A 56,827-nucleotide genomic window follows, 5' to 3' on the forward strand; every position below is an offset into this window, starting at 1 on the left:
GCCGCGCGCGATGCGCGAGTGGGCACAGAAGCTTGAGGCGAAGGCAAAGTACGTCGTGTCGGGCTCGCGGAGCGACTTTCCGTGGCAGAACACGATCAAGGTGGAGGGTGACCTTCGCGAGGCGATCTCGGCGCTGAAAGCGAAGACCGAGCGGGGTGTCCTCGTCGGAGCGCCCAAGCTCGCGGCTGCGCTCGAGGAGTTGGGGCTCATCGACGAGTACCGCATCGTCGTTCATCCCATCATCAGTGGCCGCGGGCCGACGTTGTTTCATGGCCTGTCGAGTGCGCGGCATCTCGAGCTCCTATCGACGCAGCGGTTCAAGTCCGGCGTGCAGGCGCTCCACTTCCGTCGCAAAGCGGGATGACCGTGGAAGGACCCGAGCGCTTCACCGGCGGCTGCCTGTGCGGCAGCGTCCGCATCGTCGCGTCGGGACGGCCGTACCGCGTCGGCGTGTGCCACTGCCTCGACTGCCGAACGCATCGCGGCACGCTCTTTCATGCCTCTGCGATCTTCCCGCAGGAGGATCCCAGTCTCGGCCTTCTCCCCCGCAGAGCGAGATGGGGCCTCTTCTCCGCCGCCGACTGGGCTCTCTGGAGCGCTCTTTCGCCCGTTTTGGGGAGGGTGTGACGGGCCTGGGTAATGGATCGCAGTCGGGTCACCCAAGTTGTTCGTAGCGGGGGCGGCCAAGCGGATCGCAGTTCGGAGCAGTTGGGGCGGCGGGCCGTTCACCCTGGAGATGGTTGGAAGAAACGCGGCCAGCAGGTGGGGTTGAGCGCCTACCCGGCTGGTCATCCCGTGCATCCTCGCGCGGCCACGAGCACTGCCAGCGCGGTGCGCCCAGGGACGCGCGCGGTGGGCGTGGAACTCGAGGAGCGCTACTGCGAAGTGGCCGCGCGGAGACTGGAAGCGGCGGGACACGACGGAGCGGCCAAGGCCGCCTGATGGCGAGCGCGCCGGCTCCAGAACATGGGCCGGCCCTTCAGAGGGACTTCGCGCAGGCAGCCCAGTCGGCCATGTAGCACTCACCCTTGTGGATGCGACCCACGCCGTGAGGGCACTTCCCCGGCTCCGATGACTTCACCTTCACCCAGCACTTCGGGCGCCGCTCCAGGTCAGAGGCAAAGTCGTCGCCTGGCCCTGGTGCGATGGCTTGTCCCTCCGCTGTGCGGCCTCGAAGCACAACAACGGCCACTGCCGCTCCGGCAAGGAGGACCGCAACTACAATCGCAAAAACCCTCATCCGATTCATGCCGTCTCCCGGGGAGTCAGCAAGGATACAGCGGTTCGGTGGATGGCGTGGCTGGCGGCGCATCGGGGGGCGCAGCCCAGGGCCTCGCTCGCGGCGCACTCCACGCACTCCACGCGCTCCAGCAGCGAGCGCAGGAGCGCGCGTTCGGTCGGGTCATCGTGGGGAGTAGAGGGAAGCGGGTCACCAGGTGAGCGGCAGTTCGTGCACGCCGAGCAGGTTCTCATCCTTCTTGAAGCGGACCTCCTCCAGCGGCACGGCCAGCCGCAACGTGGGGATGCGCTGGAACAGCGTCTTGAACACCACCTCGAACTCGATGAGGGCCAGCGCGCGCCCCGTGCACAGGTGGATGCCATGGCCGAAGGCGAAGTTGCGGTGCGCTTCCCGGTGGAGGTCCAAGCGGTCCGGCTCCTCGAAGACCGTTCCGTCGCGGTTGGCGGAGTCCGGCTGCGCGAGGATGCCCTCCCCGGCGCGAATGAGCTGGCCGCCCACGGTGACGTCCACCGTGGCGACGCGCTGCCGGGCGAGATGGGAGACATTGACGAAGCGCAGGAGCTCCTGGACAGCCGCGGTGATGGCGGCGGGGTCCTCCAGCTCACGGAACTTCCCGAGCTGCTCGGGGTGGATGAGCAGCGCCAATGTCCCCAGGCCGAACATGTACGCGGACGGCCCGTGCCCGGCGTAGTACAGCGCGTGGAACAGGGAGGCCGCGTCCGGAGGGCTCAGCCTTCCCGTCGCCACCTGCTCCGTGACGACGCGACCGATGAGCGTGTCGCCAGGCTCACGCAGGTTCGCCTCCACCAACCGTAGGAAGAAGTCATCCAGCGCCATCAGGGCCGCCCTCGCCTCCTCGCGGGAGGACGCGCGGGAGCCGACGGTCCGACTGAGGACATGCAGGTCGTCAGCGCCGTCATGGGGCACGCCGAGCAGGTCGCCAATGACTTGCAGGGCAACGGGGAGCGCGAACGCCGCCATCAGGTCCGCCGGTTTCGGGCCGGCCAGCATCGCGTCGAGCGCCGCGTCCACGGTGGCCTGGATGCGCGGCCTCAGGGCTTCCATCCGCCGGGGCATGAACTCCTGCACGAGCATGGCCCGCTGCACCCGGTACTCCGCATCAGGGCGAAGGAAGAAGGCCAGCGGCCTCCCCTGCCGTGCCGCCGCCGCGGGCGACAGGTGCGGGAACCCTGGCAGTGTGGAGTCCGCGACCAGCCGGGGATCTCCCAGGACCGTCAACACGTCGTTGTAGCGACTCACCAGCCACGGCGTGTTTCCGTCCCACAACCGCACGGGGCAGACCGGGGCTTCCTGCCGCAGCCGCTTGTATTCAGCGGGAGGCTCCAGTGGGAGGCTCCAGTCCTTGGGGAAGGGATAGGAAGGGCTCATCGGGGTGCTCCTGTTCGGTCGAGCCGGGCAGCGACTCCCGCCACGGTGGGGTGCTGGTACAGCTCGCGCAGGCTGAGGTCCTGGCCCATTTCGCTCCGGATCCGGACCGCGACTTCGACAAGCTGCAAGGAATGGCCGCCGCGCTGGAAGAAGTCGTCGTCCGGAGCGACCGAGGCGACCTTCAGCACGTCAGCGAAGATGCGGCTGAGGTGTTGTTCCCTCGCCCCCATCGGGGAGCGCGGAAGCGAGGTCCGCGCATGGGGGGTCGCGGTCCGCAAGATTTCCTCGTAGGCCGCGAGCAGCCCCTCGATGAAGGCGGGCTCGAAGAGACTCTCATCGAATTCGGCCCACACGGTGTACGCGCCGTCGGAGCGTTCCTCCACCCGAAGGGTGAGCTCGAACTTCGCGGAGGGGAGGTCCAGCAGGGGCTCCGTCACCTCGCAGCCGTGCAATGACAGTGCTCCCGCCGTGCCTGCCGGATGGTACGCGAAGTTGACCTGGACGACGGGAGACCGCGTCGGGTCTCTCGGCGGGGCCAGGTCCGCGACGAGCTGCTCGAAGGGCAGGTCCTTGTGCGCGTAGGCAGCCACCGTGGCCGCCGCCACCCGGGTGAGCAGCTCGCGAAAGTCGGGGTCGCCGCGCAGGTCCACCTGGAGCACGACGGTGTTGACGAAGAACCCGAGCACCCGCTCGACCTCAGGCAAGTCCCGGTTGGCCACGGCCAGTCCCAGCAGCACCTGCTCCCGTCCCGCACGGTGCCTGAGCACGAGGCCGCAGGCGGCGGCCAGCACCGTGAACACCGTCTGACGCTCGGTGCTCGCGAGGGCGCGCACGCCGTGGGCGACGGCGGCGGGCAGCACCCGGTGCATGCGCTGTCCCCGCCCCAGCACGGGACGCGGGGAGACGAGGTCCAGGAACAGGGGGACGCCCGACAGCTGCTCCCTCCACCAGTGCGACAGCGATTCGCGCCGCTCGGCGGTGAGCTGCTCGCGCTGCCATGCGGCCCAGTCCACGTACTGCACGGGCAGCTCGGGCAGGCCAGTGGGCTCCCCCAGGAGCGCCGCCCGGTACGCGATGGCCAGCTCCTCGGTGAAGACCTGGAGCGAGGCGCCGTCCGCCACCAGCAGGTGCACGGCGAAGACGAGGACGTGCGTCCGGGGCTCCAGCCGCATCACGGTGAGTCGCAGCAAGGGACCGTGCTCCAGTTCGAATGGCCGGGCCGCCTCCTCGTGCGCGTGTCGCAGGGCCTCGGCCTCGGTCGCGACCTCCAGGAAGTGAATATGCCCGTGCCCTTCCGGAGACACCTGCTGCTGCGTCCCCAGCGGGAAGACGGTGCGCAGCGGTTCGTGCCGTGCCACCAGCACGTCCAGGGCCTCCCGCAGGGCCTGCGGGTCCAGGGGCCCCGTCACGCGGTGGCAGCGAACGGTGGCGTGGGCCGCCCCGGTGGGGTCCATCCGGTGCAGGAAGCACAGTCGCTGCTGGGCGAACGACATCGGGAACGCGGTCGTCATCCGCGTGGCAGCCTCTTGATGAGGGGCTTCGCGACCGGGGCCTCCGCGAGCGCGTGGGCCAGCTGCGCGATGGTCGGCCCGGTGAGAATCGTAGCGAGCCCGACCTCCCGTCCCACCATCCGGCTCAGCCGGGAGGCCAGCCGCATCGCCTGCAACGAATGCATGCCGAGCGCGAGCAGACTCTCATGGACATCCACCCGGCTCACGCCCAGGAGCTCGGAGACCACCGCCGCGACGCGGACCTCGGCCTCGGTCCTCGGCGCCGTGTAGGGCGCGTCCGGACGCCGGTCGGTCGCGGGCAGCCGAGAGTGGTCCACCTTCCCGTTCGGAGTCAGCGGCCAGGACTCCAGGACGATGACCTCCGAAGGCACCAGATGCGCCGGCACCCTGCGCGCCAGGTCCTCGCGCACGGCCTGCGCCGACACCGGGGTTGCCGACCCGGCCACGACATAGCCCACGAGGCAAGGCTCCCCCCCGCGCGAGTCGACGCGCGCGAGGGCATCCACCACGCCGGGATGCGCGGCCAGGGCGGCACGCACCTCGGCCAGCTCCACCCGGACGCCACGGACCTTCACCTGTTCATCACGGCGGCCCAGGAACTCGATGACGCCTCCGGGCAACCACCGGGCCAGGTCCCCACTGCGATAGAGCCGCGCACCCGGATGTGAGCCGAAGGGGTCCGGCACGAACCGCTCGGCGGTGAGGCCCGGCAGGTCGCGGTAGCCCCTCGCGACACCGGCCCCACCGATGCAGAGCTCCCCCACGGCACCCGGCGGAGCCACCTGCCCGTGCGCGTCGAGCACCACGAGGTGCGCATTGAACAGCGGTCGCCCGATGGGCACGTGGGTGGCTTCGGAGTCGACCCCGTCGTCGAGCCGATGTCCGCTGGCCATGACGGTGATTTCCGTGGGGCCGTAGCCGTTCGTCAGCTTCGTGAAGCCTCCGCGCTCGAGCGTGCGGAACGCCTCCAGGGGGAAGACATCCCCGCCCACCACCACGCGGTCCAGGGCGGCGAAGGCCTCCGGAGCGTCGGCCGCCAACCGGGGCAGCACCACGGGGGGAATCACCGCATGCGTGATTCGCTGTTCGATGAGACAGCGGGCCAGCCCCGGCACGTCCCAGCCCGGCGGCAGGAAGTGGACCGCGGCGCCGTTGAGCAGCGCGCCCCAGACCTCCAGCACCGAGATATCGAAGGTCACCGACGCCATCGCCAGCATCGTCTTGCCAGGTCCCAGGTCCTCGGCCAGGGCCGTCCGGTACAGCAAGGACACGACCGAGTGATGCTCGATTTGAACGCCCTTGGGTCTGCCCGTCGACCCAGACGTGTAGAGGACGTAGGCGAGGTCCGACGGACTCCCCTCCGGCAGCGGCGGCCCGGACGACGCCGGGGGCAGCGCATCCAGCACGACGGTGGGCAGGCCGGTGAGCCGGCCCGCCAGCGCCGCCGTGGTGACGAGGGCGCGGGCCCCGGCCTCCTGCATGAGCGGCTCCAGCCAGGCCGGAGGAGCGCCTGGGTCCAGCGACAAGAAGGCCGCCCCCGCCATGAGGATTCCCAGCTGGGCCACGACCAGCTCCGCCGAGCGGGGGATGCACACCGCCACGAGCGCCCCACGGCCGACGCCCAGGCCACGCAGGTGGTGCGCCAGGTGCTCCGCCCGACGCGTCAGCTCGGCATAGGTCAGCACGCTGTCGCCGGACCTCACCGCGGGGGCGTCGGGCGCGCGACGGGTCCACTGGGCGAACAAGTCGTGCACCCGGTACGAGGGGGCCTCCTGGCGTGGGCCCACGCTGACGAGTGCGCGCCGGTCCGCGTCGTTCAGCAGCGACAGCCTGGACACGCGGGTGTCCGGCGCGTCTGTGATTGAGCGCAAGAGCTGCTGATACGCGGACAGCATGCCGGTGATGAAGAAGTCCTCGAAGAGGTCGGAGTCGAACTCCCACGAGAGCAGGATGCCGCTCAGGGAAGAGCGGGGACTGGAGCGCACGGGGGCCTCCGAACGGGGAATGCTCACCACGTCCCCACCCAGCCGTTGGATGTGCCCCGGCTCGGCGTACAGCGGCACCGCGACGACCGACAGCTCGAACTTGGCCGAGCCGTTGCCCAGTCCCTCCACGAAGGAGACGTCGAGGGGTGACGCGTCGAGCGTGCCCACCGACGAGTCGTGGAAGTTGAACATCGTCTGTATCAACGGATTGAGGCCACCCTGATGCCGCGCGGGCGACTGCGCGAAGATCTGCTCATAGGGCAGCTCCTGGTGGTCATAGACCTCCAGCGTGGTGCGCCGCACCCGCGCCAGGAACTCCTCGAACGAAGGGTCCCCGTCCAGCCGGCCCCGCAGGACGACCGTGTTGATGAACATGCCCAGCATGCCCTCGGTGTCCTGCCAGCGCCGGTTGGCGACCGAGGAGCCGACGAGCAGGTCCTGGGAGCCGGTGTACCGGTGCAGGAGGACGAAGAACGCGGAGAGGAGCGTGGTGAAGAGGGACGCGTGGTTGCGGTCCGCCAGTGCCTGGAGGCGGCGCGCGAGGTCGCCGTCCAGCTCCACCCGGGGAGCCACCCCCCGAAACCGTCTTCCGCCGGGAGCCGCGCGGCGGGGGAGCTGGAGTCGGGTCTCCGCGCCCTCCAATTCCTGATGCCAGAAGCGGCGCTGCGCCGCGGCGGCCTCGGTCCCCACCCACTCCCGCTGCCAGCGCGCATAATCGGAGTACTGCACCGCCAGCGCGGGGCGTCGCACCTGGCCGTGGCGGACATGTTCGGCGTAGCCGTTGAGCAGCTCGCGCACGAAGACGTTGAAGGACCAGCCGTCGTGCACGATGTGGTGTTCGACGTGCACGAAGAGGTGCTCCTGCGCGCCCAGTCGCAGCAGCCGCCAGCGGAAGGGCCGGCCTTCGGCGAGCGCGAACGGGGCCTGCACCGCGTCCCGGACAGCCTCCGCCACCCGGGTGGCCAGCAGCGCTTCGTCCACGCCGCTGAAGTCCTGGAGCGGGAGCTCCACCTCCCACGGGGCTTCCAGCTCACACCGCAGCTCTCCATCCACTTCGGGGAAGCGGGAGCGCATCACGTCGTGGCGACGCACGATGTCGGTGAGGCTCGCCTGCAGCGCGGCGAGGTCCAGCGCGCCCGCGAGCCGGAACACCGCCTGCGTGTGGTAGGCCCGCGCGTCCGGGTTGAGCTTGTGCATCAGCCACACCCGCTCCTGGCCGAACGAAGGCGTGAGCGCCATTCCCACGGCGCCGCTCCGCGGGCCCAGGTCCACCCCACCCCGCGCCTCCTTCAAGCGCGCCGCGAGCCGGGCCACCGTGGGGGTCTGGAGTACCTCGCTCAATTCCAACTGCGCGCCCAGCACACGTCGCACCCGGGCCACGAGCTGGGTGGCGAACAGCGAGTGCCCTCCCAGCTCGAACAGGTCGTCATCGCGCCCCACCCGCTCCGTCCCGAGCAGCGCCGCGGCGATGGCCGCCAGCGCCACTTCGCCGGGCGACTCCGGCGGCTGGTAGTCCGTCCGCTCCGCGCGTGGGGGACGGGGCAGCCGCGCCCGGTCCACCTTGCCGCTGGTGTTCAGGGGCCAGGCCTCCACCACGACCACGACATCCGGCACCAGATAGCCGGGAAGCCTGCGTCCAAGCTCCGCGCGCACCGCGTCGCCGGACAGCGCCGCTCCGGTGACGGGCATCACGTAGCCCAGCAGGCGCTCCCGCGTGTCGTCGATGAGGGCGACCGCGTCCCGCACGTCCGGCAGCGCGGCCAGGGCCGCTTCCACCTGGCCCAGCTCGATGCGCGCGCCGCGAATCTTCACCTGGTCGTCGCGCCGGCCCAGGAACTCCAGCGTGCCGTCCGGCAACCACCGGCCCAGGTCGCCGCTGCGGTACAGCCGCCCTCCCGGCACCGGACCGAACGCATCTGGAATGAACCGCTCGGCGGTCAGGTCGGGCCGCCCCAGATACCCGCGCCCGACACCTTCCCCGCCAATGCACAGCTCGCCCGGCACCCCGTCGGGGACGAGGCGCAGGTGCTCATCGAGGATGACCACGTGGTCGTTGGAGAGGGGGCGGCCAATGGGCACGCGCTCCCCCTCCACGGTGTGCACCGTATGGAGCGTGCTGGCCACCGTCACCTCCGTCGGGCCATAGCCGTTGACGAAGCGGTGGTGCGCGCCCCACTGCCGGGCCGTCTCCGGAAGGCACACGTCCCCGGTGCTCATCACCACCTGGAGGTCGGGGAAGCCGCCCGGTTGCAGCGTGCGAAGGACTGTCGCGGGCAGCACCGCGTGGGTGATGCGCCGGTCCACCAGCATGTGGGCCAGCGGCGCGCCGGAGAGCGGCGACGCATCCAGCGTCTCCAGCCGGCCTCCGTTGGGCAGCGCCATCAGCAGGTCGAACAGGGAGGCATCGAACGACGGGTGGAAGAACTGCAGCACCCGCGTGTCCGGCCCCAACGCGCCCAGGAAGTCCCGCTGCGCATGGAGGAGGTTGGCGACGCCGCGATGCTCGGTCATCACCAGCTTGGGCTCGCCCGTCGAACCCGACGTGCAGATGATGTATGCGAGATCCTCCGGGACAAGCGCCGTGTCCTCCACGGCCGCCACGCCGGAGCCCACGTCGGCACCCGACTCCAGGAAGGGCACCCCCGGCACCTCGCTGGCTGGCGAGCCCACCACGAGCGCCGCGCCGACCCTGCGAAGGATGTCCTCGCGCCACGCCTGGGGATGTGACGGCGCCAGGGGCAGATAGGCCGCACCCACGCGCCAGACGGCGATGGCGAGTTCGACGAAGGCACGGCCCCGCTCCAGCACCACCGCGACCACGTCTCCGCGCCCGATGCCCCGGGCCCGCAGGCTGGCGGCCAGGGCACACGTCCGCTCCTCCAGCCGCGCATAGGTGGTTTCAGAGGCACCCTCCGAGAGCGCCACGCGGTCGGCATGCCGCCGGCACTGCGCGGCGATGACGTCCACCACCGAGCGCCACGGTCCATGGTCGACCCTGCCGCCCTGCACGCGGGCAGCCTGCGCTCCGCCGTCCAGCACCCTCCGCACCTCCTCCGGGGTGTGACCCTCGAGCGCCCAGGGACTCTTCAGACGGAGGCTGGAGAGCAGGCGTTCGTACTCGGTTCCTGTCACCAGGGCGGACGGGGGCGTGGGGGGCAAGGGAGCTCCTGGAAGCAATGACATACCTCGCGGCTGCCGCGCGGAGGGGCCGTCCGGCACAGCTCGCTTCCCCGGACCTCTAACACGCGAAAATCCACTGCGACAGCCTTGAATGGATACGGCCCTTGTCTCACGGGCGCCCCGGGCCTTGTCCTGCAGCGAATGAGCATCCGCGGCACCCTCATCTGGTAGAAGGCACGAGGAACGCAGACGAGCAGGATGCAGGAGTGCACCGTGGCCTCGAACAACATCGCTCATCCCCCTGGACTCGGGCTGTCGCTCCTCGCTGTGGGCGATGTCTTCGTGGACCGCGACGACCCGGCGACGGCCTTCCACTCCGCCCGCGACGTCCTGAGCTCCGGTGACGTCGTCTTCGGCAACTGCGAGGGCGTCTTCAGCGACGACATCCAGCGTGCCCCCAGCGCCGGCTCGACGCTCACGGCGCCTGCGGCGAACGCCGCCCCATTGGCCAAGGCGGGCTTCGACATCATGTCATTGGCCAACAACCACAGTCTCGACGGGGGACATGCCGCGCTGCTGTCCATGCGCCGGACCCTGGCCGACCTGGACATCGCCACGGTGGGCGCGGGCGCGAATCTCGCGGAGGCCACCGGGCCCGTGTATCTCGAGCGCAATGGAACACGGCTGGCCTTTCTGGCTTTCAGCTCCGTGTTTCCCTACGGCTATGAGGCGCGCCCGGGTGTCCCCGGTCTGGCTCCCTTCCGTGCACACACCCGATACACTCCCCTGGATCTGAACGTATGGAATCCGGGCATGGCCCCTGTGGTGAGCACCGAGCCGCTGGTCGAGGACCAGAAGGCGTTCATCAACAGCCTCACCGAAGCACGCGCGAAGGCCGACATCGTCGTCGTCAGCTTCCACTGGGGTGACTCCACCGTGCCGTTCTCGCTGACCGACCACGAACGACGGACGGCCCGGCTCGCCATCGACAACGGGGCCGACGTCGTCGTGGGCCACCATCATCACATGCTCCGCGGTGTCGAGTTCCATTCCGGAAAACCCATCTTCTACGGTCTGGGACACTATGTGTTCGACCTGCCGAACCTTGCTGAGCGCCTTGCGAAAGACGGTTACCTGGGCGTGGGACGGCCGGAAGAGATGGCGGCATGGGCCCGCAAGTTCGGCGAGTACATGATTCGCCCGCGGGAGGGCTACCCACTGCTGCCGTTCCACCCGGATTCGAGGCTGACCGGCGCGGCGGTGATCCACATCGCGCCGTCCGGGCGCATCTCCGCCGGCTTCCTGCCCGCGATCATCAATCCAGCCAACGAGCCGATACACGTGTCCGCGGACAGCGACGAAGGCAGGCGGGTGGTCGCCTATCTCGAACGCTGCTGCACGACCGAACAGCTTCCTACAAGGCTGGTCGCCCCTCGGCCCGACTCCGGACTGCCCACCTCGTGCATCGAGTTCGTCTCGACCTCAACCGACTGAGCCGATGCGTGCCCGGAGGTGCTCGGCGAGGCGCACCCGTGTCTGATTCCCGTTACGCGTTCCTCCTACCGTCGAGCCCCTCTTTACGGAGGCCGCAAGGAGAGAGCAGTGGCGCAAAGCGCCAGCGAGATTCCCCAGCTGAAGCGGCAGATGGGGGAGTCGAAAATGTCGGAGCCGACCATGGACGGCTTCTGCTAAGAACGAGCAATATGGCCCTACGAAGTGCGCGGCTCGATAGAGCCAAGCCTAAGGGGCCATACTTCAAGAGGAACTAATGAGCAGCATGCAGCAGGAAGCCCTTAGTCAGGACACTGCTCTTCGCCTGCTCTTGGAGCAGGTCAAACGGCTCTACCGGTCATCCCATGGACGCGAGCTTACTGCGCAAGATTGGTTGACCTTTCAGCGAACCGTCGAAGACTTCAACTGCGCTTCCGGATTCACTCTTCTTGGACCACCGGGCGCCCGAACCCTGCCCATTCTCTTTGAGCCGGCCAGTGTTCTCTTCGAAAGAATCGACCCCGCTAGGTCTGCAGCTCATCGTCGCGCCAGAACCATCCTTCAGGACTATGAGTTCATCTTTCAAATCGTTCGCCATGGAAGGCTGCCAAAGACGGGCGAAAAACTCATGTCCATCATCGCAGAAACGGCAGCAGAGCTGGGACTCACGCCTGGAATGGACCTCTCGCCATTCGAACACGAACTCAACGCTTTTGCGCAGCCGGACTTTCAGTTCCTCGGAGATCCAAGCTACTCGCGCGACGCCGACTTGTTCTTCTGCGAAGGTAAAGACACGCTCAGCATGAAGCTTCAGGACTCACACAAAATACGCGCTCACTTCACTCACAAGGAATGGAGAGTCTGCCTGTTGGGGGTCGACTGCTCGACCGAGCTCAAGTGCGAGGTCCGCGACGAACTAGCCCGTTTGCTTTTCGAGGTGTGGAAACGCGAGCCCGAGCAGCTCAAGCAGCCTCCACTGCAATGGGTCATCCATACACGCATCGACGGGCAAGGATGGACCACCGTTGATTCATGGGTGGCGCCAAACTGCGCGCCGCCACCGACAGAGGTCCGTTGACCTTCCGCCGAGGTGCATTCTCCATAGGGAAATCCAGCCAGAGCATGCGACATTGACCTACTCGATAGGCCGTAAGCGCCATCTGCATCCAACGTGGAGTGCCGTATGCGTATGTTGCCTGGGGCAATTGACCGAATGACGGGCTTGGTAGGAGCAGTCGGGTTGGCCGGATACACAGCCATCCTGCTGAAGTTGGCCTGTGGCTTGTGCCTACCCAATATTCGGTCGCCGCGTCCTAAAGCGCGCCAAAGCTCCATTCGGCAGCGCGTCAAGGCGAGTGAGGCGTGCGCGAAGGGCGTCATCAGCTCGGCATGTCTGCCGAGGCGGTATCTTCCCTGACACAGGGGGTACTCGGCGGAGGAGAAGCTGCGCCTGGTGGCCGAGTGCGAGGTGCCAGGGAGCAGCGTCTCCCTGGTGGCCCGCAAGTACGGCATCAGCTCCAGCCTGCTGTTCCGGTGGCGGCAGTTGAAGGAATCGGGCGGCGTGTCGGGGCTACAAGCCGTCAAGGCCGTGGTGCCCGAGTCCGAGGTGCAAGCGCTCAAGGCTCAGGTGCGCGAGTTGCAGCGGCTGCTGGGCAAGAAGACGCAGGAGGCCGAAATCCTCCGGGAGGTGGCCCGATGGGAGCGGGTGCGAAACAAAGAACGCGCCCAGGTTCGCTGGCGCTTCACCGTCCAGAGCGCTCGCACCAAGCTTGGGCGAGCGTATCCCTGGGCCCAGGCAGCAGCAGCCGCTGCCTGAACCCTTCAAAACCTCTGTGCCGAGCTACTAGTCGATCGATGCGAGCAACGTGTCCAAAGCCTCTACGCATTCTTGAACACGATCAGCATTGACCTTTACTTGCTGGCCGTGGACGTCGTAGTAGCCCTGATCCATGGCGGAGAGTGGCCGCCCCAAGTGCGCGGACACCACGCCCGCAGTGTTGAAGTCGCGCAAGGCAACAGCGTAGGCATCGCGGAAAGCTGCCAGCGTCTTCGGTTTCGCGGCACGTATCGTGAAGTAAGCGGGGTGGGTTGAATAGGCCGCGAACAACGTATCAGCCGTCGCGTCAGACAGAGATTTGAACGCGGTCGCCGCACCATCGTACTGCGTCAGTCTGTTACCCACAATAACGTGGATCGCAGGCACGGTCAGTCCGTGTTTCTGTGCCTGCGCCGCGTAAGTCCAGGTACCATAGATTGGATGTGGCGGCGTTTGGCCATGCAGCAATATGAACATTGCGTTGGTCGCCACCCGCGACGAATCATCGGCGTTGACCGGCGTAATCAGTCGTTGCGCAGCCGATACGGCAAGCTCCGTGTAGATAGAGAAACTCGGATTCGTATCAATGAAGACCATCCATTCCTCATCCTTCGCTTCGGCGATCTTGTCGATGAGGTTTGCGAAGATCTGATGAATCCACTTCCAAGGCTGTATAGTAGGCGTCAGCGCAGGCGCCGCTGCAGCAGCGGAAATAGCCGGCGCCATTGGTTCGAGATTGCCGTCCCCGCACAGCAGGAAAACATTATCAGGCATCAATTTATTATAGTCGTTAGCGCCAACAACATAGCGCCACGGGTTCGGCAGCGGGGCGCCGGCACCACCAGCTATCACAGTACTGAGATAGCCCACGACGGTCTTGGGTGTGGCCTCTGTACACAGGTCGAGAACGTGCTGCTCGCCTGCAGTTCCTCCGCCCAATAACATCATGCTGGAGTTCGCCTGGGGACAGAGATCGATGACCAAAACATTCACGTCCGGATGCGCCTCGGCGTACCTGGATGCCAAGTGGAACGCTATGGTGCTCTTTCCGACACCTCCCTTGTTGTTCCAGATCGCGTAGCTTCGCAGAACCGTCATTTTTCGGAATCCTTTCAGTGCGTGCTGGGAGCGGCCAGTGGGACTGGAAGTATATGCGGAATGGGGACGCCCTTGCAGGGCGGGCTGGAGCAGGGAGAGGGAGGTGGCCAGGGCCAGAAGGACGTGCGCCGCGCCGGTGGAGGGGCCAAGCAACCCGCTTTGGGCACACTTGTCCCTACCCCAAATTTAGTCGCTGCGTCACGGTAAGTGTCAAGAGTGCTCACCATCACCGGAATACGCAGCTACTGTAACGGCACCGGCATCGCACGGAAGCCCCACATACCAACATCACCACCGACCAACTGAGGATTACCTCACGAATTCTGCCGAACATCTGAAGCAGGCATCGAGTTCTTGGGACGCTGACCAGGGCCCGTCCACTTCAGCCATTCCCACGTATCCGGAATCCCAGAGGCGCGGAAGAAGAACAGTGGATCGGTTTCAGCCGTGCCTTGCAGGTTGGGATGGCCCGCCTTGTAACACGCCGTGCCTCCCGGAAGCCTATAGGCGAACCTCTCGACAGCGGCACTCCCCCACAGAAACCAAGTCGCATGAGGCCACGTCTCAGTGATGTGCTTCACGATCAGGCGGCGAACTGTCGTCCATGCCTTTCTGTGTGTATGCGGCTCGTCGACGCGCGTCGACAGGGACGTATTCAAAGGCAGAATTCCTACCTGCTGCCAGTAATCGAACAATTCTTCGGGTGCCAGCAGATAGAAGTCGCCGGCGTCAGCGGCCCTAGCCGCTTCCTTATAAGAAGGACGATGGGCGTGCTTGGTACTCCAGTCGGTGGCTGTCATGTAGAACAAACGCACCAGCGAGCGCACCGCTGCAGCTTCGTTGACGGAGCCATCGGCGTTTTCGGAGTAACGCTCCGCAAGGGCCATCCATGTCCTCAGGTTCCCAACTTCCAGGGCGAACCCGGTGGCTAGGCCGGCTTGGGAATACGGGTCCTGCCCAACGACCACGGCCTGCACTCTCGGCACCTGAAGGAACCGGAGGATGCAGTCCGGCAGCGGTGTACAAGTCCCTGCGTCGACATCAGCCGCAATCCGTTCTTCGGCCCTCTCGAGGGCATCTCGGAATTTGCGGTTGCCGGCAAGCGGCTGCCATGCCGGAGCATAAGGTACATTGATGTCGCAGAATCGAAGCGGCTCCTGGCGCAGTGCTCGTTTCCTGGCCATAGTCCGGCCCCCTTGGTTATTTGTGATTAACCGCCTACTCGCGAGAGTATCGGCAGGAAGGTACCTGTGCTTACCCCATCCGCGTCCGTTTGGCGCGATGGGGTGCGTGTTCCGGAGCATGCCGAGCACCGATTCCGGGCCAAGGTGAGCAGCGATTCCAGAGCAAGGTGAGCAGCAGTTCCGGGGATGCAGAGCAGGCCTTCCGGTGAAGCCGAGCACCTGCGGTGAGGGGGCGGTCGACAGGAGCGTTGACGGCGCCGGGCAGCAGCAGGCCACTCCGCCCTCCCGATTCGGAGGTGGAGATGGCGGCCAAGAGGCAGTCCGCGCAGCAAGTACGGGTAGACGGGATGCTCGGGATGGGGCCGGCTGGTGTGCGGACCCCGCGCCATGCCCTCCAGTCCCATGATGCGCATGAGCCGCTGCCCCCGCTTGCGGTTGACCTCATGCCCCTCGGCCCCGAGCGCCACCGTCATTCGCCGGCTGCCGTCGTAGGGGCGCTCGAGGTAGAGCGCGTCGATGCGACGCATGAGTTGCAGCTCCTCGTCGCTCACCTCGACGGGCTGGTAGTACACGCCATGGCGCTTGCCCAACTGCGCCAGGCTCTCCTTCTCCGCTGACTCCCATTACTCCAGAAGCCCGACAGACTGAGCCAGTCACCCATGCGAGTTCGTCAAGAAGTAGCGGGCACCTGCTTGGCGATATCGATGATCGCGGCGCGTACGAAGGCGCACGCCTCGTCGTCATCCAGCACGGCGGGCCAGAGCAGGTCCAGGCCGCCAACGGGGTGCGCGAAGGGGAAGGACGCGCTGCGAAGGTGCGGTCGCTGCCGCAGGACATGCGCCGCGAAGACATCGGGCAAGGTCGCTACCAACTGGCTGCCGTCAACGATGGCGCCGATCGCGCTGAAGCTCGCGACCGAGCAGCGGACGCGTCGCTCGACGCCGAACCTGTCCTCGACCGTGCCGCGGAGGTCTCCGTTGAAGGAGACGATGACGTGCTCCTGCGCGAGATACGCGCGCTTGCTGGGTCGCGCGCCGAGGTGCACGTGGCGCGGGTCGAACAGGCAGACGAAGTGGCCACGGATGAGAGGCGTTCGCAGAATGGCCTGCGGCAGCGTGTCGATGACCGTGGCCGCGAGGTCGACGCGACGGGTCGCCAGCGCCTCGACCACCGTGCGGAACTGGACCGGCGTGCAGACGAGCCGCATGTTGGGCGCGTCGCGCCCGAGCCGGCGCAGCAGCGGTGGCAGCAGCCATTCGTCCGCGAAGTCAGCGAGTCCGAGGCGGATGATCCGCTCGCTCTTGCGCGGATCGAAGCGCGCCGGTGCGAGCGAGGCCTGGAGCATCGCCTCGAGCAGAGGACGGACCTCGGTCACGAGACGTACTGCCCTGCTCGTCAAGATCACGCCGCGGCCGTGGCGCACGAGCATCGGCGTGTCCAGCGACTCGCTGAGCCGGGAGAGCGCCGCGCTCACCGCCGACTGCGTGAGGTAGAGCCGCGCGGCCGCTTTCGTGACCGAGCCCGCGTCGGCGACGGCGACGAGCACGCGCAGCAGGTTGAGGTCGAGACTCCTGGCACGAACAACGTTCATGATTGCCATGCATGCTATTTGCTAGTGTGAATCGTGGCCAGCGTTAGATTTGAGCCCATGACGAATACAGACAAACTCGGCGGCCGATTCACGTTCCCCGGCACATCGCTCACGGTGCACCGCATGGGCTACGGCGCCATGCAGCTCGCGGGCCCGCACGTCTGGGGACCGCCGCGTGATCCCGAAGCGGCTGCAGCGGTGCTACGCGAGGCGATCGCGATCGGCATTGACCACATCGACACGAGCGACGCCTACGGGCCACACGTCACGAATCAGCTCATTCACGCCACGCTGCATCCGTATCCCAAGAACGTCGTGATCGTGTCAAAGGTGGGTGGGCGGCGTGGCACGGACAGGTCGTGGCTCCCGGCGCTATCGCCCGCCGAGGTCCGCTCGGGCATCCAGGACAACCTGCGCAACCTCGGGCTCGACGCAATCGACGTCGTGAACTTGCGCATGATGAGCATGACGCCAACGGAGGGCCCTCTCGACAAAGAGCTCGCCGTCCTCATCGAACTCAAGCGTGAGGGGCTCGTTCGACACATCGGCCTCAGCAACGTGACGGCGCGTCAGGTCGAGCAGGCGCAAGCGCTCACCGAGATCGTGTGCGTGCAGAACCACTACAACCTGGCGCATCGAGGAGACGACGCGCTCATCGACGCGCTGGCGAAGCAGGGCATCGCCTACGTGCCGTTCTTCCCGCTCGGCGGCTTCACGCCGCTCCAGTCCTCGACGCTGTCGGAAGTGTCGAACGAGCTGGGCGCGACGCCGATGCAGGTCGCGCTCGCGTGGCTGCTGCACCGCGCGCCGAACATCCTGCTCATCCCGGGCACGTCGTCGGTCGCGCACCTGCGCGAGAACGTGGCTGCGGCGTCGCTCGTGCTGCCGGAGAAGAGCATCACCGCGCTCGACGGGATCGCGCGTTGACAGCTGCGCCTACCCAAAATTCGGTCGCTGCGTCATGGGTGCGTCAAGGGCAATTTCGGCAGTGCGTCAAGGCGGGTGAGCGAAGCGCGGGGAGGGCATCGTCAGCTCGGTGTGTCCGCCGAGGCGACAACCTCCCTGATACAGGGGGGGCCATTGCCCCCATATAGCCCCTCCGGCATCTCTAGGCGGGAGGGTAGCGGTCGATTTCATGCAACGGTGTCGCCCGGCCTGTCTCTTCCCATCAGGAGGGGGCGTTCATGCCCCCCATGACTCCTCGGGAGGACGACATGAAGGCGACGACGCGGTACCTGGTGCTTCTCTCCATGCTGGTGGTGGGCTGTGGTGGCTCGAACGAAGACGATGTGGACGAGGACACCAACTCGTTCCCCGAGACTATTGAGTGTGGCGACACAAGCTGCAAGCGCGCCACTCAATACTGCGCGACCATTGCAAGCGCTGAAACGAGCCATGTGTGTCTGAATAAGAAGGAGAGCTGCAAGAGCTGCGACTGCGTGGATATGGAAACAGACCTCGCCATCCAGACCGGGCGCCATGACTGCACCGCGACCGCCAGGCTCGATGTGTACTTCACATGCGCCTATTATGATGATGTGGACTATATCAAGACCTCCTGCACCGTACGTGCTCGCTGAGAGCACAAGACGGATAGGGACGAGGGACTCGTGGTGGATGTCGCGGGGCCTTCGAGCGCCGGGGCTCCTGGCTCATGCCAGCGGCGGGGTCACTTCGTTGCGGGCACGGGGTTGACGGTGGTGGCCTGGCGCGACGCCTGGAGCGCGGGAGGCGATGCCGTCAGCGAGCCCAGGTAGAGCCGGCCGTGGAAGCCGTGGGGCTGCTGGGAGGTGAAGAGGTTCAGGCCAGCGGCCTGCTTGGAGGACTGCCGTGCCTCGAGCGTCGGGCTGATGCCGAAGACGTTGCACTCCACCTCCTCGTCCCAGACGCTGTAGCGGCAGGCGAACTGGGTGCCGCGCTGGAAGCCCACGTCCAGGGCACGCACCGAGGGCAGGGCATGTGCCACGCGAGAGCCCATGGGCTCGAGGTCGCCATCCCAGCTCACCTCCGTGGTGCGCGCGTGGACGCTGCCCGTGAGCACCAGCGTCCAGGCCTGGGGGCGCTTCGACTGGGCGTTCAGCAGGTGCTGGGCCAGCTGCGCCTCGCGCTCATTGCCATGAGCCTTGTCGGAGTCGATGGCGGCCACGGCCACGTCCTTTCCGGAGACGCGCAAGCGGCGGGCCTGCTCGACGAGCCACAGCATGGCGCGGCTGCTGCGCCCGTCCTGGTATGTCCGGCGCCAGAAAGCGCTCCCCGCGAGAAGCTCCTGAACGGCCGCTGAATCGCCGTCGCTGGCGAGGTAGCGCTCGAGGAGCGGCTGCTCGGAGACGGGAATGGACAGCGCCAGTGTCACCGGCAGTTCCTGGGCCGTGGCCTCGCACACCATCCGCAGCGCCGCGAACGGCACCTCCTGCGTGCCCAGGGGGTCCGCCACGAGCAGGACGCCTCCCGCGGAGAACAGGGACGAGGCTCCCTCCACGGGAGCACCACACGCGGGAGCGGTGGAGGTGGCGGGGGTCCCCCCCTCCTCGCCCCAGCTCTCCATCACCACCGAGCGAATGGGAACGGGGGGATTGCCGCCCACCAGCTCCAGCGCGGGAGCCATCTCCAGCCGCTCCAGGAGCTTCTGCTCGATGCCCATGTCGCGGAAGCCGTGCGCCGGCCGGTAGCCCTCCAGCCCAGGGACATTGGTGAAGGCATCCGGCACGGACACGGACACGGAGAGCTGCTCGCTGGACCGACCGGAGGCCTCCGCGGCGAAGCTCCCCTCCTGGGTGTACCTGATGCGAAAGACTCGAACGAGTGCCTGCCGGGGCCCGAGCCGCTCTCCCTGGATGTAGTAGCGCTCGGGGGGGACGACGTCCGGAATGAAGGAGGAGAACATCTCCAGTCCCCCCTCCTTCTCCATCACGTCATAGCGGTTCTTCTCCAGGATGTACCGGGCCGTCATCATCGCGTCCTCGGCGGGCACCTGATAGACGACCTCGCGCGTGGGCGTCTCGTACCGACCCGTCTCCGGGTTGTACTGGGTGGCGATACCTCGCGTGGCGGTGGCGCATCCCACGCACCCCAGGAGCCCCAGCATCATTCCAAGCCGTCGCATCACTTCCTCCATGAGCCACAGGCACTGGAGGCAGGCTTGGGGCGCGTAGGACATATTGACATCGCCCGGTTGACGTTTGAAGTGGACCCCGTGCGCGCCCTGCTCGCTTCTGCGCGAATCGACATCCCGCTTGCCGTAGTGACGTCTCCCGGCCGGACACCCAGGAATCGGGCTTCGATGCCTCCACTGCCCGGCCGCAAGCGCCTCTACTTCAGCAGCGACGAGTACAACCCTTCGCGGCGCGGCAGCGCCCCGACTTCACCCGGCTGCGTATGCGCCTGCGGCGAGCGCGTCTGCGAGGCGGGGAAACCTGGGCTTGAAGCCGAGGTCTTCGCGGATGCGGCGACCGTCGAGGAGCACTTCAAAAGTACGCGCGAACTCAGCGTTCGAGCCGTCAGGCGGCGGCGCACCCACCGACGCGAACAGCGTGGCGAGGTCGGGGGCCTCGTCGTCGACGACGTTGTAGATGCGATGCGCAGGCGAAGGCGCCTCGAGCAGACGAGCGACGGCCTGTGCGACGTCGGCGTGGTGGCCAATCGACAGGCGTTGGGCCGGCGGGAAGCTGCGCATCATCGGTATCACCTCCTCGATGTGTGGATCGCCGTCGCCGTACACGAACGGCAGGCGAAGCACGCGCACGTCGAGCCCTTCGAGCGCGAGGAGGAAGCGCTCGGCTGCAAGCTTGCTCACCGGGTATGCCGCGGTCGGCGCGCAGGGGTCGTCCTCGCGGGCGAGGCGGCCACCATTCGAACCGTAGACCAGGCCGGTGCTCGTGAAGATGAAGCGCTTCACGGAGGCGGCACGGGCGGCGCTCGCGAGGTGCTGCGTGCCGAGGTCATTGACCGCGTGCGCTTGCTCGGGAGTCGCGCCGCGGAAGAACGCGGCGCAGTGGACCACGGCGTCGACGCCGCGCACCGTGGCCGCGAGCGAGTCCACATCGAGCAGATCGCCCTGGGCGAGCTCGACACGAGCTTCCTTCAGGGCGGCAGCGCGCGTCGGATCGCGCACGAGGGCGCGCACTTGATAGCCGCGCTCGGCGAGTCGCCTGGTGAGTCGACTTCCGATCTTTCCGGTCGCTCCGGTGACAAGGATTTTCATGTGCGGACCGTAGCCATCCGCGACTCGTCGAAGATTGGAAAAAACGGACACGCGCACCGACTCTTGCGCAACCGTCGCGCGCACGCCAAGGTCATCTCATGCACGCGAGCCCCGTTCACCACCGTTGCGTTGCGCCGAGCGCATCGACCGCGTCCGCCGTAGCGGCACTGGTCGTGGACGAGCGCGACCGCGACGTGCCGGGCGTCTTGATTCCGCGTCCGGAGGTCCAGCTCGTCGTTCGGTTCGGGCCGTTGGCGCGAAGGGGGCTCGACGCACACGCGTTGGGCGGAAGGCAGAGGGTGCATCGAAAGCTCATTCGCAGCGGGCAGCGGACCGTGACGGCGCGTCTTCACCTGGGCTCGCATGAGGCGGTGCTCGGCGTGCCGGCCTCCGCAATCGCCGGAGGCATCGTCGCGCTCGATGAGCTGTGGGGCGACGCCGCGACCCGGCGGCTCTTCGATCGGCTTGGCGACGCCCGCAACACGGCCGATGCGGCTGCAATCCTGGAGAGCGCGATCGCCGAACGCCTCGCGCTCGCGGACGGACGCCGCGCCCGCGCGCAACTCGCCCTCGCCGCCGCCGAGAGGCTGACGAGCGCCAATGTGAACGCCGTCGCCGTAGACCTCGGTGTGAGCGAGCGGCATCTCCGTCGCGTGTTCCGTGAAACCGTCGGCGTGAGCCCAAAGGCGTTCGCCAGGCTGACACGCTTCCATCGCGCGCTACGCGACGCGCTCGAGGACGATCACGCCAGCTGGGCGAGCATCGCCGCCGAAGCCGGCTACTACGACCAGGCGCATCTCATCGCCGAGTTCCGCGCGATCACGGGCGTGACGCCGCAGGGGTTTCTCGGCGAGCTCCGCGCGACTCCGTTGATCGGCTGACGCCGGGCTCGCCAAACAATCCGAGCCGGTGCGATCAGCTCTCCGATGCGTGGAGTGATGCCGCCGCCAGGAAGCGCGCTTCTCCTGGCGGCCGCGTCACTCCACGATGAACCCAACTCCAGAGTCACAGCGTCTTGAGGTACTCGATGAGGGCCAGACGCTCCGGGTCGGTGAGCACGGAGTTGAACTCGTGTCCGCCGTCATCCTGGCCGAAGGCGTTGGTGTTGTAGATCTTCCGGTCCTCGAGTTGCTGCCGCGTGCGGGTGGGCGGGGCGAGAACGTTCCAGGTGACAACCAGGTTGCTGAAGAGCACGTTCATCAGCTCCTGCGCCAGGGGTGTACGGAACTCGTCGCCCGGCTGGCAGTTGATGTACGGCGACACCGTTGGATTCAGGGGCGTGCGCCACTTGCAGGGGATGGTGTCGTACTTCCAGCCGAGCCTGGTGGAGTCGTAGGCGCGTTGCAGGTCCGTGTCGAAGCCCATGATGACCAGCGGCTGGTCCCAGCGCGGTGGCGCGGAGACCCGGCGCCAGATGGGCTTGCGGTCGGCGGGCTTGAGCACCTCCCAGACGTTGGGAACCGAGCCGTTGTGGAAGTACGGCGCGGTGGCCCAGACACCGTACAGCGGCGGCGCGAGGTAGCCGAGCTCACGATTGCCACGGATGTGCGGCTGGTTCTGCGGACCACAGTCGTTGGCGGTGCCAGCCGTTGAGGGATAACCGAAGAAGTTCTTGGCGCCCGCGGACTGCACCGCCGCGTTGTTGGTATTCACCCGGACCGGGTCGGTCCCGATGATGCGCAGCGGGACGATGTAGCTCGCCATGCCCTCCAACTCCGGCTTCGCAAGGAAGGCCGGGTCCTTGACGTAGCGAGGCGAGTAGGCCCCATGGCAGCTCGCGCACGAGCCGTTGCCCTGCGGCCGCGGCACGGTGTTGTTGCGCTCCGGTGCCCACATGTCGAGCTTGTGGAACAGCACCGCCCCCTGCTCGGCCAGCGCCTGGTTGAGGGGCAACGGATAGGGCGGTGACTTGAGGGAATCCACCCAGGTGTTGAGCGCCGGGCCGTTGTCCCGCATCCAGTCCTGTCCCGCTTCGCTCACCGGCCCCCCGGCGCTTCCGAACAGGCCGATGAACGGCGTGTAGAACACCATGTCCACGCGCGGCGCATCCATTGGGAAGACGCCGTCGACGAACTTCACTGGCCGGTGCCCCATGTTCCACCAGGCGGGCGTATCCATTCCGGCGGTCGACCCGGAGTTGATGAGGCCAATCACCTCGGAAGGCGTCAGCAGATTCTCGTCCGGGAACAGGAAGGCGAGGTTGATGTCGCTGGCGTTGTTGGTGCCACGGGTGCGGTTGAGGTTCAGGAACGTGGCCAGCGACGCCGGGTAGCCCAGGGGCAACAGGTCACTCAGGAACAGGTCCAGGTCCGCCAGGCTGCTGCCGCCGCCCACCTGCACCCCGAGGCCCGGGCCATCTCCGGGCTTGCCCACCATGCCGCTGTGGCAGGCGTGACAGGTGACACCGATGCGGCCGCTCCAGCTTCCGTCCGGTTTGCGAAGCTGCGTGAGCATCTGCGGAAGCTGCCCGCTCCCGCCATTGGAGAGATTCGGAAGCTGCCCGGGCAACGGATAGGGATTGCGCGCGGTGCTCAGCCCCGACCCGTAGCGCTGGGAGACCAGGGCGTCGAAGTTGTCGGGACGAAAGGGAAAGCCCCAGACGCGCCACAGCTCGTTGTACTGCGCCGCGGTGAAGGTGGCGATGCCGAACGCCGACTCGGGCAGCGTGTAGTTGGTGCCGGTAAACAGCACGCCCACGCCGGGATGGCCGTTGGTCAGCAGCCCCTCGCCATGAGCGAAGCGCGCGCGCAGCTCGCCACAGGTCCTCGCCGCTCCTTGCTCTTGCACTGCCTCCGGGTCGACATGACAGTTCTTCCAGTAGGCATTGAAGTGCACCGCCCGACCATCACTGATACCGGGCTGCACCAGGGTTCGAGGGTCCACCGGCAAGAGCGCACTGTCCGGCTTGCCATAGCAGAAATCCCACTGCACCGAGCCGCCTCGACTGCTCCCCAGCAAATCACTCGCGGCACTGACGCCAGGCACCGCCAACGTCGCCATGACAGACAGCATGCGAACGAATGGCACGGCGGCCCTGCTTCTTACGAACGGCATTCTCTCGACGGGCATGAGTTCCTCCTGCTTCGCGGTGTGCGCCCGCTTCGCCACCGCCACGGCGCGGTGGGAAGCAGGTGGAACCCACCACGGAGCCACCATCACGTCGGCGGCGACCGCAGCGGGCTTTTCTGACGGCGAGGCAGAAGAAGCGCGCGGAGGTTCATCGTCGGGCGCCTCGCTGAGCGCGTCCGCCAAGCCATGCTCACGGCGCCCATGTCGCGCGCCCCGGACTGGGGGAGCACGAGGCTTGCGACCCGCTCGGCGACCGAATGGGTCTCTCGCCCTGTCATGGCGTGGCTTTGCGGCGCATCGTCGTCGAGACGATAGGCCGTTGTTGGCACTCCGTCAATAACGGATGACCAGAGCTTCAAGGCAGCCCTATGGCAGCGGTTGCCCTCTCTGCCAAGCTGAGTGAGACAGCAGCCTGAAGAAGCGCGGCCCGCCGGCGAAGGTGCCCGACGCGAGCGCCCGGCGAGTCGCCGAGCAGGAGAAGGAACTGGCACGGGCCCAGGTGCGGCTCAAGCGCGCCGAGGCCCTGCTGGACCTCCAGAAAAAGCATCGGAAATCCTGGGAGTGGAGTTGCCCAAGCCCGACGAGGAGCCCTGATGCGCGTGGCGGTGCGGCTCGAACAAGGCATCCAGCCACTCGGGACTCAAGGCACGCTGCATGTAGCTGTTCGCCGTGCCCCGTCCTGGGTTCGAACTGCCCCTCGCTCTGGCAACGCCCCCGTCCTGACCAGCTCGGTGTCGGGACGGGGTGCAGCGAGCAGTAACGAAGGTGATGCGCTACGACCAAGTCAATGACTCGGCCATGGACGTCCGCCGCTGAGCCCGCGGCGCCCGAGCGTGCAGAGAGGTCAAGGACAGCCGCAGAACCAGTACTCGGAGAAGGGCAGCCCCGTGCACCCGCTCTCGACAATCCTCCCGTCACAGTAGTGATACGCCAGGCCGCAATTCACACCGTTGTCGTAGAAGTACTGGGCATAGTGGACCTGGTTGTGACTGCACATCGCCATGGCGCTCACCTCGTCCCGGGACTCGGGCGGAGCGGCAGGGAGCGTGGCGTCGTCCGGGGCCTCCTCCATCCCGCCCCCGCAACCCGCGACCAGCCCTGCAAACATTAGCGCTCCGATCAATCCTCGCATGCATCCTCCTGGTGTGAAGCCTCGTGAGAGGCACACAGAGGATAGCTCGGATTCTGGGATTGAATAGTGGTTCGTCCTGCCCATCTCTGGCGGTTGGTACGCCAGGCCCCAAAATCCCAGGCGCGAGCCACAACGTGATGGGCCGCCCGGTGCACTGGCAATCGGAGTACCGTCGTGCCTGGAGGCTTCATGAATCCCCATCGCACCCTTGCCCTCTTCGTGGCCGCCACCGCAGCCGTATGCGCGACGGGCTGCGTGCGCCGCGCCGACCCCTCCCCTGCCGTGCCAGCCCCGAGCGCGAAAGCCGCCGGGGCCCCAGTCACGCTCCACGTGCTCGCGCTCAAGGCCTATGTGTACCGGGAGCCCCACCGTCAGGCGCCTCCCTCCGTGTCGCTGCCCATCTCGACGTCTGTCGTCGTGGCCGCGGACACGACCCGGAGCGCGGACGGAGTGTCCTTCCGGCGCATCGTGGGCGGTCCGGGTGACGGCGGGTTCGTTGCCCAGGAGGACCTGGGCGACGCGCCTCCGACAGCGTGGCAAAGCCTCGAACAGGCACGCACCCTGCTGGGCGAAGGCAAGCTGGACGCGGCCGTGGCCTGGGGCGAGCGGTCGGCCGCGCTCGATGCTTCATCACGTGAAGCGTGGGACCTGCTCGCGGCCATCCATGATGCGCGCGGGGACGTCGTCCAGGCGCGGGCGGTCTACGCCCGTCGCTCGCGGCTTCCCGCGCAGCCTGCTCCCGTGGAGGAAGTGGCTTCGGGCTCCCGCGCCGCCGCGGGCGAGCAGCGGTACATCGCCGCGACGAAGCTGCGCGTGCGCGCGAGTCCCTCCCGCACGGCGAAGGTCGTCTCCGAGCTTGTCCTGAACACGCCGGTCGACGTGCTCGGGCTGGAGGGAGACTTCGCGAAGGTCGCTTGGACGTCCCAGTCCAAGGACGTATGGATCGTCGACCTCTCCGCCGACGCAGCCCGGAGCGCGGAGGAGGCCGCCGAGCGGAGGATGGGCTACGTGGGCGCAGACTACCTCGTGTCCAAACCCTCCACGCGCGAGGAGCTCCTGGCACGCGCCGCGGAGGCAGAGCCTGAAGGCCGCTTTGTCGAGGCGGCGAGGGCCCTGGAGCGCGCCTCCCTCGTCACCCCGAATGATGGCACGCTGCTCGGGCGGCTGACGCGCGTCGCAGCCTCGGCGAAGCTCTATCCCCTTGCCGCCAGCGCCGCGCTGAAGACGGTGGCCCTCGCGTCCACCCCCGCCTCCTCCGGACGGCAGACGAACGGGCCCGTGGAGATGGCGATGTACTTCGGATGTGTCCGGCCGCCCCCCCTGGAGCCTGAAAGCGCCTGCACCGCGAAGTTCGACTCGCTGGGCACGTGCGCGCCCTGCGGCCCGGCGAGCTCGGAAATCGACAGAACGGGGAATGAGACGCCGGAGGAGTTGGAGGAGATGCAGCGAAGCGACGAGGCCAATCAGGAAAGCCACCGGGAGTCGCTCGCGGAGCATACGAAGGAGAAGCAGCAACTGGCGAAGGAGACCTCGGCGCTGCGGCGCAAGTTTCCCAGTGGTCCCTGGGTGCGAGCGCGCATCCAGGGCTCCCGCGAGCTGAATGCGAAGGGCAGCCGGGTGTTCGTGTACGCGCTCTCGTTCGGCGTCACGAGCGCATGCGACTCGCACACCAGCCGCATCGGCTACGACGCAATCCGATTTCCCGTGGAGGCGCGCCCCTGGCCCGACGAAGGCGAGTCGCTCGAGGTATGGGCCACGGGCGGCGGCTACGAGAACGTCCTCTACGGCGTCGTCGCGGCGGCGGCCAAAGAGGAGGCCCGGGACCTCATCCGAGGGGACCGGACCCCTTCTGGCAACACCTACTACCTCGGCTCCCCCGAGGACATGGTGCCCAAGCCCTTCATCGCCGGCCCCTGGCATGACTGTGGTTGCTGCGGGTGTTGAGGTGCCTGCTGGCTGGAAACGGTGTCGCCCGGCCTGTCTCTTCCCGTCAGGAGGGGGCGTTCATGCCCCCCATGCAGCGACGCTTGCTCACGCCGACCGAACCAGCGCAACCGCGTCGGGGCCCGCGGGGAAACGGAGCTTCTCCGACGTGTCGTTCGCGGCGTGCCAGACCGCTTCGGCCACGTCGGACTCGCGCGTCACCGCGGCCGGCTGCCCGAATGAGGCGAAGATGCGCTGTGCGAAAGGCGCATACGCCTCGGGGAACAGCCCTTCCATGCGGGGGCCGCCGTTGCTCGTGAAACGGGTGCTCGGGCAATAGCCCGGCTCGACGAGCTTCACGCGCAGGTTGAAGGCCTCGAGCTCGAACGCGAGCGACGCCGTGAACCCTTCGATGGCCACCTTGCTCGCGGTATACACAGCCACCAGCGGCATCGGCGCCAGCGTCGCGCTGGACGTCACGTTCACGACCACTCCCGACCTGCGTGCGCGAAACCGGGGCAGCACCGCCTGCGTCATTGCCATCACCCCGAAGACGTTGGTCTCGAACACGTCACGCACCGTGGCCATCGGCGTGGCCTCGAAGGCCCCCATGAGCCCGATGCCCGCGTTGTTGACGAGCACGTCGATGGGCCCGCTCGCCTCCAGCGCCGCCGCGATGCTCTCGGGCTTCGTCACGTCGAGCGGCACCACGCGCAGCCGGTCCGAACGAGGGAGGACGTCCTCGCGTGGCGTTCGCATGGTAGCGACCACGTTCCAGCCCTGCGCGTGAAAGTGGCGCGCGGTCTCGAGTCCGTAGCCGGAGGAGCAACCCGTGATGAGCACCGTCTTCATGACCACCCTCCCGCGTTGAGCAACAGGCCAGCCAGTTCGTCGCCTCTTCCCGGAAGAGCAGTCATTGTCGCCCGGAATCCGTACGTTGCCTTCATGTCGACTCCTTGCCGCGATTCGCGCGGCGTCGATGGTCCCAAGGTACTTGCGGCCGACAGGACTCTCCACCACGTATGGTCCGTATTTCTTTTGCTAGAGTCCGGCCATGACCGACCCGCTCTCGGAAGTCATCGCCCTGCTTCAGCCACGAGCCGTCTTCTCGAAGGGCATCAGCGGAGCGGGCCGCTGGGGTGTTCGCTACTCGGACTTTGGCCAGCCGAGCTTCTGTGCCGTGCTCGAAGGGCGCTGCCGACTCGCTGTCGACGGCCAGCCCGCCCTCACGCTCGAGGCGGGCGATTTCGTACTCCTGCCGGCGACGCCGGGCTTCACCATGTCCGGCTTCGAGCCGGTGACCCCCGAGCGCATCGACCCCAAGGTGACGCCCTCTCCGAAGGGTGAGGTGCGTTACGGCACGCGTGGCGGCCGTCCCGACGTGCGCCTGCTCGGCGGTTACTTCGTCTTCGACTCGCCTGACGCGGCCCTGATGGTGTCATTGCTCCCGGCCCTGGTGCACGTGCGCGGCGTGGAGCGGCTCTCCGTGCTGGTACGACTCGTCGGCGACGAGACGAGCGAGCAGCGCTCGGGCCGCGACCTCGTGCTCACGCGGCTCGTGGAGCTACTGCTCATCGAGGCGCTGCGGTCGACCTCGAGCGACGACGCGCCTCCGGGGCTCCTGCGCGGCCTGGCGGATGCGCGGCTCGCACCCGCGATACGGCAGATGCACGGTCACCTCACGCGGCCATGGACGGTGGCGCAGCTCGCGAAGAGCGCGGCGCTCTCGCGCTCGGCGTTCTTTGATCGCTTTACGCGCACCGTGGGTCTGCCCCCGATGGAGTACCTGCTGGACTGGCGGATGGCCGTTGCGAGGGGGCTGCTTCGCCGCCGGGAACTCGCCATCGCCGAGGTCGCCGAGCGCGTCGGGTACAGCTCGGCGAGCACCTTCAGCACGGCGTTCAGTCGACACGTGGGCCAGTCTCCGGGCCGCTATGCGCGGGCAATGTAGTAGCGCGGGTACTCGCGCAGCAGGCGTCGAGCGTGGGACACCGTGCTGCACTCGGCACCTCTCGAGTCCCCCAGCGACTCCAGAGCGCGGTGGCGAAGCCGAGCGCTGCTCTCGCAGCGGAGGCCGAGAGGAGGCGCTCTCGCTGCGTTCACGGCCGTAGGCCGGTGAGCGCGAGGCGCAGCACCCGGCGCGCGGTGAGCGGCTCGTCTTCGTTGGCGACGGCGATCGCGTTCGCCAGCATCATCAGGTCCTCCGTTGTGACGCCAGCGTGAATCGCGCCCGCCGATAGCGCCCGTGCCACCAGAACGTTCAACACTTCGAGCAGCATGTCGGTGCAGCAGATTTCTTCGGCCGAGAGGCCATCCGGGCCGGTCAGCAGCGCAGCGGCGAGCCCGCGGTGGGTCGCCGTGTAGACCGTCAGTTCCTCGAGCCAGGTCGCCAACTCGGAGACGGGGTCCTCGCCCGGTTGCGCGGCTGCCCGCGCACAGAGCTGCGCGACGCCATCGCGGAATACCGCCTCCAACAGCGCCTGCCGCGACGGGAAGTGCCGGTGCAGGGTCGCCGAGCCTACCCCCGCGCGCCGCGCGATCTCCTCGAGCGACGCCTGTGCGCCATCCCTGCCGACCAGCTCCGCGGCGGCCGCGACAATCCGCTCCCGGTTGCGTCGCCCGTCCGCTCGCAACGGCTTCACACGCTCCACTGCGATGTTCTCCTCAGGTGAACCTTCCTTGACAAACGGGGTACCCCTCCATATTCAACCACGAAAATAAACGGTGGGGTCCCCCACTTACGAAAGGAGCTGCCCATGAGCAGCACCGCTCCCGTTCTCGTCACCGCCGCCACAGGGCGGCAGGGCGGCGCCACCGCCCGGGCGCTGCTGGCCGAAGGCAGCACCTCGGTGCGCGTGATGGTGCGCAATCCAGAGGCGCCAAACGCCAAGGCCCTCGCGGCGGCTGGCGCCGAGGTGGTCGTCGGGGACCTCGACGAGCCGGCGTCGTTGCGCGCCGCCTGCGCCGGGGCGCGGGCGGTCTTCTCGATGCAGTCGCCGATCCTCTCCGCGACCGGTGTCGACTACAGCAAGGAGCGCCAGCAAGGGAGGAACCTCGTCGAGGCCGCGCTTGCCGAAGGCGTCGGGACGTTCGTGCACACCGCGACGTCCGGTGTCGGCGACCACCGCAACGTCGAGGGCTGGGCGGAGGGGCGCTGGAAGTCGCACGAGGAGTACTGGGAGAACAAGCTTGCCACCTGCGACCTCGTACGCAACGCGGGTTTCAAGAGCTGGACCCTCATCCTGCCCGCCACCTTCATGGATCAACCCATGTTGGATCCCGCCTGCTTCGTCGACGGGCGCCGGTTGCTCACGGTGATCAGGACCGACCTGCCCATCGCGCTGGTCGCGCCGGAGGACATCGGCAAGGCGGGCGCGGCGGCGATCAACGCTCCCGCGACGTTCAACGGAGTGACGCTGCAGCTCGCGGGTGACCTGCTCACGCTTCCTCAGGTCGCCGAGGTCCTCTCGCGCCTCGACGGCAAGGAGTACGTCGTCCAGTCCGGCACGGTCGAGGAGGCCGTCGCGGCCGGCCTGCATCCCGGCGTGGCGCGAGGCCTGACGTACATGAACGTCGCCCCGGTGCTGGCACGACCCGAGCTCGCGCGTTCCTACGGCCTTTCGCCCACGAGCTTCGAGACCTGGGCGCGCCAGCGTCGCGAGCTGACCTGACCGCCGGCCTGAACCTGTCCCCTGTGTTCACCTACTCCGGCTTTGCGCCGGCCCGGGGCGCGCCCGCAGCGGGGGCGCGTGGTGGCGCTGGCATCCGCTCACACCACGCACGCACCTCGCACTGGCCGCTTACATTCGTTCGCCGGGCAATTGGCTGGCTTGCTTCACCCAGGCGGCGAACTGGGCTTCGTCGAGCTTGTCGTCCTCGCGGATGTCGAGGTAGCGCGTTTCCTTTTGCTTGGACTCGCCGGGGGGGACAGGACGCAGCGACATGCCGCGGAAGAAGGCCACCTTGACGTACTTCGTGAAGCAATGGATGCCGAGGAACCAGCCCTGGCCCTCGACTCCGTACATCGGCGAGTTCCATTTGACCGCCTTGCTCACGCTGGGGACGGTGCGCACGATGAGCGCATCGAGGCGGCGCCCGACGTCGCTTTTCCAGCCCGGCATGGCCGCGATGAAGGCCTGCACGGGAGCGTCGCCGTAGCCCTTCGCAATCTGAGGATTGCCGCCAGAGAGGAGGACAGGCTTTGCGGCCACCGCGGGGCCCTTGCTCCTGGTTGCGGTGGCGGCCTTCGTGGGCTTGCGGGCAGATGACCTGGCGACCGCCTTGCGCGGTTTGGCAGCCTTCGTAGCGCCTCGCTTGGCGGCGGCCTTCTTTGCGACCTTCGCCGACTTCTTGGATGTCTTGCCGACCATTGGGTTCACTCCAGGGTGGAGCGCTTCTTCGCCGTCTTCGAAGGTTTCGACTTCTTGCCAGCACTGTTGAGGGCGACCGCCTGGCGAATGAGCGCCTTGAAGGCGGACGCGTCAACTTCCTCTCCTTCGTGGATGTCGATCGCGCGGCGTGCGTTTCCCTCGAGACTCGAGTTGAAGAGGCGGGCCGGGTCCATCAGAGACGCGCCCTTGATGAAGGTCAGCTTCACGGCCTTCTTGTAGGACTCGCCAGTGCAGATGATGCCGTCGTGCGACCAGACCGGAGTGCCCATCCACTTCAACTCCTCGACGACGTCCGGGTCTGCTTCCTTGATGAGCTTGCGCATCCTGCTGAGGGTTTCCCCGCGCCAACCCCCGAGCTCGGCGATTTTCTTCGAGATGAGCTCCGAGGCCGACGGCTCCTGGCTCTCGCCCGACTTCTTCATGTTGTCACCCTGGACGTTCCAGCTGGCGTGGCCTCCAGGCGGCGCCAGAAGAAGTACGAGAGTCCCCAGAGCACGCCGGTGACCGCCGCCCAGACCCACACCTCCAGGCCATCGCCCACCGCGAGGTGGGCGATGAGCGCAGAGACGAGGTTGATGGCGAAGCCGGCATAGGCCCACTCCTTGAGCCGCGCCGGCACCGGCGCAAGCAGCAGCGCCACGCCGAGGAGCTTGGCCCACGAGAGCTCCACCCGGAAGTAGGCGGGGAAGCCGAGGTGGGTGAACGCCTCCGCCACCTGCGGCAGGCTCAGCTGCGCGTAGGCGGTGAAGCCCATCTGCAGGCAGAAGAGCGCGGTGACAATCCAGAAGCCGAGGACGATTCCTTTGGAGCGGGGCATGTTCATGTCGAGCGCGAGGGCCAAGAGGGGGTCTCCACGCCGAACTGCTTTGCGTATTCGGCGTTCAATCGCTGCCAGCCGCCGAACTTCATGGCCTCGGCGCCGACGATGCGTCCAATGGGCTGACCGGTGAGCAGCCGATCCAGCACATCGAAGCAGATGTGCCAGCCCGCGGCGCCCATCGAGATGAAGCCACGGTTGATGTTGTGCCAGAGCGTGAGCCGGGTGCCGGCGCCCTGCGGCTCCAGTTCCCAGCGCATGTCCTGTCCCCCCCAGCTGAGCTCGAGCACCTTGGGCGCGTCAGCCCGCTTCACCTGGCTCTCGGAGACAACCGGCGTCGGCGCCCCCGCTGCCGAGAGCTTCGCGGTGCCAACGGTACCGAGGCTCCGGTCAGAATCGAACGGAGCCCATTCGCGCAGATGCTCGGGCTCCGTGATCGCCTTCCAGACCTTTTCAGGAGGGTGGCGGAGGTCGCGAACGAGGACGAGCGTCCACTTCTCTCCCTCTTTTCGAACCTCGGCGCCAGAAGCGGCGCCCGGCGCGTATTGCTCACGGCTGCTCATGTTTCTTCTTTCCTTTCACAGAGGGCACCTTCTCCAGCGAGGGCACCTCGTCCATCTTGTCCAGGTGTCGTTCCAGGGCATCGACGTGCTTTGACCAGTAGCGCCGGAAGGGAACGAGCCATTCATCGAGTTCCATGAGCGGCTCCGGTCTCAGTCGATAGAGGCGCCGCTGCGCTTCAATTCGTGACTCCACGAACCCAGCCTCTCTCAGCACTCGCAGGTGCTTGGAGACGGACGGCTGCGACAGTCGAAGCTCGCGCTCGAGCTCGCCAACGGAGCGCTCCGACGAGAGCAGCAGGCTCAAGATGGCCCGTCTGTTGGGCTCAGCGACGATGGTGAACGTGGATTCCACGACGGACATATAACTGAGCGTTCATATTCCCGTCAAGACATATGACGCGAACCAGGTGGCCCTCCCCACTCTCAGGTGGCGGCACGGTAGAGGGTGCGCCGCAGGAAGCCGAGCGCCCGGCCCCAGGCGTCGTTCCAGTCCTCCGCCCGCATGTAGTGGTCCGAATGCGGGTACTCGTGGTGTCCGACGTGCGAGCCCAGCCCGGGAAACTCCCCCCAGAGGCGGTGCGCGAAGTCCCGGGACTGATGCGCGGGGACGAGCGTGTCCTTCCCCGCGTTCAGCAGGAGCAGCGGGTTGCGCGCGCAGTCCCACGGACGGTGGACGGGTGCGTCCTGCATCAGCCAGCGCAGCTCATCGGTGACGTAGCCATCCCGGGGCGTCCAGTCCGGAGAGCCAAGAATGGACACCGTCGCCTGGACGCGAGAGTCCCGGGCCGCCACGGCCAGCGCCGTGTACGCGCCGAACGACACACCCGCGAGCCCGATGGGCCCGTGGCCCTCCCCTGCCACATGGTCGATGACCCGTGAAACCTCGGGGATGGCCTCGCGGACGAAGTAGAGCAGGCGCGCGTGGTAGTCGGTCGGGCCGAGCGAAGGCATCCCGTCGAGCCAGCCATCGCGCCGGGCGCCATGGTGCGGGGCGTCCATGCCGACGGCGGTCATGCCCCACTTCGCGAGCGCCTCCAGCTCCCAGCGCTGCGCGTCCGCATTCGAGAACAGCCCGTGCAGCACGATGACGGCGGGGCTGGGCCGGGGCTCGTAGTGCACCTTGAGGACGGGGATGTGACCGTCCACGCGGAAGCGGTACTCGTCGGGCATGGGAGGAGTCTGCCCGTCCCCGGTGTCAGCTGGCGAGTTGCACCGTCACCTTGCGGAGCCCGAAACGTTCAGGGCAGACGAACACGGCGCAGCGACGTGTCCACCCTGGACGCGCTCCTCACCGAGGCACCAGGGAGTTGCCGGTGGGGTCGAAGAGGCCCATCGCCCTCGCCAGGGCCAGGCGTGACAGCTGCACGTTGAGGGCCTCGGCCACGGCGGACATCTGGGCGCTCGCGAGCGTCGCGTTGACATCCGTCACCTGAAGGTACGTCGAGGCCCCGGCGTCGAAGCTCTGCTTCGCGAGCCGCGCGCTCTCCCACGCCAGCTTCACCCGCTCCTCGGCAGTGCTGAGATTGGCTTCCGCGCTCCCCAGCTCGCCGCGGGCCTTGCGCACCTCGTCGCGAATCTTCTCCTCGGCGCCGCGCAGGTTGGCGTTCGCCTCGGCAATCTTCCCGGAGGACTCGCGCAGGTTGGCCTCGCGCAGCCCGCCGTCGAACAGCGTCCACGACAGGGCCAGTCCCACCGTCCAGGTGGACGACACCCCGGTGAGGCCGGCGGTGTTCGTCGTCGAGTAGTTGCCGGTGGCATACAGGTTGGGGAGGTACTCGGCGAGCACCTCCCGGCGGCCGCCGCGCGCGAGGTCCACGTTGAGGCGCGCTGACGCGGCGTCCGGACGTCGGTCGAGTGCCGTCTTCTCCGCGGTGGACACATCGCCTGCCTCGGGAGGGACTGCCACAGTCGCCACCTGGGGCGGCGCCACCTCGAAGTCCACCGGCCGCCCGAGGAGCGCGGCCAGGGCGCTCTTCGCGGTGGCGTAGGCGTTGCGGCTTCGCACCACCTCCTGCTCGGCTTGCTTGCGGTCCAGCGTCGCGCGCAGGAGGGCCAGCCGCTCCACGTCGCCGGCCTCGAAGCGCGCCTCGGCGTCTCGCTCGAAGCCGCGGCGGACCTCGAGGAGCTGCTCCTGCACCGCCACGGACTCCCGCAGGCTCGCGGCGCCGAGATAGGCCTGGGCCACCGCGAAGAGCGTCTCGCGGCGGGTGTTCTCCGCCGTCAGCGCCGCCACCCGCTCACCCAGGTAGGCATTCTGGATGGCCGGCCACAGCGAGGGGACGAGCACTGCCTGCCGCGCGGAGAGCTGACCGGAGAGCTGATGCTGCTTCTGCAGGGTGATGGGCGCCGGAGCACCAGGCAGGGAGAACGTCAGCTCCTCCGGGTTCCGGATGTACGAGCCGTTCGCGGTGATGCTGGGGAGGTAACCCGACCAGGCCTTGTTGCCGAGCTCCCGGGACTGCTGGAGCCGGGCGCGGGCGGCGTCGAGGCCGGGGTTCTGCTTCTCCGCGAGGGCAATGGCCTCCTCGAAGGTGAGCAGCGGGAACGCCGAAGCCGTGGGCACTGTCGCCCCGGTGCTGGAGTCCTGCTTCAGCACACCGGAGGCGCTGGAGGCCGCCTGGGGAGTGGGCTCCTGCATCGGCGCGTCGGTGGTGGCGGGAGCCGACTGGGACGTGAGGACGCGTCCTGGAGTGGCGGAGACGCTGGGGGCCTGGGTCAGCAGGACGCTGGAGAGAAGAGCACGGATGAGCATGGAGGAGACCGAGGTGAAGACGTCAGGGAGTGAGAGGACACACGAGGTGCGTTGCGGTCCCCTGGGGACCGGAGCGTGGACCTCGGAGCTGGGTGGAAAGAGGTGGCGGGAGCGAGGGCACGGCGCTCGCTCCCGCCGTCAGCGACGCGCGGGCTTCTGCTTCAGTGGGAGCCCTCTTCCAGGAGGTTGCCGCTCACCGCGCCGGAGGCCACCGCGACCTCCGCATCCGCGGCATGCGCGTCACTCTTGCGTCGGCTGAAGCGCTCGGAGAGCCCGTCCAGCAGCGAGTAGACAACGGGCACCACCACCAACGTCAGCACCGTGGAGCTGATGAGGCCGCCGATGATGACGAGCGCCATGGGCACGCGCGTCTCGGCGCCATCCCCCTTGGCGAGCGCCACCGGCACCATGCCGGCCACCATGGCGATGGTCGTCATGAGGATGGGGCGCAGGCGCACCGGGGCGGCCTCCAGCAGTGCGTCGCGTGCGCTCCTGCCCGCGTCGCGCAATTGCTGGGTGAAGTCGACGAGCAGGATGCCGTTCTTCACCACCAGGCCCATCAGCATGATGATGCCGATGAGGGCAATCATCGACATGGCGTTGCCCGACAGCAGCAGCGCCCCGATGGCGCCGATGAGCGCGAAGGGCAGCGAGACCATGATGGTGAAGGGGTGGATGTAGCTCCCGAACTGCGCCGCCAGAATCATGTACAGCAGGAGGATGCCCAGCCCCAGCGCGGTGGCGAAGGCCGCGGCCGTCTTGCCCATCTCCTTCGCGTTGCCGGCGAAGCTCCCCACCACTCCCTGGGGCAGCTCCTTCTCGGCTTGCGCCGTGAGGAAGCTCATTCCCTCGCCCAGGGTGTAGTCGGGCGCGAGGTTTGCGAGCAGGGTGATCTGCCGCTTCTGGTTCTGACGGTCAATCTGCACCGGGCCCTCGGAAGGAATGATGCTCGCCACGTTGCGCAGCTCCACCAACTGCCCGCTCGAGTTGCGCACGGTGAGCTGTCCCAGCGCCTCCTCGGAGGCGAGCGTGGCATCGGGCAGGCGCAGCTTCACGTCGTACGTCTCGCCGCCCTCGCGGTACGTCATGAACTCGTCGCGGCCCAGATAGGCGCGCAGGGCGACGCCCACCTGGGCGGCCGGCACGCCCAACTTCGCGGCGCGCTCGCGGTCGATGCGCACGTCGTACTGCGGCTTGCCACTGCGGAACGTCGTGTCGACGTCGGTGAGGCCGGGGTTGGACTTCATCACGGCGAGCAGCTTCTCGCTGGAGGCGACGACCTGGGGCCAGTCCGTGCCGCGCAGCACGTACTGGACCTGCTGGGTGCGGCCGCCACCGCCGGAGCCGGAGGCGTCCTGGACGGAGAGCATCACTCCGGGACGCTGCGGCAACACGCCGCGCAGGCGCACCTTGAAGGCCTCCTGGTCGAAGTCGCGCTCCTTGCGGGGCATGAGGTTCACCAGCACCTCGCCCTTGTGCACCTCCTCGAGCGTGCCGCCGCCGGCCGTGCTGAACGTCTCCTTCACGCCCTCCAGGGTGCGCACCTGCGCTGCCACGGAGCCGAGCTCACGCTCGGTGTCCTCGAGCGTGGAGCCCACGGGCAGCTCGAGCGTCACGCGCACCGCGCCGTTGTCGGAGGTCGGGATGAAGGTGAACTTGAGGAAGCGAGCCATCCCCAGCGTCATCACCAGCACGCCAACGGCCACTGCGATGGCGAGGCCCCGCCGCTCGAGCACGCGGCCGAGGACGCGGCGGTACCAGGCCTCCACCCCCACGAGCGCGCGCTCGATGGCGGCGCTCACCCGGTTGGTGGGGCCGTGGCCGTGGCTCTTGAGCAGGCGGCTGGCGAGCATGGGCGTGAGCGTCATCGACACCGCGTAGGAGATGAGCACCGCCACGGCCACCGTGACGCCGAACTGGTAGAAGAACTGGCCAATCGTTCCCTCCATGAAGGCCACGGGGATGAACACGGCCACGACGGCGAGCGTCACCGCGAGCACCGCGATGACAATCTGCTGGGTGCCCTCGAGCGCCGCCTGCATGGGCGTCTTCCCCTCTTCCAGGTGGCGGACGATGTTCTCGATGACCACGATGGCGTCGTCGATGAGCAGACCGATGGAGAGCGTCAGCGCCAGCATGGTGATGAGGTTGAAGGTGAAGCCCAGGAGCGCCATCACCGCGAAGGTACCGATGACGCTCACCGGCAGCGCGATGGCGGCCACGAGCGTGGAGCGCAGGTTGCGCAGGAAGACGAGCACGATGAGGACGGAGAGGACGCCGCCGAGCAGCATGTCCACCTGCACCCCGTGGATGGAGGCGCGAATGCTCGTGGAGTTGTCGCTGATGGTGCTGACCGTCACGCCCTGGGGCAGCTCGGCGTTGAGCTCCGCGAGCGACTCCTTGACGCTCTCGGCGACCTGCACCGTGTTGGCGCCCGACTGCTTGCGCACCACGAGGGCGAGGGCGGTGCCCGTGTCCGAGCGGGCCAGGCCGCGCGCTTCCTGCGCGCCGTCCACCACCGCCGCCACGTCACGCACGCGCACCGGCGTGCCGTTGGGGCTGGCGAGGATGATGTTGCCAATCTCCCCCACACTGCGCGCCTCGGCCGTCAGGCGAACGATTCGCTCGCGGCCTCCCTGCGTGGCGCGTCCGCCGGGCAGGTCCACGCTCTGCGCCTGGAGGGCCTGGCTGACGTCGCCAATGGCCAGCCCGTAGCCGCGCAGCCGCTGCGGGTCGACCACCAGCTGAATCTCCCGCTCGCGACCGCCCACCACGCTGATGCTGCCCACGCCGGCCTGACTCTGCAGCGAGGGCTTCACCACGTCCTCGGCCACGCGCGTCAGCTCCTCGATGGGCAGCGAGCCGGAGAGGGACAGCGTCAGGATGGGCGCCGCGCCGATGTCGAACTTCTCGACGACGGGCGTCTCGATGTCATCCGGCAGCGAGCGCAGCGTGGCCTGCACGCGGTCTCTCACGTCCTGGGCCGCCACGTCCACGTCGGTGCCCAGCTTGAAGCTGATGGTCACCTGACTGACGTTCTCCAGGTTGATGGAGTTGAGCTCGTCCACGCCGTTGACGGTGTTGAGCGCCTCTTCGAGCGGCGTGGTGACGTTCTTCTCGACGGACTCGGGGTCCGCGCCCGGCATCAAGGTGGTGACGGTGACGACGGGGATGTCGACGTTGGGATACTGGTCGACGCCGATGCGCGGGAAGGCAAAGAGGCCGAAGACGACGACCGCCGCCATCAGCATGACGGTGAAGACAGAGTGCTTGATGAAGGTCTGGAGCATGTGGGTGGCGTGCGGTGGAGAGTGAGTGGAATGGAAAGACGGGCCGGACTACTGGACGACCTGGAGTGCGGCGCCGTCCTGGAGCTGCAGGCTTGCGTCGGCCACGACGCGCTCCTCGGAGCCGAGCCCCTGCACCACGCGCACGAAGCCGGGCAGCACGCGCTCCACCTTGACGTCACGGCGCTGCGCCTTGCCGTCCTGCACCACCCAGACGAAGCCCTGCTGGCCTTTGGCATTGACGGCCTGCGCGGGCAGGAAGAGCCCTGCCTGTCCCGGCGCACCGTCGGACGCCACCGTGGCCGAGAAGTCGAGCTCCACGAGGGCGCCCGCGCGCATCCGCACCCCTTCGTCCTTCGCCGGCAGCACTTCCGCGAGCACCTCGACGGTGCGCGTCTGCTCGTCGATGGTGGCGCCCAGACTCGTCACCCGCGCCTCGAAGGGAGCGCCGGAGGGGTTGAGGGAGCCCTTGACGACGGTGCCCACCTTGACGCGGTCCACGAACGCCTCGGGCACGGCCGCGCGCACCTCGAGCGCATGCGTGTTGACGAGGCCGAAGATGGCTGTGCCCGGTGACACGTAGTCGCCTTCGTTGCGGCTGCGGCTGGTGATGACACCTTCGAAAGGGGCCGTGAGGGAGGCATCGCGGAGGACCTCCTGCGCGTTGGCGAGGGCCGCGGCCGCCTGCGCGGCCTGGGCCTGCGCCTGGCGATGGCCCACCTCGGCCTTGTCGAGAGCGGCGCGCGCGAGGCTGCCCGACTGCGCGAGGACCCGCGCCCGCTCCACCTCCGTCGTCGCGCCGTCGAAAGCCGCGTCGGCCGCGGCCTTGGCGGCGCGCGCCTGGTCGGCGGCGATGCGCGCATTGGAGGTGTCGAGCTGCGCCAGCACCTGGCCACGCTTCACCCTGTCGCCCACATTCACGGTGACGCGCGTGAGGGCGCCGGACGCCTGCGCGCTCAGCGTCGCCGACTGCTTGGAGCGCACGCTGCCGGTGGCCTGCAGGACGCTCGACTCGAGCTGGGTGGCCGGCGTGACGGCCCGGACGCCCACCGGCTTCTGGACGACCTGCGCGGCAGAGGGCGGGACGACGGGCTTGCCGCCACCGCCACACCCCGCCGCCACCACCGCCACCACGACCGCTGCTGCTTTCAAGGGCATCTTCATCGCTTCGTTCCTCGTTGCGGGGCCGGGCGCCTCACTGGAGTCCGGCACTGAGTGACTGAATTGGTTTTCTGGTCAGTCCCGGGCGTGCGAAAAACCCAACCGCCCGGGAGCGGAGTGGGGTTCATGGGTGTTTCAGCGCTTGTGTCGCGAGGGGGCAGGCGGGGACGCGAGGCCGCGGATGAAGACCTCGAAGCAGGAGTCCAGCGCTTGCTTCACCTGGACATCAGGCTCCTGCGTCATCAGCCTGGGCGCGAGCGTCATGAGGAGCTCCAGGAAGCCGCGGGCCACCAGCTGGGGGGCGGCCACGGCGAATACCCCCTGCGCCACCCCCGCCTCGAGGACGCGCACCAGGACCGCCGCGTCCGCCTCCATCATCTCGGGCACGAGGTGAACCGCTTGGGTGCCCAGCTCGAAGAGCGTGACCATCTCGATGCGCGGCCCCACCGGCGCCCGGGTGTGCTGGTCCAGCTTGCAGCGGATGAAGGCGCGGACCTGAGCCTCGGGCGTCGTGGCACGAGCAACGCACGCCTTGAGCTCGGAAAGGTTCTGCGCATGCGTCTGCCGGACGCAGACCTCGAACAACGCCTCCTTGCTCTCGAAGTGCAGGTAGATGCTGCCCTTGCCAACGCCCGCTCGGCGGGCGATGTCCTCGACCGAGGCCTTCTTGAAGCCGAACCGGGCGAAGACCTCGCCGGCGGCGTTGAGGATGGCGATGCGGGGGTCCGGACTCATTGACCAGAATAGTAATCTGGTCAGTCAGTCAGCGCAAGCCTTTCCCAACCCGCTCCAGGCCCCGAGGGGTGCTGCCCCGTGCGCACAGCAGCCGGGCAGGCTGACAGGAGGACGGTCGAGCCAGCCCCTATGCCGCGTCCTCATGGGCATAGTCCGTCCCCCTTTGCTGTAGGGCCTGGCGCAGCGCGTGGGCGAGCGCGCGTGCCGTCGTCCAGGAACGCCCCCGGTACACCGGCTGCGAGCTGAACCGCGTGTGCACCCAGATGTAGGCGCGTTCGGAGTGCAACAACCGCCAGGCCAGGGCCGCGTAGCCCATGAGCGCTGCCGCGCCGAGCGCCACGCCCCCGGGGCTGCCATCGCGGACGAACGCCGCCAGCGGGCCTTGCACGAGCCCGTAGACCAGGAGCAGCGCCCCCATGAGCACGGCCTGCGCGCGAAGCAAGAGGTCCGAGGGCCGCTGGAACAGCACGGTGACTCCGCAAACGTGCTCCAGACCCCACGTCCGGCCGTGCACCGCCACGCTTCTCGTCGTCACCCGCACACCGTCGAAGTCGAAGAGCACCTCGTCCATCGCCGTCGTCGCGTCCGCCGGGTGCGCTGTCGCTCCCGTGGGGGCCGCGTCGGGATGCAGCGCGTCTGGCATGTCGTCTCGAAGGTTCATGGGCTGAGCTCGACGCCGATGCCCGGCGCGATGGACCACAGCCCCCGGTGCCCACCCGAGGGCGGGTACCACTCCCCCACCACCTGCACGCGGAAGCGCTCGAGGAACGCCGCGCCGAGGAGGCCCTGCACCACGGGGCGCGAGCACGCGCTCACCCCCGCGGAGCCACAGTCCTCGCCGCCCGAAGGCTTCCCCGTGCTGAACTGCCAGCCGGCGCGCAGCGCGATGCGCCCCTGGACGAGCGCCGCCTGCAGCGCGGACGGCCGGAGCTCGGGGCCCGCGACCACGGCCAGCGCGAAGGGCTCCCCTCCGCCCGAGGAGAACACCCGCTGCAGCCCGCGCAGGCCGAGTGCGCCCGAGAGCCGCAGCCCGCGGGGAATCGCGGGCGCGTCGGTGCCGAGGCTCACGCCCAGCTCGGTGAGGGTGGGCCCCATCACCAGGTGCAACGAGGTGCGCGGGGGCGCGTACGACAGGCTATCGGCGACGAGCTTTCCGGCGAAGTCGACGGCCCCGGCGCCGTCGCCCGGCTGCACCTCGGCGAGCCGCTGCACGGTGCGCCCGATGGCCTGCCGCATGCGCATGAGTGCGATGTCGTCACGCCCCGAGGGTGCCCCGAGGTCGCGGAAGTGGAAGCCGTAGGAGCCCAGCAGCCGCAGGGTGTGCGCGAGCTCCGTCTCCCGCGCGTCCTGCCTCCAGCCCGGCCACCGCTTCGGTGAGAGGCCCGGCACCCGTGGCGGCGCCTCACCTGCCGTGGCGCGCTCGCAGTGTGCGTTGCGCCAGCCGCGCGGGCCCGACACGGCCTTCGCGTCGTGGCACACGGCGTACAGCCGGTCGAGCGACACCTGCAGCAGCACGCGGAAGTCGGCCAGCGCCTCGCCGGCGCAGGCTGCCTCGGCCTCGGGCAGCCCGTCGTACACTGCGCGCATGCACGACAAGGGCGTCCAGTCCGCCCCCTTCCCCTCGGGCGGCTCGAAGCGCCCGAGTCCCGCCGCGGCCGACTCCTGGAGCATGGCCCGCGCGTCGTACATGCCCAGGTAGAAGTCGAAGCTGCGAAAGGCCGTCTCGAAGAAGCCGAGGAAGGCGGCCAATGGGGCGCTCGCGGCCGGGAAGTGCCGGCGCGGCAGGGCGAGGCGCTCGGCAATCTCCGGCTCCTCTTCGAGGAGCAGCGCGAGTTCCTTGGAGCGCGCCGTGTCGATGAAGGCCGCCACCACGCCGCCAAGCATCCGCGGCAATTGCGGCGCCGGGCGGGGGCCCCGCGGGCCGGGCGCGGCCGGGTACTCGGTGGCGTCCGGGTCCACGAAGACGAAGAAGACATCGGTGGGGGAGCGCTGGCCGCCGGGCTCGGGCGCGTCGCGCCAGCGCAAGGGGCCACCCTCCGGCGCGGGCGCGAGTCCGTCGCGCGCCAGGCCCACCGCCAGGCGCAGCGGCGTGTTGTCGAAGATGCCACCATCGATGTAGTCGGCCTCGTGCGCCTCGGTGGGCAGGCACACGCCAGGACGGGCCGTCGCGCCCGCCGCGCAGGTGGCGAGCGCCTTGGGCGGGAAGGCCACCGGGAAGGCCATCGACGCGAGGACGAGGTCGCGCACCCGGGCGAATGCCACTTCGCCTTGCGCGTCGGTGACGAGCAGCGGCTCGCGTCTCGTACTGCCGGGGGCGGTGTAGTTCGTCACGCGTGGCAGCCGGCCTGGGCCGCGCCCCTGGATGCGCAGGGCGAACTTCTCCTCCATGCGCGGCAGCGGCAGGCGCCCGCCCGCCACGTGCACGAGGCGCGGCTCCACGCGGGTGACAGACACGCCCAGCACCACATCGCAGGCGGGCGAGAGGCCGCGGTTCCACGCCGCCTCGATGCGACGCGCCTGGGCCTCCAGCCACGCACGGGAGAAGGCGCCCAGGGGCGTCACGTCCTCGGGGACGAAGAGGCGGTCATAGCCCACGGGAATCCACGTCTCCCAGAAGAGGGACCGGGTAGGCCCGGGCGCCTCCTCACCGCACGTCGCGAGCACGGCCAGCAGCCCGTTGAGGCTGCCGGCCGAGGCTCCCGTCAGCAGCCGCATGCGCTCCACGCCTTCCGTACGGGACGCGGCGACGGCGTACGCGAGGAAGCCCGCCTCGTAGGCGCCCAGCGCCACCCCGCCGCTGACGGTGAGGGAGTAGGCGGCCGCATGGGGGCCGGGCTGGAACGTGGCAGCTTCGGAGGCGTCAGCCCTCGCCACGCCCGCGATGAGCAGGAGCGCGGCGAATGCGGCGCCGCGCCCCAGGCCCTTGCGCAACGTCCGTCTTCCACACATGCCAGGGCTTCCACCCGCCGCAGCCACTGCCACCGCCATCGACTTCATGGACGCCTTCATCACTGCGTTCCTCGTTTCGGGGGCCGGCACCTTCGCGGCGTCCGGACTTCCTGACTGACATGGTTCTCCAGTCAGTCCCGGCCGTGAGAAGACCCACCGCCCGGGTGCGGAGTGGGGCTCATGCGGTGTTTCAGCGCTTGTGCCACGGGAGGGCGAGCTGGGACGCGCGGCCGCGGATGAAGACCTCGCGGCAGGTGTCCAGCGCTTGCGTCACCCGGACCTCGGGGGCGGCGTTGAGGGCGGTACGGGAGGCAGACTCATTGACCGAAATGATAAATCGGTCACTCGGTCAACGCAAGCCCGCGTCGCACTCCAGAGCCCGTGTATCCGTGTGAGGTCCACCCACCCAGGCCCTCGAGCGTGTCGCTGCTCGAGCCCCGGTGGGTCTTGCGGTGCGGAGTGCCGGGCCTACTTCGCGGTGACAGCACCGAGGATGAACCGGGGCAGGAGTTCCTCCCGGAACTTCCTCCAGATGGCCACGTGGTTGTAGTTGCCCGCGGTGAACATCACGACGAGGTCCAGCGCGGGGACGACCATCACCATCTGTCCCCCGTTTCCGCTGGCCTCGTATTCCGAGTACACGCGGTCGCCGACGCGGAGCTCATGGCGCCACCACATGTAGCCATACGTCCGGCCGTCCCCCATCGTCGCGTGGTTCGCCGTGGAGCGCTCGACCCAACGCTGGCTCACCACACGCCGTCCATTCCACGTTCCACCCGAGAGGTAGAGCTGCCCGAGCTTGAGCGCGTCGCGCGGGCGCATGTAGATGCCGCCGCCCAGGTATTGCTCGCCCGTGGGCATCAGGTCGAGGTGGTAGCCGCGCATCTGGAGGGGCGTGGCGAGGTGCTTCTCGAAGAACTCCGGAATCCACATGCGGGTGGCGTTGCGCAGGACGCCGCCCAGCAGGTTGATGTTCGCCGAGCAGTACACCGTGGCCGGTGATGTGCCGGCCGTCCTCCGCCAGCGTTCCCCGGAGCTCGCCCTGGCCCCCAGGGAGGACGACGGAGATCTTCCTGCCGTCCACCCGGGCCGGGACGTCAAAGCCCCCGATGCGCGCGCGCCAGGTGCCCTCCCCCCGCACCAGCGTCAATTCCCCCCGGACCTGTGGACCGAAGACGCGCTCACTCCCCCAGGTTCCCACCAGCTGATCCGCGGACTCCACCGGCACGGGCGCCGCGCCGACAAGCCATGGAACCAGCCCCAGGAAGAACCAGCCCCACCTTCGACTCCCAGCAACCCGGTTGCGACTGTTTCCCATGACTGGCGGGAGGCTACTCCACGGCCACGAGGGATGAGCTCGATGAACCGTGCAGGGAGTCCCCGCGACGGGCGCAACACCTTGTCTTGGATTTCAAGAAACTGAACCTACCGTCACATTCTCCCGGCTGATCACCAGATGTCAGAGGTGGTCTGTACGTTCGGTTTTCAACAAGGAGAAGCTGATGCAACCGGATACCAAGGAACTGAAGGACGGCCTGAAGGCCATGATCGTGGACCGCCTGCGGCTGAGCATCGACCCCGCGAGCATCCCGGATGGGGCACCGCTGTTCGGTGGTGACTCGCGGGACGGTGAGGCGGGCGGCCTGGGACTCGACAGCGTCGAGGCGCTGGAGATCGTGGTCGGCATCGAGGAGAAGTGGGGCGTCATCATCGCGGACGACAGCGTCGCGAAGGAGTTCCACTCCATCAACACGCTCGCGGCGCTGGTCAGCCGGCTGATCTCCGAAGGCGGAAGGAAGGCCGCCGGTGCATAGCGCGCAGGCAGAAGAGCCATCCAGCCTTGGCATCCAGGAGATCCTCAAGCTCCTGCCGCATCGCTATCCGATGCTCATGGTCGACCGGATCGACGGCCTGGAGCCCGGCGTGTTCGCCGAGGGCATCAAGTGCGTCACGGCGAACGAGCCCTTCTTCCAGGGGCACTTTCCCGAGCACCCCATCATGCCGGGCGTATTGATTGTCGAGTCCATGGCCCAGGTGGCCGGCGTCATGCTGCGCACCCGGAGCTTGTTTGGGATTGAGTCCGACGGGCAGACAGCCGCGAAGCCAGCCCGCCCGGGGGTGATGGCAACCATCCAGCGGATGCGCTTCCGCCGCCCGGTGGTCCCCGGAGACCAGCTCCGCGTTCGGGCCACGCACCTCAAGAGTCTCGGCACCGTCCATCACGTGAAGGTCGAAGCACGGGTGGGCGAAGAGCTCGTCGCTGACGGCGAACTGATGCTTGGCGCCTAGTCGCAAGGAACCTCATCACCATGCGTTTGAATGTGCTCATCCAGGGCAGTGGATTTCCGCGGCTGCGCTCCACGGTCACCCTCGTGCAATCCCAGAAGCGGAACATCCTGGTGGATAGCGGTCTGTGCGACGACGCGGACCGGCTGGTGCTGGCACTCAAGGAACGTGGACTGACTCCGGATGACGTGGACGTGGTCGTCGCCACCCACCTGCATTACGACCACTGCGGCAACCACCTGATGTTTCGGAATGCGCGATACATCGTGGGAGCCAAGGACTTCATCGAGAACGCCCATTTCATCAGGGCCTATCACCAGGACCGTACCCCCGGGAAGACCGCCACCTCGGAGCTGCTGCTCGAGAACTACCAGACGGTGAAGCCCTTCTACGTCCGGTCCATCGTGCGGGAGGTGACTCGAAACATCGAGTTCTACAACCGGGTGCTCGAGCGCGACGCACGCTTCGTCCCCGTCGACGGCAGCCATTGGCTCACCGAAGAGGTCGAGGTGCTCCCCACCCCGGGACATACCCATGGCCATATCTCCGTCGTCGCGCACCGCGCCCAGACAGGGAGCGAGGACGCGCCGAGGAAGATACTCGTCGCGGGAGATGCACTCTTCACCCGCAAGACGTTGCTGGAGAATGCCGAGCGGGAGCTCCAGCTCGCGCAGGACGTCGAGCTCTATAGCCATACACGCAAGAAGCTCTTGAGCGAGTACCGCCACATCATTCCAGGCCATGACGGCCTGGTGGACACCGCATCGCCTGAGCCCATGGAGGTCACCTCGTGAGCACACATCGAGTCGTCATCACGGGCCTGGGGGTGACCGCGTCCAATGCGCTGTCCTCCAGAGAGCTCGCGCAAGCCCTGGTGGAGCGCCGCAGCGGAATCCGGCAGACCGACCGGTTCGGCAGCGAGGGACGGGCTCGCTCCGCGGGAGAGGTGGAGCTGCCTGACTCCTCCGCCGAGGGGGTGGACAGGGTGTCACAGCTGGCCCTCCATGCCGCGGAGGAGGCCCTCCGGGACAGTGGCCTCGAAGCACAGACGGACTGGAGGGAGGACGCGGGGGTGATGCTCGGCACGAGCCGCGGACCGGCACTCTCCCTCGAACGCTTCATGCGCTCCGAGAGCGAGGCAGCACGCCGAACGCTCTTCGGGGAGCTGCCCTTCTCCTCCATTGCCCACAACGTCGCGGCCCGGTTCGGACTGGGCGGCATCCTGTCCACCGTGACGATGGCCTGCGTCTCCAGCAGCCTCGCCATCGGCAGGGCCCTGGACGAAATCCGCCATGGCCGGGCCCCGGTGATGCTGGCGGGGGGCGCGGACGCACTGACCCACCTCAGCTTCAGTGGCTTCTCCGTGCTGCGCGCCATGACGCCCACCGTGTGCCGGCCCTTCGACCACCGACGCAATGGCATGGTGCTCGGAGAAGGCGCGGGAATCGTCGTGCTCGAGGAGCTGCACCACGCACTCAAGCGGGGCGCGCGAATCCACGCGGAGCTGTGCGGCTGGGGAACCGCCGGTGATGCGCACCACCCCACCAGCCCCCACCCGGAGGGCCGGGGGCTTCAGCAGGCGATGAGCCTCGCGTTGCGGCAGTCGGGCCTGACGACGGACCAGGTCGACTTCGTCAACCTCCATGGCACCGGGACGCCGGCCAATGACCCCGCGGAGTGTCATGCCCTGCGCCGCGTCTTCGGCGCTCGGACCGCGTCGCTGCCGGTCAACTCCCTCAAGCCCTACTTCGGCCATACCCTGGGCGCCTCGGGCGCGCTGGAGCTCATCGGCTCCGTGCTGGGCATGGAGCGCGACTTCATTCCTCCCACGCTCCACTGCGAGGACCTGGACCCGAAGTGCGACGTCGACGTGGTGCGAGGCGAGGGACGCGCCCAGCGCATCGACGTCATGATGAGCACCAAGTCCGCGTTCGGCGGGGCGAATGTCGCCCTCGTCGCCCGCCGCCTCCCTGAAGCCGGGAGGGTGGTCCGATGAGCCGGAACATCGTCATCAGTGGACTCGGCGCGGTCTGCCCACGGGCCACGGGCCACACCGCACTCTGGGAGCGCTTCTCGCGAGGCGGCGCCGAGCCCTCCGCACCCGCGCCGGAGCGGATTCCCGATGCGACGTTCGAGGGGCAGCCCGCCCAATTGCGGCACATGGACCGGCTTGGGCGCATCTCGCTCGCGGCCACCACCCTCGCCATCGAGGATTCCGGGCTGGGGACCTCGCCCGGAAACCCGCTCCAGACAGGCATCGCGTTCGGCTCGGGCTACGGCTGCCTGCCCACCAACGAGGAGTATCTGGAGGGCATCCTGGAGCGGGGCGCGCGCTACGGAAACCCGGTGGTGTTCCAGAACACGGTCACCAACGCGGCCACGGGCTACATCTCCATGGTGCACGACCTTCGCGGGCCCAACGCGACCTTGTGCTCGGGGTGGACCGCGGGCCTGGAGGCGCTTCGCTTCGGCGTCCAGCAAATCCAGGAGGGACAGGCCGAGCGGATGGTGGTGGGCAGCGCGGACACGCTCAGCCCGAAGCTCCTCGAGGGACTGTCGCTCCAGGGGTGGCTCAGCCGCCGGGGAACGGCGCGGCCCTACACCGAGGAATCTGACGGAATGCGCGTGAGCGAGGCGGCGTGCACGCTCGTGCTGGAGGAACACACGGAGGCCCGGAAGCGCGGCGCGCACGTCTATGCGGAGCTGGCGGGAACCGGGCATCGGGGAGGCCCGCTCACGGAGCAGGCCCGCACGCTGGCCCGCGCGGTGAGGGACGCGGTGCGCGCCGCCCGAATCGAGCCCGAGCAACTGGGAGTCGTCTTCTCCTGCGCGAATGGCCGAAGGGACTTCGACGCCTGGGAGTACCGCGGACTTCACGAGGCCCTCGGTGCCCACGCGGCACGGGTGCCGGTAACGTGTCCCAAGGCGGTCTTCGGAGAGACCTTCAGCGCCGCGGGCACGCTGGCCGTCCTGCTGGGCGCGCTGGCCCTCGACACGGGCCTGGTGCCAGGCACCGCGGGAAGCCCTCCCCGCGCCCCTGGATGTCAGCTCAACCTGCTGTCCGGCGCGGCGTGGCGCCTCGAGCCCGAGTGGGTGCTGGTCACCGCCCTGGGTGGGGAGGGCAGCGCCCTTGCCGTGGTGTTGCGCGGGTGCCGCCCATGAGTGACCACTCCATGGCCCCCATCTACGGGGGGACGCCTCACCGGTTCCCAATGCTCCTGGTCGACGCCGTGGAGGAGCTCTCCCCGGGCGTTGGCAGGGCGCTCAAGCAGGTCTCCGCCAACGAGGTGATGCTCGAACGCTTCGGCGACGCGCACCCCACCCTGCCCTCCTGCCTGCTGGTGGATGCCATGGGACAGGTGGCCATCATGCTCCTGCGCGGGCGGGACGGCGAAGCCGCGTCGGTCTGGTACCTCGGCGGCATCGAGGCAATGACATTTCACACGCCCATCCCGGCCGCCAGCGTCCTGCGGATGGAAGCCAGCATTCTCAAGCGGTGGCGGACCACGGCCCGGGTCGAGGTCAAGGCCTGGGTTGGCGCGGTGCCGGCCGCCAGCGGCTTCATGGTGCTTTCCCAGAGAGGTTCAGGTTCCAATGAGTAGCGCGGAAACAGTCACGCCGTTCGTCGAGGGGTTGCTCCAACAGCAGGTGGTGATTGTCACCGGCGCGGGACAACCCATCGCCAATGCCATTGCGCGGCGCCTCGGCAGAGCGGGCGCGCGGCTGGCCCTGGTGTTCCTGCCGGAGCACGAGCAGGAGGCGACGACGCTCGCCAAGGCCCTCGGCGCGGAGCTGGCCATGGCCTGTGAGCTCGCGGACCCACTGGCGGTGGGCGCGGTGGTCCGTCGCGTCACCACGGAATTGGGAGGAATCGACCTGCTCGTCAACGCGTCCTTGAGCCGCGAGCCCGGCCGGCTGTGTGACCTGGCGCCCGAGCAGTGGAAGTCGTTGCTCGAGCGCCAGTTGAGCGGCACGGCCTGGTTCTGCAAGGAGGTCATCCGCCCGATGATGCGCAAGCGCTCGGGGCGAATCCTCAACCTCCTGGATGTCGGCCCCGGAGGCGCGAGCCGGGTGGCGGCCGAAGGCGTCTTCGCGATGACCCGCTCGTTGGCGAACGAAGTGGCGCGGCAGGGCATCTCCGTGAACACCCTGGCGGTCCACCTCCTCGCGGAAGAGGCCGAGCAGCTCCCCCCCGCGCAGCGCGAGCGGCTCGGCGGCGAGCTGGGTCCCCTGGGGAGGCCCGGAAGCCCAGAGGAAATCGCGGAGGCCGCGCTCTTCCTGCTCTCGAGCGCGGCGAACCTCACGACGGGACAGCGCCTGTCAGCAACCGGAGGTCTGTGGTGAGTGAATCCCAGGCAGCGCGCCAGCGTTTCCAGCAGCAGGCGGTCATCATCACCGGGGGCTCGCGGGGCATTGGCAGGGCCATTGCCCTCGCCTTCGCCTCCGAGGGCGCGGACATCGTCCTCAACTACGGGAGCAACACGGAGGCCGCGCGTCAGGCCGCCGCGGAGGTGGAGGCGAAGGGCCGGCGCTGCGTGCTGGTGCCCGGCTCCGTCGCGAACCCCGAGCTGCCCGGCCAGCTCCGGGACGCGGCGCTCTCGAACTTCGGCCGCATCGACGTGCTCGTGAACAACGCCGGCATCAGCCGGGATGGGCACCTGATGATGCTGCAGAGCGCCGCATGGAGGGAGACGGTGGACGTCAACCTCTACGGCGCGCTCGCCTGCTGCCAGGCGGTCATCGGCCCCATGATGAAGCAGGGGCGCGGCGCCATCATCAACATGTCCTCCACCGCCGGAATCCGGGGGCGCGCGGGACAGGTGCCCTATGCAGCCACCAAGGGGGCCCTGATTGGGTTGACCCAGACGCTCGCGGGAGAGCTCGGGCCGTATGGCATCCGGGTGAACTGCGTGGCGCCGGGCTTCGTGGAGACGGAGATGGTGGAGGGGCTGATGAAGCGCCCGGGTGTCCGCGAGGGGTTCATCCAGGCCACGCCCATCCGCAGGCTCGGGACGGTGGAGGACGTCGCCAATGCCACGCTCTTCCTGGCCTCTCCGGAGAGCGCCTACGTGGTCGGCGACGTGCTGCGCGTGAATGGCGGACTGGTGATGTAGCGCGCCCCCAGCAGGGGCCGACGTTCTCGAAGAATCGCGCAACCACGGCTGAGAGGAACAGGATGAGCAACAGGGTCGTCGTCACCGGCATTGGCGTTCTCACGCCCATAGGAAACAACCTGGCGGAGTTTACCGAGGGGCTGCGCACGGGGAGGGATGGCATTGCCCCGGTCACCCACTTCGATGCCAGCAAGCACCGCTGTCAGTCCGCGGGGGAGCTGAAGAACCTCGACTTCTCGGCGCACTTCAGCCCCGAGGAGCTGCCCTACCTCAGTCGCGGCACCCGGATGATTCGGGTGGCGGCGGCGCAGGGGCTGGCGGCGTCCGGGCTGGACCTGGCCGTCGAGGACCGCTCGAAGATTGGCGTGGTGCTCGGAACCAACCTGGGAGGGATGCCGGCGACGAAGGAGGGCTACGCCGCGCTGCACCACCCCTATCGACGCGGACGCGCGGGTCCGAAGGAGCCCTGGCGTGCCCTGGTGCTCGACAGCTTCATCTGCGCCATGAGCGACCAGGTGGCCAGCCAGTACGGGCTGGCGGGGCTCAGTCTGGTCATGTCCACCGCGTGCAGCGCGGGCCTGCATGCCCTCGGCGTGGCGGTGGATGCGATTCGCTCGGGCCACACCGAGGTGATGCTCGCGGGCGGAGTGGATCCGCTCAGTGAGATGCCCCAGGCCGGCTTCGGCGTCCTGCGCTCACTGGCGAGCGACAAGCTGCGGCCCTTCAGCAAGGACCGCGATGGGACACTCCTGGGGGAGTCCGCTTCGCTCTGGGTGCTCGAAAGCGAGGCGCACGCCACCCGCCGTGGGGCGCGCATCCTGGCGGAGCTCGCCGGGTACGGCGGCTCCACGGACGCCTACCACATGACGCGGCCCGATGAGACGGGACGTGGCCCGGCGCGAGCCATGCAGGCCGCCCTGGACAGCGCCGGCATGAAGCCCGAGCAGATCGGCTACATCAAGGCGCACGGCACGGGCACCCCGGCCAATGACGTCATCGAGACGCGCGCCATCAAGCATGTCTTCGGCGAGCGGACGCAGGTCCCCGTCAGCTCCATCAAGGCGATGGTCGGCCACAGCCTGGGCTCGAGCGGCGCCACGGAGGCGGCCGCGGCGGTGGTGGCGCTGAACGAGGGCTTCCTGCCGCCCACGCTGCACCTGGACACGCCAGATCCCGAGTGCGACCTGGACTACGTGCCCCATCGCAGCCGGCCCGCGAAGCTGGAGGCGGTCCTCGCGAACGCGTTTGGCTTTGGGGGAAACAACGCCGCGATGGTCTTCCGGCGATGGGAGGGCTGATGTATCAGGAAGAACTCGCCACCGGAGAAGAAAGGGGAAGCTCATGGCCGGCTCCACGCGTATGACGGACGAAGCAGAGAACATGCGGATTGTCATCACCGGCATGGGAGCGGTGTCCCCCTACGGGGCAGGTGTCCCTGCCCTGCTGGGCGCACTCGCCGAAGGGCGCAGCGCCATCCGCCCCATCGAGGACTTCGATGCCTCCGGGTGCGCGTGCACGCACGGGGCACGTGTCCCTCACGGGAGCCTGGCCGCGCTGACGGGCTCCAACAACCTCCGGCGTGCGCCCCGGGGGACGCAGTACACGATGCTCGCCACGGAGGAGGCGCTCCAGCAGGCGGGCCATGGCCCCTCCACGTGGAACCCGGAGCGGGTGGGCGTGTTCCTGGGGACGTACCGGGCGAACGCCGAGGTCAGCCAGGAAATCTGGCACCGAATCATCACGAGCGAGCCACGCTTCGTCCAGCCCCTGCTGTTCCAGGAGACGGTGACGAACGCGGTGGCCAGCGCGCTCAGCATCCGCTGGGGCTGGCGCGGCACCAACTACGCCATCAGCGCGGGAAACGCCTGCGGGTTCCAGGTGCTCTCCCTGGCGGCGCACGCCCTGCGCAGCGGTCGGGCCGACGCCATCATCTCGGGCACGTTCGACCTCTTCACCACCGCCACCCACTACGATATGGATGACATTGGCGTGTTGAGCGATTCCAATGTGAGTCGTCCTTTCGACTCGCGACGGGATGGCTTCATCATGGGTGAGGGAGCGGCGGTGGTGGTGCTGGAGACGCTCGCGTCCGCGCGGGCGCGGGGCGCCACCGTCCTGGCGGAAATCGCGGGGCTGGGCGTGGCGCATGACGGGCACGGCTTCGGCACCCACCACCCGGAGGGCCGGGGACTGGCCTCCGCGATGAGTCAGGCGCTCCGCGGTGCGGCGGTCTCCCCCGAGGCGGTGGACTACATCGCCGCGGCGAGCAACTCCACGCAGTCGTTGGACAGGGCGGAAGTGGCCGCCCTCCGCACGGTGCTGGGGGCCAGGGCGGGCACCGTCCCGCTCAGCAGCCTGAAGGCCCTCACGGGTGAGGCGGAAGCCGCCAGTGACATGTTCAACCTCCTGGCCTGTATCGGCGCGGTCCGGGGTGGCGCATTGCCTGTACAGGTCGGCACCGAGCAGCCGGAGTTCGAGCTCAATCTGGTGCGACAACCCCAGGCCCACCGGCCAGTCCGGGCGGCCCTGGCACACTCCTACTCGTTCGGGGGCAACGCCGGAGCGGCGTTGGTCCGAGCGCTCTGACATTGGGAAATACCGAGATGGCGAACCTGGAAGGGGCCGCGAGCAAGGCGGTCATGGCGGCGACGAGCACCGCGGGAGCGGAATTGCTCCTGGCCCTGAGTGACATCAGACGCGACTACGTGCTGGGGGAAGCGCGAGTCGAGGCACTGAGAGGCATTTCCCTGAACATCCACCGGGGTGAGTTCGTGGCGGTCTGGGGTCCCTCCGGCAGCGGCAAGTCCAGCCTGATGAACATCCTGGGGCTGGTGGATGCCCCCACCTCCGGCGAAGTGACGCTGGAAGGAAGTCCCATCGGCAAGCTGTCGGACAACGCGCTGGCGGACCTGCGCAGCCGCAAGGTCGGCTTCGTCTTCCAGAGCTTCAACCTCATTCCCGTGCTCAGCGCCCTGGAGAACGTCATGGTGCCCCTGCAAATCCAGGGCGTGGGTGCGGCCGAGGTGCGCGAGCGTGCCAGCCAGGCGCTCAAGGACGTGGGCCTGGAGAATCAGGCGAACGCCCGTCCGGACAAGATGAGCGGCGGCCAGCGCCAGCGCGTGGCGATTGCCCGCGCGCTCGTCACCTCCCCTTCCATCGTCGTGGCGGACGAGCCGACGGCCAACCTGGACTCGGAGAACAGCTACATGGTGGTCAAGCTCATGCGTGAGCTCAACCGCTCCAAGCGCGTCACCTTCATCTTCACCACCCATGATCCGCGTCTCCTGGACCTGGTCGACCGAAAGCTCCTGCTCAAGGACGGCCTGCTCCAAGCGGACGAGGCTGTTCGATGAACTACTTCTCCATTGGCTTCCGGAACATCCTCAAGAATCGCCGCCGAAGCATCGTCACCCTCATCTCTGTGGGCTTCGGCTTCGCCTCCATCAGCCTCTTCGCGGGATACATCAAGTATGTGTACAGCGGGCTGGCCAGGCAGGCCATCCACGGTGAGCTGCTGGGGCACCTGACGGTGATGAAGAGCGGCCTGCGCACGGAAGGCAGGCTCCACCCGGCTCAATACATGTTCTCGAAGGAGGACCTGGCCCGGGCTGAGCCCATCATCCGACAATACCCTCACACGGTGCTCGTGACGCCGCGCATGTCCCTCAGCGGCATGGTGTCCAACGGCGCGGCATCCACCGTCTTCATTGGCGAGGGAATGGTTCCCGAGGACGTGAAGAAGCTCCAGGGGGACTTCCAGCGCAAGCTCTCCGGCGACCTGAAGTCAGACAACCCCATCGGGGTGGCGACGGCAGAGGACCTCGGCAAGATTCTCAACCTGAAGCCCGGAGACTCGGCCGCGCTGCTGGTCAGCACCGTGACGGGGCAGGCCAACGCGCTGGACGTGGACATCGTGGACTCGTTCAACACGGGCAACGTCGGCACCAACGACAAGTTCCTGTACCTGCCCTTCGACCTGGCGAAGTCACTGTATGACTTCGATGGCGCCGAGCGGCTCATCGTGCTGCTGAAGGACAAGGAGCTCACGGAGCAGGCCCGGACGGAGCTCACGGCCCAGCTCAAGCAGGCGGGCTTCGATGTGGAGCTCAAGACGTGGCTGGAGCTTTCGAGCTTCTACTCGCAGGTGAAGCGGCTGTTCGACATGATTTTCGCCTTCATCTTCAGCAACGTCTTCATCGTGGTGGTCATGAGCATCGTGAACTCCATGAGCATGACGGTGGTGGAGCGGACCCGGGAAATCGGCACGCTGCGGGCCATGGGCCTGCGCCGCTCGGGCATTCTGCGACTCTTCACCACGGAGGCCTTCATGCTCGTGGTGATGGGGTGCGCCGGAGGGTTGCTCTTCACGTTGCTGGTGCGCCTGGCCGTCAACAGCGCGGGCATCACCTACACGCCGCCAAACTCGTCCAACGTGGTCAGCCTCATGGTCGACCTCGACGTGCCCCGGATGGCGAGGACGTTCGTCATGCTCTCGGTGCTGGGCATCGCCGCGGCCTTCTTCCCGGCACGCACCGCGGCTCGCAAGTTGATTATCGACTCTCTGGGCCACGTCTGACAGCGCGGGAGACATCACCATGAAGAACGCACTCTTTCTCATCGCGGGGATGCTGTTGCTCACGGGCTCCGCGCGGGCCGCCGCACCGGATGCGGCGGAGATTCTCAAGTCCTCGGACCGCGCTCGCGGTGGCGGGCTTCCCGGCATCCGCTGGACAGTCCGCATCCAACCCGTCAACGGTGTGGACTCGGAGCCCGAGCGGCTGCTCACCCTGAAGGCCAATGCCACCGCCAGCCTCGCGGAGACGCGTGAGCCCGTGCGCTTCAAGGGCTCCAAGCTGCTGCAGGTGGACCGGAACATGTGGATGAGCCGGCCGGGGCTCCGCAAGCCGATTCCCATCTCGCCGCGGCAGAAGCTGTCGGGGCAGGCCTCGCAGGGCGACATCGCTTCAACGAACTACGCCGTCGACTACCAGGGCAAGCTGCTCCGCGAAGAGGAGGTCAATGGCGAAGCCAGCTATGTGTTGGAATTGACGGCCGTCAACAAGTTCTGCACCTATGACCGCATCACCTACTGGGTCTCCAAGCAGCGGCTGGTGGGGGTGAAGGCAGACTTCTTCTCCCTCTCCGGGAAGCTGCTGAAGTCCGCCACCTTCGAGTACGGCAACCAGCTCACCCACGAAGGAAAGACGATTCCCTTCGTGAGCAAGATGACCATCCAGGACGCGCTCACGCCCGCCAGGACGACGCTGGTGTACTCCGATATCCAGGTGACGGAGCTGGCCCGGGCGGAGTTCGACGTCAACCGGCTTGGGAACTGAGCGGGATGAGCGCGAGACGAATCACAGTCGCCGCCACCCCGGGCCTGCCGCTGCTCGCGGGCCTGCTGGTGGCGGGGATTGGCGCGACTGTCGAGGCCAGCGTCCTCGAGGAGCTACAGGAGAAGGGCTCCGCCAGCCTCCAGGTGCTGGCCTACGACAGCGAGCGAGGGCTGCGGGAGAACAGCCTGCTCAATCCAGGCAACCTCATCGCCCGGCTTCCGGAAGGACAGACGGAGGTGGAGGGGCGGCTCGACTTGAAGCTCACCACGGACACCTTCGTGCTGAGCTTGAAGCCCCGGGCCCGCTTCGAGTGGCGGCGCTTCGGAGGCGCGGGCCCGGAGACACGGCTCGACGCCTGGGTGAACCAGGGGTCCGTGACGGCCTATCCGGTCCAGGAGCTCGCCGTGTCGGTGGGCAGGGACGTCCTCACCTGGGGGCCTTCCAACTTCCGCTCGCCCAGCAATCCCATCTACTTCGAGAACGGCCGGAACAACCCACTCCGCGAGCTGCTCGGGGTGGACGTGGCCCAGGTGGCCTGGTCGCCCACGCCCGCGCTGTCCCTGTCGCTGATGCACCAATTCGGCGACGGGCGCGGGGACTGGCAGTGGGAGAGGGATGAGGGCTTCAAGGCGCTGTCGCTGCTGAAGGTGGACTACACGGCGGATGTCTACGTCGCGAGCCTGAAC

49 protein-coding genes and 2 pseudogenes (2 of these 51 running past the window's edge) are annotated in these 56,827 nt (G+C 68.0%); 25 read left to right on the forward strand and 26 right to left on the reverse strand.

What is annotated here, in order from left to right; genetic code table 11:
• Both G4D85_RS00750 and G4D85_RS50975 read left to right on the forward strand, forming a co-directional pair.
• Positions 1–364: the 3' portion of a dihydrofolate reductase family protein gene (locus tag G4D85_RS00750; RefSeq protein ID WP_164006913.1), read on the forward strand. The gene continues 191 nt to the left of window position 1, outside the view; the window shows 364 of its 555 coding nt (coding positions 192–555); its start codon lies off the left edge, out of view; its stop codon occupies positions 362–364.
• A complete protein-coding gene (locus G4D85_RS50975) occupies positions 361–627 on the forward strand; it encodes a GFA family protein (protein ID WP_476705370.1) in 267 nt (88 codons plus the stop codon). Before G4D85_RS00750 ends, G4D85_RS50975 begins: the two co-directional genes overlap by 4 nt.
• Positions 628–1,429: 802 nt before the next feature.
• On the opposite strand, the gene G4D85_RS00755 is transcribed toward G4D85_RS50975, so the two are convergent.
• The 3 genes from G4D85_RS00755 to G4D85_RS00765 are packed head-to-tail and all read right to left on the reverse strand — an operon-like array spanning position 1,430 to position 9,284.
• Complete coding sequence (locus G4D85_RS00755) at positions 1,430–2,629, reverse strand: cytochrome P450 (RefSeq protein WP_164006915.1); 1,200 nt, start codon at positions 2,627–2,629, stop codon at positions 1,430–1,432.
• Positions 2,626–4,140, reverse strand: coding sequence for a condensation domain-containing protein (locus G4D85_RS00760; RefSeq protein ID WP_164006917.1), 1,515 nt, complete (start codon positions 4,138–4,140; stop codon positions 2,626–2,628). Before G4D85_RS00760 ends, G4D85_RS00755 begins: the two co-directional genes overlap by 4 nt.
• Positions 4,137–9,284 carry a non-ribosomal peptide synthetase gene (locus tag G4D85_RS00765; RefSeq protein ID WP_164006919.1) on the reverse strand — a complete coding sequence of 1,716 codons (5,148 nt, stop codon included), beginning with the start codon at positions 9,282–9,284 and terminating at the stop codon, positions 4,137–4,139. The genes G4D85_RS00760 and G4D85_RS00765 overlap by 4 nt, the downstream gene beginning before the upstream one ends.
• 234 nt (positions 9,285–9,518) lie before the next feature.
• Between G4D85_RS00765 and G4D85_RS00770 the strand changes: the two genes are divergently transcribed.
• From G4D85_RS00770 to G4D85_RS49125, 3 genes and pseudogenes are all read left to right on the forward strand, one after another.
• Positions 9,519–10,739, forward strand: coding sequence for a CapA family protein (locus tag G4D85_RS00770; RefSeq protein WP_205525372.1), 1,221 nt, complete (start codon positions 9,519–9,521; stop codon positions 10,737–10,739).
• Between the two features lie 274 nt (positions 10,740–11,013).
• Positions 11,014–11,814, forward strand: a complete 801-nt coding sequence (locus tag G4D85_RS00775) for a hypothetical protein (protein ID WP_164006922.1) — start codon at positions 11,014–11,016, stop codon at positions 11,812–11,814.
• Positions 11,815–12,156: 342 nt separating this feature from the next.
• A pseudogene (locus G4D85_RS49125) lies at positions 12,157–12,423 on the forward strand (transposase); the annotation flags it as partial.
• 156 nt (positions 12,424–12,579) lie between these two features.
• Here the strand turns inward: G4D85_RS49125 and G4D85_RS00785 are convergent.
• The 4 genes and pseudogenes from G4D85_RS00785 to G4D85_RS00800 form a co-directional block, all read right to left on the reverse strand.
• The gene (locus tag G4D85_RS00785; RefSeq protein ID WP_205525373.1) at positions 12,580–13,650 is read right to left on the reverse strand and encodes a ParA family protein; all 1,071 of its coding nucleotides are present in this window, start codon (positions 13,648–13,650) and stop codon (positions 12,580–12,582) included.
• Positions 13,651–13,964: 314 nt separating this feature from the next.
• Entirely contained in the window at positions 13,965–14,834 is an 870-nt protein-coding gene (locus tag G4D85_RS00790; protein ID WP_164006927.1) for a uracil-DNA glycosylase family protein, read from the reverse strand.
• 305 nt (positions 14,835–15,139) lie between these two features.
• Positions 15,140–15,394, reverse strand: a pseudogene (locus G4D85_RS49130) (IS3 family transposase); the annotation flags it as partial.
• A gap of 110 nt (positions 15,395–15,504) precedes the next feature.
• Positions 15,505–16,434: a LysR family transcriptional regulator gene (locus G4D85_RS00800; RefSeq protein ID WP_240358993.1), complete on the reverse strand. Its 930-nt coding sequence runs from the start codon at positions 16,432–16,434 to the stop codon at positions 15,505–15,507.
• A gap of 48 nt (positions 16,435–16,482) precedes the next feature.
• Between G4D85_RS00800 and G4D85_RS00805 the strand changes: the two genes are divergently transcribed.
• Together G4D85_RS00805 and G4D85_RS00810 are read left to right on the forward strand one after the other, a co-directional pair.
• Positions 16,483–17,352: an aldo/keto reductase family oxidoreductase gene (locus tag G4D85_RS00805; protein WP_164006930.1), complete on the forward strand. Its 870-nt coding sequence runs from the start codon at positions 16,483–16,485 to the stop codon at positions 17,350–17,352.
• 287 nt (positions 17,353–17,639) lie between these two features.
• Positions 17,640–18,005: a hypothetical protein gene (locus G4D85_RS00810; RefSeq protein WP_164006667.1), complete on the forward strand. Its 366-nt coding sequence runs from the start codon at positions 17,640–17,642 to the stop codon at positions 18,003–18,005.
• Between the two features lie 89 nt (positions 18,006–18,094).
• Here the strand turns inward: G4D85_RS00810 and G4D85_RS00815 are convergent, their stop codons facing one another.
• Both G4D85_RS00815 and G4D85_RS00820 read right to left on the reverse strand, forming a co-directional pair.
• Positions 18,095–19,528, reverse strand: a complete 1,434-nt coding sequence (locus tag G4D85_RS00815; protein WP_240358994.1) for a hypothetical protein — start codon at positions 19,526–19,528, stop codon at positions 18,095–18,097.
• Between the two features lie 258 nt (positions 19,529–19,786).
• Positions 19,787–20,626 carry an NAD-dependent epimerase/dehydratase family protein gene (locus tag G4D85_RS00820; protein ID WP_164006933.1) on the reverse strand — a complete coding sequence of 280 codons (840 nt, stop codon included), beginning with the start codon at positions 20,624–20,626 and terminating at the stop codon, positions 19,787–19,789.
• Between the two features lie 173 nt (positions 20,627–20,799).
• Here G4D85_RS00820 and G4D85_RS00825 point away from each other — a divergent pair, with 173 nt between their 5' ends.
• Complete coding sequence (locus G4D85_RS00825) at positions 20,800–21,507, forward strand: helix-turn-helix domain-containing protein (protein ID WP_240358995.1); 708 nt, start codon at positions 20,800–20,802, stop codon at positions 21,505–21,507.
• Positions 21,508–21,631: 124 nt separating this feature from the next.
• On the opposite strand, the gene roxB is transcribed toward G4D85_RS00825, so the two are convergent.
• Both roxB and G4D85_RS00835 read right to left on the reverse strand, forming a co-directional pair.
• The gene (roxB, locus tag G4D85_RS00830) at positions 21,632–23,653 is read right to left on the reverse strand and encodes a rubber dioxygenase RoxB (RefSeq protein WP_240358996.1); all 2,022 of its coding nucleotides are present in this window, start codon (positions 23,651–23,653) and stop codon (positions 21,632–21,634) included.
• 886 nt (positions 23,654–24,539) lie between these two features.
• Positions 24,540–24,827 (reverse strand): hypothetical protein, encoded by a 288-nt coding sequence (locus tag G4D85_RS00835; protein WP_164006938.1) that lies wholly within the window; start codon positions 24,825–24,827, stop codon positions 24,540–24,542.
• Between the two features lie 189 nt (positions 24,828–25,016).
• On the opposite strand from G4D85_RS00835, the gene G4D85_RS00840 reads away from it, so the two are divergent.
• Positions 25,017–26,771, forward strand: a complete 1,755-nt coding sequence (locus G4D85_RS00840) for a tetratricopeptide repeat protein (RefSeq protein WP_164006940.1) — start codon at positions 25,017–25,019, stop codon at positions 26,769–26,771.
• 87 nt (positions 26,772–26,858) lie between these two features.
• On the opposite strand, the gene G4D85_RS00845 is transcribed toward G4D85_RS00840, so the two are convergent.
• Entirely contained in the window at positions 26,859–27,602 is a 744-nt protein-coding gene (locus tag G4D85_RS00845; RefSeq protein WP_205525374.1) for an SDR family oxidoreductase, read from the reverse strand.
• A gap of 202 nt (positions 27,603–27,804) precedes the next feature.
• On the opposite strand from G4D85_RS00845, the gene G4D85_RS00850 reads away from it, so the two are divergent.
• Positions 27,805–28,701 (forward strand): AraC family transcriptional regulator, encoded by an 897-nt coding sequence (locus G4D85_RS00850; protein ID WP_164006942.1) that lies wholly within the window; start codon positions 27,805–27,807, stop codon positions 28,699–28,701.
• A 148-nt stretch (positions 28,702–28,849) separates the two neighbouring features.
• Here G4D85_RS00850 and G4D85_RS00855 read toward each other — a convergent pair whose 3' ends face one another.
• Positions 28,850–29,401 (reverse strand): TetR/AcrR family transcriptional regulator, encoded by a 552-nt coding sequence (locus G4D85_RS00855; RefSeq protein ID WP_164006944.1) that lies wholly within the window; start codon positions 29,399–29,401, stop codon positions 28,850–28,852.
• Positions 29,402–29,506: 105 nt separating this feature from the next.
• On the opposite strand from G4D85_RS00855, the gene G4D85_RS00860 reads away from it, so the two are divergent.
• Positions 29,507–30,421 (forward strand): NmrA family NAD(P)-binding protein, encoded by a 915-nt coding sequence (locus G4D85_RS00860; RefSeq protein WP_164006946.1) that lies wholly within the window; start codon positions 29,507–29,509, stop codon positions 30,419–30,421.
• A gap of 129 nt (positions 30,422–30,550) precedes the next feature.
• Here G4D85_RS00860 and G4D85_RS00865 read toward each other — a convergent pair whose 3' ends face one another.
• The 13 genes from G4D85_RS00865 to G4D85_RS00925 form a co-directional block, all read right to left on the reverse strand.
• Positions 30,551–31,120: a DUF1801 domain-containing protein gene (locus tag G4D85_RS00865; RefSeq protein ID WP_164006948.1), complete on the reverse strand. Its 570-nt coding sequence runs from the start codon at positions 31,118–31,120 to the stop codon at positions 30,551–30,553.
• A 5-nt stretch (positions 31,121–31,125) separates the two neighbouring features.
• Positions 31,126–31,563, reverse strand: a complete 438-nt coding sequence (locus G4D85_RS00870; RefSeq protein ID WP_164006950.1) for a DUF1801 domain-containing protein — start codon at positions 31,561–31,563, stop codon at positions 31,126–31,128.
• Positions 31,560–31,982: a DoxX family protein gene (locus tag G4D85_RS00875; protein ID WP_240358997.1), complete on the reverse strand. Its 423-nt coding sequence runs from the start codon at positions 31,980–31,982 to the stop codon at positions 31,560–31,562. Before G4D85_RS00875 ends, G4D85_RS00870 begins: the two co-directional genes overlap by 4 nt.
• Positions 31,961–32,521 (reverse strand): SRPBCC family protein, encoded by a 561-nt coding sequence (locus G4D85_RS00880; RefSeq protein ID WP_164006952.1) that lies wholly within the window; start codon positions 32,519–32,521, stop codon positions 31,961–31,963. The genes G4D85_RS00875 and G4D85_RS00880 overlap by 22 nt, the downstream gene beginning before the upstream one ends.
• Positions 32,508–32,882: an ArsR/SmtB family transcription factor gene (locus tag G4D85_RS00885; protein ID WP_240358998.1), complete on the reverse strand. Its 375-nt coding sequence runs from the start codon at positions 32,880–32,882 to the stop codon at positions 32,508–32,510. The genes G4D85_RS00880 and G4D85_RS00885 overlap by 14 nt, the downstream gene beginning before the upstream one ends.
• Before the next feature lie 62 nt (positions 32,883–32,944).
• Entirely contained in the window at positions 32,945–33,691 is a 747-nt protein-coding gene (locus tag G4D85_RS00890) for a dienelactone hydrolase family protein (protein WP_164006956.1), read from the reverse strand.
• Positions 33,692–33,809: 118 nt separating this feature from the next.
• Positions 33,810–35,273 (reverse strand): TolC family protein, encoded by a 1,464-nt coding sequence (locus G4D85_RS00895; protein WP_164006958.1) that lies wholly within the window; start codon positions 35,271–35,273, stop codon positions 33,810–33,812.
• Between the two features lie 161 nt (positions 35,274–35,434).
• Entirely contained in the window at positions 35,435–38,563 is a 3,129-nt protein-coding gene (locus G4D85_RS00900) for an efflux RND transporter permease subunit (protein WP_164006960.1), read from the reverse strand.
• A gap of 48 nt (positions 38,564–38,611) precedes the next feature.
• A complete protein-coding gene (locus tag G4D85_RS00905; RefSeq protein WP_164006962.1) occupies positions 38,612–39,724 on the reverse strand; it encodes an efflux RND transporter periplasmic adaptor subunit in 1,113 nt (370 codons plus the stop codon).
• Positions 39,725–39,856: 132 nt separating this feature from the next.
• Positions 39,857–40,456 (reverse strand): TetR/AcrR family transcriptional regulator, encoded by a 600-nt coding sequence (locus G4D85_RS00910; RefSeq protein WP_164006964.1) that lies wholly within the window; start codon positions 40,454–40,456, stop codon positions 39,857–39,859.
• Positions 40,457–40,583: 127 nt separating this feature from the next.
• Positions 40,584–41,117, reverse strand: a complete 534-nt coding sequence (locus G4D85_RS00915) for a DUF6232 family protein (RefSeq protein ID WP_164006966.1) — start codon at positions 41,115–41,117, stop codon at positions 40,584–40,586.
• Positions 41,114–43,405 carry a patatin-like phospholipase family protein gene (locus G4D85_RS00920; protein ID WP_164006968.1) on the reverse strand — a complete coding sequence of 764 codons (2,292 nt, stop codon included), beginning with the start codon at positions 43,403–43,405 and terminating at the stop codon, positions 41,114–41,116. The genes G4D85_RS00915 and G4D85_RS00920 overlap by 4 nt, the downstream gene beginning before the upstream one ends.
• A 468-nt stretch (positions 43,406–43,873) precedes the next feature.
• Positions 43,874–44,395 carry a serine hydrolase domain-containing protein gene (locus tag G4D85_RS00925; protein WP_240358999.1) on the reverse strand — a complete coding sequence of 174 codons (522 nt, stop codon included), beginning with the start codon at positions 44,393–44,395 and terminating at the stop codon, positions 43,874–43,876.
• A gap of 512 nt (positions 44,396–44,907) precedes the next feature.
• On the opposite strand from G4D85_RS00925, the gene G4D85_RS00930 reads away from it, so the two are divergent.
• The 14 genes from G4D85_RS00930 to G4D85_RS00995 all read left to right on the forward strand — a co-directional run.
• The gene (locus tag G4D85_RS00930; RefSeq protein ID WP_164006970.1) at positions 44,908–45,219 is read left to right on the forward strand and encodes an acyl carrier protein; all 312 of its coding nucleotides are present in this window, start codon (positions 44,908–44,910) and stop codon (positions 45,217–45,219) included.
• Positions 45,212–45,694 carry a 3-hydroxyacyl-ACP dehydratase FabZ gene (gene fabZ, locus G4D85_RS00935; protein WP_164006972.1) on the forward strand — a complete coding sequence of 161 codons (483 nt, stop codon included), beginning with the start codon at positions 45,212–45,214 and terminating at the stop codon, positions 45,692–45,694. The genes G4D85_RS00930 and fabZ overlap by 8 nt, the downstream gene beginning before the upstream one ends.
• Before the next feature lie 20 nt (positions 45,695–45,714).
• The gene (locus G4D85_RS00940; RefSeq protein WP_164006974.1) at positions 45,715–46,485 is read left to right on the forward strand and encodes an MBL fold metallo-hydrolase; all 771 of its coding nucleotides are present in this window, start codon (positions 45,715–45,717) and stop codon (positions 46,483–46,485) included.
• On the forward strand, positions 46,482–47,687 hold the full coding sequence (locus G4D85_RS00945) for a beta-ketoacyl-[acyl-carrier-protein] synthase family protein (protein WP_164006976.1): 1,206 nt from the start codon (positions 46,482–46,484) through the stop codon (positions 47,685–47,687). Before G4D85_RS00940 ends, G4D85_RS00945 begins: the two co-directional genes overlap by 4 nt.
• Complete coding sequence (locus tag G4D85_RS00950; RefSeq protein WP_164006978.1) at positions 47,684–48,853, forward strand: beta-ketoacyl synthase N-terminal-like domain-containing protein; 1,170 nt, start codon at positions 47,684–47,686, stop codon at positions 48,851–48,853. Before G4D85_RS00945 ends, G4D85_RS00950 begins: the two co-directional genes overlap by 4 nt.
• A gap of 11 nt (positions 48,854–48,864) precedes the next feature.
• The gene (locus G4D85_RS00955; RefSeq protein ID WP_240359000.1) at positions 48,865–49,293 is read left to right on the forward strand and encodes a 3-hydroxyacyl-ACP dehydratase FabZ family protein; all 429 of its coding nucleotides are present in this window, start codon (positions 48,865–48,867) and stop codon (positions 49,291–49,293) included.
• Complete coding sequence (locus G4D85_RS00960) at positions 49,286–50,035, forward strand: SDR family oxidoreductase (protein ID WP_164006982.1); 750 nt, start codon at positions 49,286–49,288, stop codon at positions 50,033–50,035. Before G4D85_RS00955 ends, G4D85_RS00960 begins: the two co-directional genes overlap by 8 nt.
• A complete protein-coding gene (locus G4D85_RS00965; protein ID WP_240359001.1) occupies positions 50,032–50,805 on the forward strand; it encodes an SDR family NAD(P)-dependent oxidoreductase in 774 nt (257 codons plus the stop codon). Before G4D85_RS00960 ends, G4D85_RS00965 begins: the two co-directional genes overlap by 4 nt.
• 62 nt (positions 50,806–50,867) lie before the next feature.
• Positions 50,868–52,103: a beta-ketoacyl-[acyl-carrier-protein] synthase family protein gene (locus tag G4D85_RS00970; RefSeq protein ID WP_164006986.1), complete on the forward strand. Its 1,236-nt coding sequence runs from the start codon at positions 50,868–50,870 to the stop codon at positions 52,101–52,103.
• Positions 52,104–52,146: 43 nt separating this feature from the next.
• Positions 52,147–53,391, forward strand: coding sequence for a beta-ketoacyl-[acyl-carrier-protein] synthase family protein (locus tag G4D85_RS00975; RefSeq protein ID WP_240359002.1), 1,245 nt, complete (start codon positions 52,147–52,149; stop codon positions 53,389–53,391).
• 17 nt (positions 53,392–53,408) lie between these two features.
• Positions 53,409–54,158 carry an ABC transporter ATP-binding protein gene (locus G4D85_RS00980; RefSeq protein ID WP_164006990.1) on the forward strand — a complete coding sequence of 250 codons (750 nt, stop codon included), beginning with the start codon at positions 53,409–53,411 and terminating at the stop codon, positions 54,156–54,158.
• Positions 54,155–55,381 (forward strand): ABC transporter permease, encoded by a 1,227-nt coding sequence (locus tag G4D85_RS00985; RefSeq protein ID WP_164006992.1) that lies wholly within the window; start codon positions 54,155–54,157, stop codon positions 55,379–55,381. Before G4D85_RS00980 ends, G4D85_RS00985 begins: the two co-directional genes overlap by 4 nt.
• A gap of 19 nt (positions 55,382–55,400) precedes the next feature.
• The gene (locus G4D85_RS00990) at positions 55,401–56,141 is read left to right on the forward strand and encodes an outer membrane lipoprotein-sorting protein (protein ID WP_164006994.1); all 741 of its coding nucleotides are present in this window, start codon (positions 55,401–55,403) and stop codon (positions 56,139–56,141) included.
• Between the two features lie 5 nt (positions 56,142–56,146).
• Positions 56,147–56,827 carry the 5' portion of a hypothetical protein gene (locus G4D85_RS00995; RefSeq protein ID WP_240359003.1) on the forward strand. It continues 651 nt past the right edge of the window, so only the first 681 of its 1,332 coding nucleotides appear in the window; its start codon is at positions 56,147–56,149; its stop codon lies beyond the right edge, outside the window.

Origin of the sequence: Pyxidicoccus trucidator, assembly GCF_010894435.1 — a bacterium.
Classification (GTDB): domain Bacteria; phylum Myxococcota; class Myxococcia; order Myxococcales; family Myxococcaceae; genus Myxococcus; species Myxococcus trucidator.

Excerpts from the sequence above, each read along its gene's own strand:
- G4D85_RS00980 (WP_164006990.1), top strand. The coding sequence starts at position 53,409 with ATGGCGAACCTGGAAGGGGCCGCGAGCAAGGCGGTCATGGCGGCGACG.
- G4D85_RS00975 (WP_240359002.1), top strand. The coding sequence starts at position 52,147 with ATGGCCGGCTCCACGCGTATGACGGACGAAGCAGAGAACATGCGGATT.
- G4D85_RS00815 (WP_240358994.1), bottom strand. The coding sequence starts at position 19,528 with ATGCGACGGCTTGGAATGATGCTGGGGCTCCTGGGGTGCGTGGGATGC.
- G4D85_RS00870 (WP_164006950.1), bottom strand. The coding sequence starts at position 31,563 with ATGAAGAAGTCGGGCGAGAGCCAGGAGCCGTCGGCCTCGGAGCTCATC.
- G4D85_RS00940 (WP_164006974.1), top strand. The coding sequence starts at position 45,715 with ATGCGTTTGAATGTGCTCATCCAGGGCAGTGGATTTCCGCGGCTGCGC.
- G4D85_RS00990 (WP_164006994.1), top strand. The coding sequence starts at position 55,401 with ATGAAGAACGCACTCTTTCTCATCGCGGGGATGCTGTTGCTCACGGGC.
- G4D85_RS00985 (WP_164006992.1), top strand. The coding sequence starts at position 54,155 with ATGAACTACTTCTCCATTGGCTTCCGGAACATCCTCAAGAATCGCCGC.
- G4D85_RS00970 (WP_164006986.1), top strand. The coding sequence starts at position 50,868 with ATGAGCAACAGGGTCGTCGTCACCGGCATTGGCGTTCTCACGCCCATA.
- G4D85_RS00760 (WP_164006917.1), bottom strand. The coding sequence starts at position 4,140 with ATGACGACCGCGTTCCCGATGTCGTTCGCCCAGCAGCGACTGTGCTTC.
- G4D85_RS00890 (WP_164006956.1), bottom strand. The coding sequence starts at position 33,691 with ATGCCCGACGAGTACCGCTTCCGCGTGGACGGTCACATCCCCGTCCTC.
- G4D85_RS00775 (WP_164006922.1), top strand. The coding sequence starts at position 11,014 with ATGAGCAGCATGCAGCAGGAAGCCCTTAGTCAGGACACTGCTCTTCGC.
- G4D85_RS00895 (WP_164006958.1), bottom strand. The coding sequence starts at position 35,273 with ATGCTCATCCGTGCTCTTCTCTCCAGCGTCCTGCTGACCCAGGCCCCC.
- G4D85_RS00820 (WP_164006933.1), bottom strand. The coding sequence starts at position 20,626 with ATGAAAATCCTTGTCACCGGAGCGACCGGAAAGATCGGAAGTCGACTC.
- G4D85_RS00885 (WP_240358998.1), bottom strand. The coding sequence starts at position 32,882 with ATGTCCGTCGTGGAATCCACGTTCACCATCGTCGCTGAGCCCAACAGA.
- G4D85_RS00960 (WP_164006982.1), top strand. The coding sequence starts at position 49,286 with ATGAGTAGCGCGGAAACAGTCACGCCGTTCGTCGAGGGGTTGCTCCAA.
- G4D85_RS00845 (WP_205525374.1), bottom strand. The coding sequence starts at position 27,602 with ATGAAGACGGTGCTCATCACGGGTTGCTCCTCCGGCTACGGACTCGAG.
- G4D85_RS00900 (WP_164006960.1), bottom strand. The coding sequence starts at position 38,563 with ATGCTCCAGACCTTCATCAAGCACTCTGTCTTCACCGTCATGCTGATG.
- G4D85_RS00880 (WP_164006952.1), bottom strand. The coding sequence starts at position 32,521 with ATGAGCAGCCGTGAGCAATACGCGCCGGGCGCCGCTTCTGGCGCCGAG.
- G4D85_RS00950 (WP_164006978.1), top strand. The coding sequence starts at position 47,684 with ATGAGCCGGAACATCGTCATCAGTGGACTCGGCGCGGTCTGCCCACGG.
- G4D85_RS00810 (WP_164006667.1), top strand. The coding sequence starts at position 17,640 with ATGAAGGCGACGACGCGGTACCTGGTGCTTCTCTCCATGCTGGTGGTG.
- G4D85_RS00905 (WP_164006962.1), bottom strand. The coding sequence starts at position 39,724 with ATGAAGATGCCCTTGAAAGCAGCAGCGGTCGTGGTGGCGGTGGTGGCG.
- G4D85_RS50975 (WP_476705370.1), top strand. The coding sequence starts at position 361 with ATGACCGTGGAAGGACCCGAGCGCTTCACCGGCGGCTGCCTGTGCGGC.
- G4D85_RS00930 (WP_164006970.1), top strand. The coding sequence starts at position 44,908 with ATGCAACCGGATACCAAGGAACTGAAGGACGGCCTGAAGGCCATGATC.
- G4D85_RS00805 (WP_164006930.1), top strand. The coding sequence starts at position 16,483 with ATGACGAATACAGACAAACTCGGCGGCCGATTCACGTTCCCCGGCACA.
- G4D85_RS00860 (WP_164006946.1), top strand. The coding sequence starts at position 29,507 with ATGAGCAGCACCGCTCCCGTTCTCGTCACCGCCGCCACAGGGCGGCAG.
- G4D85_RS00840 (WP_164006940.1), top strand. The coding sequence starts at position 25,017 with ATGAATCCCCATCGCACCCTTGCCCTCTTCGTGGCCGCCACCGCAGCC.
- G4D85_RS00915 (WP_164006966.1), bottom strand. The coding sequence starts at position 41,117 with ATGAACCTTCGAGACGACATGCCAGACGCGCTGCATCCCGACGCGGCC.
- G4D85_RS00800 (WP_240358993.1), bottom strand. The coding sequence starts at position 16,434 with ATGGCAATCATGAACGTTGTTCGTGCCAGGAGTCTCGACCTCAACCTG.
- G4D85_RS00920 (WP_164006968.1), bottom strand. The coding sequence starts at position 43,405 with ATGTGTGGAAGACGGACGTTGCGCAAGGGCCTGGGGCGCGGCGCCGCA.
- G4D85_RS00835 (WP_164006938.1), bottom strand. The coding sequence starts at position 24,827 with ATGCGAGGATTGATCGGAGCGCTAATGTTTGCAGGGCTGGTCGCGGGT.
- G4D85_RS00790 (WP_164006927.1), bottom strand. The coding sequence starts at position 14,834 with ATGGCCAGGAAACGAGCACTGCGCCAGGAGCCGCTTCGATTCTGCGAC.
- G4D85_RS00865 (WP_164006948.1), bottom strand. The coding sequence starts at position 31,120 with ATGGTCGGCAAGACATCCAAGAAGTCGGCGAAGGTCGCAAAGAAGGCC.
- G4D85_RS00955 (WP_240359000.1), top strand. The coding sequence starts at position 48,865 with ATGGCCCCCATCTACGGGGGGACGCCTCACCGGTTCCCAATGCTCCTG.
- G4D85_RS00785 (WP_205525373.1), bottom strand. The coding sequence starts at position 13,650 with ATGACGGTTCTGCGAAGCTACGCGATCTGGAACAACAAGGGAGGTGTC.
- G4D85_RS00755 (WP_164006915.1), bottom strand. The coding sequence starts at position 2,629 with ATGAGCCCTTCCTATCCCTTCCCCAAGGACTGGAGCCTCCCACTGGAG.
- G4D85_RS00910 (WP_164006964.1), bottom strand. The coding sequence starts at position 40,456 with ATGAGTCCGGACCCCCGCATCGCCATCCTCAACGCCGCCGGCGAGGTC.
- G4D85_RS00850 (WP_164006942.1), top strand. The coding sequence starts at position 27,805 with ATGACCGACCCGCTCTCGGAAGTCATCGCCCTGCTTCAGCCACGAGCC.